Source organism: Propioniciclava tarda (assembly GCF_900182665.1).
GTDB classification, from domain to species: Bacteria; Actinomycetota; Actinomycetes; order Propionibacteriales; family Propionibacteriaceae; genus Propioniciclava; species Propioniciclava tarda.
The window spans coordinates 1-55,681 of sequence record NZ_FXTL01000007.1; the positions used below are offsets into that span (position 1 = coordinate 1).

Sequence of the window (55,681 nt, forward strand, 5' to 3'; positions counted from 1 at the left end):
CTGCGGGTGTTGCCATGGCGCTGGTCATGGGATCCGATTCTCCTGTCCCCGCCCCAGCCAAGTTCCGATCAACTCGGGCGTCTCACACGAGTCTGGCGGATAGGGACGGCCGGGTTCACTGCGGCTATCACGTTCGGCATCTAGGGCCCACGGTGGGTCGGTGGCTGAGCTGGTCGAGGCCGCAACCGAAAAGGGCTTCGACAGGCTCAGCCAACGAACGACCGCGCCGGCCGGTTCTTCCCCTGCGGTCGGCGTGCGTCGGGGGCTGTTGGCGGCGGTCGCCGTGGGGGCCCTGAACTCCCCGGCGATCCAGTTGGCCCGGACGACCGATCAGGCGAACTTCTCCACCAGGTCGCGTCCGTTGGCCATGGTCGGGCGGGGCACCTCGAACTGCCAGACGGAGCCGGCGGTGAACGTCACGTCCAGGGGGGCGCTCACCGCGTTCTGCTTGCCCATCGTGATGGACGCCACCTCGCTGCGCGGCACGCGAGCGACAACGTCCTTCGGTTTGAGAACCATCAGCCCGCCGAGGGTCATGAGCAGCAGTTCGTCCGCCGTCAGCGCGAGGAAGCCCTTCATCCCGGTCGTGATCTTCGCGACCGAGCCGGTGCCCATCGCGCTGCCGACTGCCCCTCCGATCGCGCCGGCGACCGCTTGCCCGGCGACGCCCTTGGCCCAGCCCTTGCCGACGATGTTGGTGCCCGCGATGAGCGGGCGTCCGTCCACGGAATCAGGATTCTTCAGGCGGAGAAGGTTACGGATCACCTGATGGCATCTCGACTGGCGAGTAGGCCTCGATCTGGTCGCCGAGCAGGGGGTCAGATTTCATCGGGCGCCGGGGCCGACGTCGGCTGAAGAGAACCCAACGGTCAGCCCTTGCGACCCGAATAGGATGCTTGTCATGTCGGCAGGGAGTCATGAGGAGGGCTCCCTCTCGCGCGCCCGTCGGCGGGTGCTAGACGCGGTCCGCGAGAACGGCGACGCTCCGATCAGTCTTGGCGAACTTTCGGCGCAGACGGGCAGTCACCCCAATACCTTGCGCGAGCACCTGACAGCCCTCATCGATGGCGGTCTCGTGACCTCCGACGCTGCAGTCGATGGCGGTCGGCGCGGGCGACCAGCCCTCCGCTACCGCAGCGTCGCCCCCAAGGCGGACGCGGTCGGTGCGGCCGCAATCGTCATGGCACTCGCGGAGGAGGTGGCCGAACTTCCTGAGGCGGCCTCCGTGGCCCTCCGCGCCGGACGCCGTTGGGCGGCCGTGCTGGACGCCGAGCCCTCGCCTGATCTCCTGGGTCAGCTCACCGCCTTGGGCTTCGACCCGGTCCGCGTCGATGAGGGCATCGTCTTGCGATCGTGCCCTGTCGCCGAGCTGGCGGACGCCGTGCCCGGGGTCATCTGCCGCATGCACCTAGGCGCCCTGCAGGCGTCCGGGGGCAGCGATGCGATCGTCGATCTGGTCGCTTGGGGTCACCCCGACGGCTGCCTGATCAGGACGCCAAGCGAGAGCCGGGGGGCCTAGGTCCGCCTGCGCTGAATCCGATGTCGTCCCCGTGCGCCGCCACGACGCGAAACCCGGCCAGCGAGTTCATGAGGGTGATCGTCTTCAGGTTCCATGGGGGGTGCAGACCAGGCGCAGCGGGCGCCTCAGGACGGTCGAGGATACGACACCGCCGCCAAGTGGGGGCAGGAGACAAGGACGGGAGCGGCTTCGTCACGATCCGGACCCCGGCCGCGAAGGACACGGGCACCGCCATGGTCGTGGCAGACAGGCTGACGAGCCCTGGGCAGACCATCACCGGAGTTTCTTCGGTCGTGGGCTTCAGCTGCGTCGACACCTGGGGGTTGGCCGGAGTTCTCACGGCGGGAACCTGCGACACGACGGCCACCATTGCGGCCACGTGGACCGGGACGCCGCAGTCGGTGTCCCTGGTCACCACCGTTCCCGACGAATTCTTCCTCGTGACCTTATCGATGCAGTTCCAGGGCGCCGGCCCGTGGACGGACACCGCCAAGGTCACCGTCGCAGGACAGTCGTTCGAGACCTCCGCGACGGTCACCGCCTACGAAGCCGGCGGTGGCGCCACCGGGACGACCTCCCAGTCACCGACGCCGTCGGCGACGACGTCCGACACCCCGTCGCCCTCGCCGGCTCCCCGTCCGAGGCCGACCGCGACGCCCCCGCCCATGTCGAAGCCGACCGCCGCGCCGACGCCGGTCAAGCGCAAGGTCGTTCAGAGTGGGTAGTCCCGGCTCGCCGGGTGTTCGTCTGCTGGTGACAGCACTGGCCGTGGTCGGCGCGCTCTCCGGATGCGCCCCGGCCCCGACCGCCGGACCAACCCGATCGCCCGCGGCCAGCGCCGCGGGCGGCGCGGCGTCCCCCTCCCTGGGGTCCCCACCGGGGACGCCTCCGACTGCGGCGTCGCCACCGGCGCCGCCGACGACCGGGACGCCGATAGCCGCGGCGTCCACGGGAATCGTTATCAAAGACCCGATCGGACCTTGCCGCGAGACCGCGACGACGATCGATCCGCCGGCAGATCCCCAGCAGATCTGCGTCTACCACCGCATGCTGATCGGGCACACCCTGCCGCGCGGGGGATCGACCTACCTGTCGGTGCTGGTGGCGCGGCTCAGGGCCGGCGACGTTCTGAGCCTCGCTGGCCGGCCGTACGCGGTGCCCAGCGTCACGAGCATTCCGAAGCGGTCCCTGCCGGAAGGGCTGTACGCGAGCGAGGGCGTCCAACGCCATCTGGTGACGTGCGATCCGGCGTCCGGCTACACGCGGTGGAGCGACGGTCAATTGCACGCCAACAACAACCTCGTCGTGACGTTGGACCCGGCCTGACCGCGCGTCTCGGATGGTTGCCAGCGCACCTCGGGAGGTGAGAGATTATTCACGGAACATTCCGTGAATTAATGTAGGAGTCCTGATGTCTGCACGCGCCGAGGCCCAGCCCGCCCGCGGATTCTCGTCGATCTCCGCCCGGGACCGTCGCTGGTGGATCGCCCTCATCACCGTCGTGGTGGCGTCGTTCGCCGTGCTGCTGTTCATGGGCCAACAGATCAACCAGCACAAGCCGCCCATCCCCGCCACCGTCACCGACGGGTCGACGGTGCTCATGACCCACGACGACATCATGGCCGGGCAGCAGGTCTGGCAGTCGATGGGCGGCCAGCAGATCGGCTCCGTCTGGGGCCATGGCGCCTACGTCGCGCCCGACTGGACCGCCGACTGGCTGCACCGCGAGGTCACCTCCGTCCTGGACACCTACGCCGGCGGCCCGGGCGTCTACGACACGTTGGACGCCGAGAAGCAGGCCGCGCTGAAGGCCAAGCTCAAGCTGGCGATCCGGACGAACACGTACGACGTGGCGTCCGACAAGGTCGTTCTTTCGGCCGAGCGCGTCGCGGCCTGGAAGGCGAACTCGGCCCACTACGCGCAGATCTTCGTCGAGGGCAACGAGCGCTACGCCATCCCGAAGGGCGCCCTGACCGATCCGCAGCAGTTGCAGCAGCTCTCCGACTTCTTCTGGTGGTCGAGCTGGGCGGCGTCCACCAATGCCCCCGACAGCCAGGTGACCTACCTGCAGAACTGGCCGCACGAGCCGCTCATCGACAACGTCCCGACGTCGACCAACATCCTGTGGAGCATCCTGAGCTTCATCCTGTTGCTGGGCGGCATCGCGGGCCTGGTCTGGTACAACCAGGCGTCCGAGACGGGCGAGGCCGAGACGACGATCGACGACGTGCCCGTCGCCGATCCGCTGCTGGGGTACAAGTCGACCCCGTCGCAGCGCGCGACGCTGAAGTACTTCTTCGTGGTCGGGGCGCTGTTCGTCCTGCAGATCGCCATGGGCATCCTCAGCGCTCACTACGGCGTCGAGGGCGGCGCGCTGTACGGCATCCAGATCGACCAGGTCCTTCCGTACGCGGTGGTCCGGACCTGGCACACCCAGCTCGGCATCTTCTGGATCGCCACCGCCTGGCTCGCCACCGGCCTCTACGTCGCGCCAGCGGTCGGCGGACGCGAGCCCAAGCTGCAGCGCGCCGGCGTCAACGTGCTGTTCGGCGCGCTGATCCTGGTCGTGGGCGGTTCGATGGTCGGCCAGTGGCTGTCGATCACCGGCAAGATGGGCCACGGCACGCCCCTGACCTGGTGGTTCGGCACGACGGGCATGGAGTACCTGGATCTGGCCCGCTTCTGGCAGATCGCCCTCTTCGCCGGACTGTTCATCTGGTTCGCGCTCATGGTCCGGGCCATGTGGCCGGCTATCAGCCGCGCCAAGGAGGGCAAGATCGCACCCACGGACGCCGCACCGCTCGCGTCCGGCTCGCAGCGCTCGCTGGTCACCATGCTGCTTGTCAGTTGCCTGGCCATCGCCTCGTTCTTCGGGGCGGCGTTCGGCATGGGCCGCGACACCCACCTGTCGATCATGGAGTACTGGCGCTGGTGGGTCGTGCACCTGTGGGTCGAGGGCTTCTTCGAGGTCTTCGCGACGGTCGTCATCGCGTTCCTGTTCACCCGGCTGGGGCTGATCCGCAGCGCGATGGCCACCACCGCTGTCATCAGTTCAACGACGATCTTCCTCGCCGGCGGCATCATCGGCACGGGTCACCACCTGTACTTCACGGGTGCGAACGACACGGTCATGGCACTGTCGGCGGCGTTCAGCGCCCTCGAGGTCGTGCCGTTGGCGCTGATGGGCTTCGAAGCGTTCAAGCACCTGCGGCTGCTGCGGGTCCGCGAATGGGTGGCCGGCTACAAGTGGGCGATCTACTTCTTCGTCTCGGTGTCGTTCTGGAACATGCTCGGCGCCGGCGTGTTCGGCTTCCTGATCAACCCTCCGATCTCGCTGTACTTCGTCCAGGGGCTCAACCTGACGCCGCTCCACGGTCACACCGCCCTGTTCGGCGTGTACGGCATGCTTGGGATCGGATTGATGCTCTTCTGCGTTCGCAGCCTCATGCCCGGACGCGAGTGGAACGAGTTGCCGCTCAAGATCGGCTTCTGGGCGCTCAACATCGGCCTGTTGATGATGGCCCTGCTGAGCCTCCTGCCGCTGGGACTCGCCCAGGCGTGGGCGTCCATCGAGCACGGCCTGTGGTACGCCCGCAGCTCCGACTTCCTCTACACGCCGTCGCTGACGATCCTGCGTTGGCTGCGGACGCCGGGCGACGTCGTCTTCGCGATCGGCGCCCTGTCGATCGGCGTGTTCATGGTCGGTCTGTTGACCGGCTGGTCGACAAAGCGGGGCGGCCGCAAGGTCGCCCTGGGGTCACCGTTCCGTGAGGATCGCGAGAAGGAGCCGGCCGGGAAGAAATGACGGACGCCGCATCCGATCAGGGACGCCGCACCGCGAACCGGACGCGCGTCCCGGGCACCGCCTGGGAGAGCGCGTCCGCGTCGTTTCGCAGGACGCACGCGATCACGGGGTAGCCGCCCGTGGTGGGGTGATCCGGGCCGAAGACGAGCGGCTGCCCGTCCGCCGGCACCTGGACGGCGCCGCGCATGAGCCCCTCACTAGGGAGTTCGTCCTGCCGGACGCGGGTCAGCGTCGGCCCGGACAGCCGGGTGCCCACCCGGTCGCTCGCCTGCAACACCTCCCACGTGGCCGTGTCGAGCAGGTCGATCGCCTCCGGGGTGAACCAGTCGTCGCGCGGGCCGAGCGCGACCCGCAGCACGAGCTCGTCGAGCCCGCGGCGTCCGGACGCCAGGTCGGTGTCGCCGAGCGGTCCGGCGACGTCGCTGCCGACAACGAGTTCAGCGCCGGACGCCAGCGGCGCCGGTCCCAGCCCGGTCGTCGGGTCGGAACTGAGGCTGCCGAAGACGCGGCGTCCGTCGAGGCCGCCGCGCACGGCCAGGTAGCAGCGGAGGCCGCGCGTCGGCGTCCCGAGGTCGAGGCGGGAGCCCTGGGGGAGCGCGACCGGCGCGTACTGGGCGGCGGGGCGTCCGTCGACGAGCAGGGGAGCTTCGGCGCCGGTCAGCGCGACCATGATCGGCTGCAGCGCCGTCAGCGACAGGCCGCCGAGCAGGACCTCGAGTCCCGCGGCGCCCTCGGCGTTGCCGAGCAACCGGTTGGCGAGGGTCAGAGCGGCGCGGTCCCACGCGCCGGACGCCGTGACGCCGAGGCGGGCGTGGCCGGGGCGCCCGAGGTCCTGGATCAGGGTCAGGACGCCGGGGCGATCGACGCGCAACGCCCGGCTCATCGTGGGCCCTCGACGAAGCGAACGCGGCGTCCGGGGCTGAGCAGGGCGGGTGGCGTCCGGTCGGCGTCGAAGAGGACGGCGTCCGTCGTGCCGATGATCCGCCAGCCGCCGGGCGACGGGCTCGGATAGACGCCGGTGAAGGAGCCCGCCAGGGCGACCGAGCCGGCCGGGACGCGCGTCCGGGGGGTGGCCAGGCGGGGCACGTCGAGGCCGCCGGCGTCGCCGGTCAGGTAGCCGAAGCCGGGCATGAAGCCGGCGAAGTCGACCGTCCAGAGTTGGGCGGTGTGGCGTCGGACGACCTCGGCGGGGACGATGCCGAGGTGGGCTGCGACGTCGGCGAGGTCGGGTCCGTTGTAGTGGACGGTGATGTCGATCGGTTGGCCTGCGTCCGGGGCGGTGACGGGGAGGGCGTCCACGTCGATGCTCCGCAGTCGGGCGACGGCGTCCGCGCGGTGGGCTTCGGTGGCGAAGGTGAGCAGCAGGGTCTGAAGCGCGGGGACGAGGTCGACTAAGCCGGTCGGTGGGGAGGCCTGGAGCGCCGCGTCCAGGGCCCGGCGGCGATCCTGGGTGCCGAGGTCAACGAGAACCGCGTGGTCGCCGCAGGGTCTGATCGAGTCTGGCGTTAACAGCACGTTCACACGCCCCTACGGGTAGACGGACGTGCTGTTAACGCCCGTGGGTGCGAACGGTGCCAGGCCCACGCCCTCGTCGAGTAGTGCTCGCCGCACCGCACGGGCGATCGCGACGGCGTCCGGGGTGTCACCGTGGACGCACAGCGACCGGGCGGGGACGGCGATCTCCGAGCCGTCGACGGCGGTGAACGTCCCGGTCCGGGCGAACCGGACGACGCGCGCGGCGATGGCGTCCGCATCGTGCAGGACGGCGCCGGGCTCGGACCGCGGGACCAGGGTGCCGTCGGGGGAGTAGGCGCGGTCGGCGAAGGCCTCGCCGACCGACTCCAGGCCCGCGGCGTCCGCGAGCCGCAGCGCGAACGATGCGGGCAGGCCGAGCAGGGCGATGCGTCCGAACGCTGCGACCGCCCGGACGACGGCGGCGGCCTGCTCCTCGTGGTGGGCGATCGCGTTGTACAGCGCGCCGTGCGGCTTGACGTAGGTGACCCGGACGCCGACGCGTCCGGCGAGCTCGGCGAGGGTCGTGAGCTGCTCGGTCACGTCGTCGGCCAGGGTCGAGGGGTCGAGGTCGAGGAAGGTCCGGCCGAAGTTGGCGCGGTCGCGGTAGCTGACGTGCGCCCCGACGGCCACGCCGCGTTCGGACGCCGCCCGGCAGGTCGCGAGCATCGTGGCTGCGTCCCCGGCGTGGAAGCCGCACGCGATGTTGGCCGAGGTGACGACGCCGAGGAGGGCTGCATCGCTCGCGCTCAGCCCGTCGGCGCCTTCGCCGAGGTCGGCGTTGAGGTCGAGGAGCATGCCCGAAGGATCCACCGCTCGGACGCCGCTTGTCACGTTTGCCGACGGTGACGTCTCCGGACCGGCGAGATTCTGTTGCGCTGACTGGATCGGTGGACCGGTCGGGCGACCTCACCGGTGCGGCATGCTGGACGGGTGGCGATGAGCGACGTGGTGGTGAGGCATGCCGATGGCTGGGCGGCGACGGTCTTGCACGCGCTGGCGACCGAGTACCCGTCGGCGGCGGGGCACCTGGCGCTCGGGCCGGACGACACCGACGTCCGGCCTGCTTGGCTGCACCCGGCGTTCTGGGGCTGCCTGGACTGGCACTCGTCAGCGCACATGCAGTGGTCGGCGGTGACGCTGCTGGCGTCCGGGCACCTGTCCCGGCCGACGGCGGACGCGCTCGTCGACGTGCTCAATGAGCGCCTGACAACGCCGAACATCGAGGTTGAGGTCGACTATCTGCGCGCGCATCCCGGCTTCGAGCGGCCCTACGGCTGGGGCTGGGCGGCCCTGCTGGCGTCGTCCGTGTGCCGCGTCGCCGAGGCGCCGGGGCCGCTGTCCGACCCGGCGGCTGGTTGGGCGACCGCCCTGCGTCCGCTGGCGGACGTGATCGTCGAGCACACCCTGGCCTGGCTGCCGAAGCAGGCCTACCCGGTGCGGTCCGGCGTCCACGACAACACGGCCTTCGGGCTCGGTCTGCTCTTCGACGCGGCTTCGGCCTTCGGACGCCACGACGTCGCCTCCGCGATCGGGGCGAGGGCGCGCGACTGGTTCGGACGCGACCGCGACTACCCGGCGTCCTGGGAGCCGAGCGGCAGCGACTTCCTGTCGGCCGCCCTCTGCGAGGCGGACCTGATGCGTCGCGTCCTACCGACCGTCGAGTTCGCGCCCTGGCTCACAGGCTTCCTGCCCGGCCTGGCGTCCGACGGCGACAACCTGCTCACGATTCCCGAGGTCCTCGACCGTACCGACGGCAAGATCGTCCACCTCGTCGGGCTCGCGCTCAGCCGGGCGGCCATGCTGCGGCCCCTCGCGCCGTTCGTGGACGCCGATGCAGCGGCCCGCATCGCGGCCGCCGCAGCCGCCCAGGTCGACTCGGCCCTGCCCGAGATCGACGCCGGCGACTTCATGGCGACCCACTGGCTGGTGTCGTTCGCGCTGCTGGCCGAAGGGGCCTGACGGCGTCCGAGGCTGCGCGCCCCTGTAAGACGTGACCGGGCTGGGACACCAACTCCTTGAGGGAGCGCGGCGGCCCGGCCTAGGGTCGAGGTGCACCGTCCCAACGACAGGAGGCCACCGATGCCCGAGTTCACCATTCCCGGCGACACGCCTGTGACCTTGCACTACACCGACTCCGGCGGCGAGGGCCGTCCCGTGGTCCTGATCCACGGCTGGCCGCTGTCGGGCCGCGCGTGGGACGCCAACGTCGGCGCGCTCACCGAGCTGGGGCATCGCGTGATCACCTACGACCGCCGCGGCTTCGGCCAGTCGTCCAAGCCCGAGGACGGCTACGACTACGACACGCTGGCGTCCGACCTGAACGACCTGCTGACTGAGCTGGACCTGCACCGCGCCATCCTCGTCGGGTTCTCGATGGGGGCGGGCGAGGTGGCCCGCTACCTCGGCACCTACGGCGGCGGACGCCTCGCGGGCGCTGTCCTCGCCGCGGGCATCACACCCGGGCTGGGCATCACGGACGCCAACCCGAACGGCGCCGGGCCGCAGGAGTTCTTCGACGGACTCGCCGACCAGTGCGCCGCGGATCGAGAGGGCTTCCTGGACGGCTTCATGCACACGTTCTTCAGCACCCCGACCGGTCAGAAGGTGCCCGAGGAGGAGGTCCAGAAGGCGCTCGCGATCGCGGCCCAGGGCTCGCACACTGCGCTGCCCGCCTGCATCCGGATCTGGAGCACCGACTTCCAGGAGGACCTGCGCGACTGTCCGGTTCCGTTGCTCGTCATCCACGGCGACGGAGACCAGAACGTGCCGTTCGAGAAGTCGGCGGCGCGCATCCACGAGTACGCCCCGAACGCCTTCCTCGACCGCATCCCGGACGGCCCCCACGGCATCAACGTGAGCGACGCCGACCGCTTCAACGCCTCGCTGGCGTACTTCATCGACAGGATGTGACGCCCGCCGACGAGCGGCTCCAGCCCGACCCGTTCACGCCCGGCGCCTTCCGGGTGATGTTCGGCGGGACGGCCCAGAGCTACGTCGACCCGTCCGACCCGGAGCGGCTCGAGTTCGAGTACGTCCAGCGCCTGTGCGAGGCGCTGGACGCGACCGTGCTGGCGCGTCCGGACGGCGAACGCGTGCGGGTCATCCATCTCGGCGGCGCTGGCATGACGATCCCGCGATGGGTCGAGACGAGGCGTCCGCACACTGCGCAGATCGTCTGCGAGCCGGACGCGGACCTGGTCGCGGAGGTTCGCCGCAAGGTGCCGCTGCCGCGACTGTCGGGCATCAAGATCCGCGAGGTCGGCGGACGCGAGGGGCTCGCCGCGATGCCGGTCGACTACGCGGACGCCGTCGTCCTGGACGCCTACGCCGACGCTCATGTGCCGGCGGAGCTGACGACGGGGGAGTTCTTGGACGAGGCTTCGTCCCGGCTGCGGCAAGGGGGTTTGTTCGCCGCCAATGTCACCGACAAGGCGCCGTTCTACTGGGCGAAACGGTTCGTCGGCGGGGTCGCGGAGCGGTGGGCGTCCGTTGCTGTCAGCGCCGAGGCGGCCGTCTGGAAGGGACGCCGCTTCGGCAACCTCGTCGTCCTGGCGTCCAACGCCCCGCTGCCGACCGATGACCTGGCTCGGACGGCCGCCAGGGCGGCCTTTCCCTACCGCGTGATGGCCGGACGCGAGCTGCGCCGCTGGATCGGTGGCGCTCAAGCCTGGTCGGACGCCGACGCGTCCTCCTCCCCGGAGCCGCCGGGCGGCAAGGGGTGGTTCTCCTAGGGCGGAATTCCGGCCGGAGGATCGTCAACGACCGCGACGCTCGGTGGCGATGACGAGCGCGACGCCGGCGACGATGATCGCGCCACCCAGCAGCTCCCGGACGCCGAAGGGCTCGCTGAGCAGCGCCCACCCGAGCAGTACCGCGATGATCGGGTTCACGTAGGCGTAGGTCGTCACCAGCGACACCGGCGCACGCTGGATCAGCCAGGCGTACGCGGTGAAGGCGATGAGCGAGCCCGCCACGAGCAGATACACCAGCGCGAACCAGGCGTCCGCGCCGACCTGGCCGAGCCGCAGCATGCCGACCTCGCCACGGCCGAGCCCGATCAGGGTGAGCATCACGCCGCCGGCGATCATTTGATACACCGAGCTCACGAACGGATTCGCTGGCATCACCGACCGCCCCGCGTAGAACGATCCGGCGGCCCAGGTCAGCGCTCCGGCCGCCACGAGCAGCGATCCCACGAGCGGCGCCGCCTTGGACGCCCCCGGCGCGAGCAGCACCGCCAGTCCGGCGAAGCCGCACAGGACGCCAGCCACCGTTGGCAGCGCCGGACGCTCCCCGGTGGCCGCTCGCATCACCACGATGATCAATGGGACGAGCGCGACCAGCAGCGCTGCCACCCCGGACGCCACCCCAAAGGTCGGGGTCTCGGCCAACGACACGAACCCGTTGCCGCCCATCAGCAGGACGCCGACCAGGGCGCTGTTGCGCAGCTGGGCGAGCGTCACGCGCAGCGATCCCGGACGCGTCAGCGCCAGAATCACCCCGAGGATCAGCCCGCCCGCCAAGAACCGGACGCCCGCGCTCAGCAGCGGCGGCAGGTCGCGCACGACGACCCGGATCGCGAGGTAGGTCGACCCCCACACCACGTAGACGATGGCGAGCGCCACCCACACGGCCAGCCGCGAGGTGGGGCGGGGCAGGGCCGAGGCGTCCGTGGTCACCGGGACAGGGTAATGGCGGCGGAAGCGGAGGCCTGCACGGTGGCGGGCCCCCGCCTCCGCCTGGGGGTGGGCTTAGCCTTCGACGCCCATGGGACCAACGGCGTCCGGGCGGGTGAGCAGTTGGTAGGCGCTGAGCGCAGCCAGGATCGGAGCCACCTGGGCCAGCAGCCCCAGCACCGTAACGAGAACGGAGGCGTTCGCCGAACCCACGGCGTCCATCACCCGCGGTGTAGCCGCCGTACCCGAACACGTACAAGGCCCCAGCCCGGCCAAGGCACGGACCAAAGGGCTCCGCGTCTGCGGCGGGGCCGCGGCACTGTGGGTCTGCACGCGGGTCTCGGTCATGGTGTCCTCCTTGCCGTGAGCCCGACGCTAGGCGCCGTCCAACCCGCCACATCAGGCGTCGTCGCCCCGGGGGAGGCCGTCCCCGGGCAGGGCACCGCCGCTAGGGTGAGGGCCATGTCCGACCGCACCGAGCTCATCGAGCAGATCAAGAACCTGGCCGTCGTCCACGGACGGGTCACGCTGGCGTCCGGTCAGGAAGCCGACTACTACATCGACCTGCGCCGGGTGACCCTGGACGGCGTCGCGGCCCCCCTCGTCGGACGCGTCATGCGCGACCTCACCGCCGACTGGGCATTCGAGGCCGCTGGCGGACTGACCCTCGGCGCCGACCCGGTCGCTGTCGCGATGTTGCACGCCGCGGCAGCCGACGGCGAACGACTGGACGCCTTCGTGGTCCGCAAGTCCGCCAAGGGCCATGGCATGCAGCGCCAGATCGAGGGGACGCCGGTGCAGGGGCGTCCGGTCTTGCTCGTCGAGGACACCTCGACGACCGGCGGCTCGGTCATGACCGCGGTCGAGGCGGTCCGCGAGGCGGGCGGCAACATCGTCGGAGTGGCCGTCATCGTCGACCGGGACACGGGCGCGCGCGAGCGGATCGAGGCCGAAGGTCTGGCGTACCGCGCGGCCTTCGGCCTGGCCGACCTCGGCCTGGCCTAGGCACGCCCGTTAGGCTGGCACTGCAACCCCCCGGAAGGACGAACCATGCAAGCTATCGGCTGGATCCTGTTGATCCTGGTCATCCTCGTCGTCGCGGCCGTTCTGTGGGCCGTCGGCGCCTACAACGGCTTCATCAAGCAGCGGAACCTGATCCAGGAGTCGTGGCGTCAGGTCGACGTGGAGCTGAACCGTCGCTACGAGCTCATCCCGAACCTGGTCGAGACCGTTCGCGCCTACGCGGCGCACGAGCGCAACACACTCGAAGAGGTCACCCGCCTGCGCAACCAGGCTGCCGCGCTCGCGCAGTCGGCCGGGGGCGGTTCTGCCACCACCCAGCGTGCTGAGGTCGAAAGCGCCTTGTCGGGTGCCGTTCACAACCTGCTCGTCTCCGTCGAGGCCTACCCCGAGCTGCGCAGCAACCAGAACTTCCTCGAGCTGCAGCGCGAGCTGACCGACACCGAAGACCGCATCGCCGCCGGACGCCGCTTCTACAACGCCAACGTCCGCAACTACAACACGCGCGTCGAGTCGATCCCGAGCAACATCATCGCCAACAGCTTCAAGTTCGAGAAGGCGGCGTACTTCGAGGTCAACGATCCGGCCGTCCGCAAGGCGCCCGACGTCAACTTCGGCGAGATCAGCTACCGCGGCGAGCCGGCTCCGATCAACGAGCCGTCCCGCGATCCCAAGCCGGCGATCCCGGCGTCCGATCCGGACGCGCTGCCCAATCCGCAGTCCTACCAGCAGCCCCCGACGGCCCCGGGCGGCTACGCCCCGCCGCAGTCCTAGGCTGAGTCTGCTCTGCCCCGCGCGCTGGCGCGGGGCAGAGTTCGTTAACGCGTTGGACGCCGTCGGCGCGGGTCGGCGCGTTTCCCGGGTCGGATGCCGAGGGCTGCGACAGGCTCAGCCAGCTTGGTCTGTGAGCTCGCCAGGTCCCCGAGCTTGTCGAAGGGTCGTTCCTGAGCTTGGGTCAGCGCCCCTGCGGCGTCCAAGAGGGGTCACGCCCGATGAGGGCGATCAGCTTGTCCTGGACGGGTCCGTCCTCGGCGACCGGCTGCGGCGTCCCGAACTGGCCGGACTCGTGCAGCGCCGGGCCCATCGCCCTCATGCCTTCATAGATGTTCCTCGCGAAGTCCTCGTCCAGGTCGGGCGCCTGGCCGGACGCCGTCGCCAGATCCCACGAGTGCATGAACACGTCCGCCGTGTAGAACTGGTCGATCAGGTGCTGCAGCGGCATGGCCCCGAACATGGTCGTCTCGACGATCTCGGATGCCTTGGGCGCGTCCAGGAGGGCCTGCACGGCGTCCGACTGGGCCGCGAACCGGCCCGCGGGGCTGTCGGCGTCGGCTACCTGCAACTCGACCCCGGCGATGTGTTGCAGGAAGCCCGGCAGCCAACCGAGGTGCTCGACGACGCCGGCCGCATCCCATTCGGCGACGGGGGAGGGGGCGTCCCAGTTCTGGACGCCGTCGATCAGACGTGCGAAACGGCCCGCGATCAGGCGATGACGGTCGGACGGTGTTGCGTCGGTGAGCTGGGACATGGTGCCTCCTGCTAGGAAAGCAGCCACGCTAGCCGGGGCGTCCGACAATTCACACCCGGGCCTTGCGCCGCTCGTTCCAGATCTCGTACACCATCGGCAGCACGGAGAACACCACGATCAGGATCAGCGCGATCTCCAGGTTGTCGCGGATGAAAGCGACGTTGCCCAAGAAGAACCCGAGCAGCGTGACGCCGATGACCCACGCGACGCCGCCGAGGGCGGTCCACTTGATGAAGTGCCGGAAGGTCATGCCGGACGCCCCGGCGACCATCGTCACGAAGGTACGGACCAGCGGGACGAATCGTCCGAGCACGAGGGCCTTGGCCCCGTAGCGCTCGAAGAAGGCGTGTGAGTCGTCCAGGTGCTTTTGGCTGAAGATCTTGCCGACGAAGCCCGGCCGCGGCTTGAACAGCCACGGCGAGATCTTGAGCCCGACCCAGTAGCCCACGACGTTGCCGAGGACGGCCGCCACCAGCAGGATCGCCAGCGCGACGAGCAGGGTGCCGATCTCGTTGAGCCCGAAGAGCCGGATGCCCGCCGCCTGGGCGATGAACATGCCGACCGCGAACAACAGCGAGTCACCCGGCAGGATCGGGAAGATCGCGCACTCGGTGAAGATGATGAGCGCTGACACGGCGAGGAAGGCCGGGCCGAACGTCTGGAAGAGCCAGACCGGGTCCATGAAGCCGCCGGCGAGCGGGATGAGTGCGGGGATCAGGTTCACGCGCTAGACGATACCGTGGGCGTCCGTGGGGACCCTGAGCGACGACGAGGTGGCGGCTGTGAGCAGCCCCGGGGTCGGTCCGCATCCCGAGCCCTGGCCGGACGATCCCCGCCTCGATCCCGACCTGCTCCGCGACGGCGATCGTCGTAACGTGGTTGACGAGTACCGCTACTGGAGGGTTGAGGCCATCGTCGCCGACCTGGACCGGCGCAGGCCTCCGTTGCACGTCGCCATCCAGAACTGGGAGCACGATTTCAACATTGGCTCGATCGTGCGGACCGCGAACGCCTTCAACGTGGCCGGCGTCCACATCCTCGGACGCCGCCGCTGGAACCGTCGCGGCGCCATGGTGACCGACCGGTACCTGCACGTGTCCCACCACGAGTCCGTCGCCGATTTCGTCGCCTGGGCGGACGCCGCCGGCGTCAGTTTGATCGGCGTCGACAACCTGCCGGGCAGCGTGCCGCTGGAGTCGGCCCAGCTCCCTGAGCGCTGCTGCCTCGTCTTCGGATCGGAGGGTCCGGGGCTGACGTCCGATGTGGTGGACGCCTGCGCGGCGCTCGTGGCCATCACCCAGCACGGCTCCACCCGGTCGATGAACGCGGGCGCCGCGGCGGCCATCGCCATGTACCACTGGAACCTGCAGCACCCAGCTCCGCCGAGGGACGGGCAGATCTCTCGTTAGCCTGTCGAACCGTCGAGCCCCGAGCGCTTGGTTGGCAAACCAGGGAGATTCGTTGCCTGAGCTTGTCGAAGCTCGAGCCGTCGGTGGCGAACGTCAGGGCAGCTCCGAGAAGCAGTGGCCTTTCGTTGGCAAGGCAGTCGGAGTACCCCATCGGGACAGGCTCAGCCAACGACTACCTGCTTGATCGGCAAACGACTGGCCCCCTGGCGGAGCCAACGAATTGCCCCCGGGGATCAGTGGTTCACCCGCTCTGACAGAGGCGTCCGACGTGGCTCCCACTTGTCACGCACGACGCCACGGACGCTCCCGACTACGCTGAGGCCGTGACCACCGACGCCCCTGTCTCCGCGCCGCCGCCGGCGAGCGTCGTCGAGTACCCGGTGTTCTTCGTGCCCGAGCTGGCCCGCCAGCACGTGCGGGCGGCGTCCAGGAACCGCACCTGGCGGATCGTGTCGACCGTCATCTCGCTGGGGATCACGTTCGCCATCTACTGGTTCTTCCGCGAGCAGCTGGGCGCCTTGACGTGGCCCGTGGTCGCGATCAGCGCTGCCCTGCCGCTGGCGTACCTCATCTGGGCCATCGTCGGCGAGGTCGCGGTGCGGCACTCCGCGCGAACCGTCCACGACGGCCTGGCCCTCGGCGTCGGGCGCGAGGGCGTGGGCACGGCGTCCGGCTGGTGGGGCTGGGACGCGATCGCCGCGGTCCGGGCGCGCAGCCGCCGCTTCGGCCGCTCGGACGATCTGATCGTCGAGGCGAAGGACGGGCGCCAGGTTGCGTTGCCGCTCGCGTTCCTGTCCGACAAGCCGGCCACCATCGACAGCGCCATCCGGGCCCTGTCGAACGGACGCGTCCGGGTCGACTTCTCCAAACTGGACGCCTGACCCGCTGGCGTCCGTCGGCTGGCAAAGCCCACGTTCGGTCTGTTTGATCGGTTCGCGTTCCCGGCAGATGGCCCTCATCGACGCGCGCTCGCGGGGTTTGATTGAATGGTGCCGTTGCGGCGTCCGCTTCTACCCGAGGCGGGCCAGACTCGACTCCGAGGAGACACCATGCCCATTGCAACCCCCGACGCCTACGCCGAGATGCTGGACCGTGCGAAGTCCAAGGGCTTCGCGTACCCCGCGATCAACGTCACGTCGTCCCAGACCTTGAACGCGACCATCAAGGGCTTCGCGGACGCCGGCTCCGACGGCATCATCCAGTTCTCGACGGGCGGCGCCGAGTTCGCCTCCGGCCAGTACGTCAAGGACATGGTCACCGGCGCCGTCGCGCTGGCCGAGTTCGCGCACGTGGTCGCCGCCAAGTACCCGGTGAACATCGCGATCCACACCGACCACTGCCCCAAGGACAAGCTGGACACCTACGTGCGTCCGCTCATGGCGATCTCCGCCGAGCGCGTCAAGAACGGCCGTGACCCGCTGTTCAACTCACACATGTGGGACGGCTCCGCGGTCAGCCTGACCGAGAACCTCCAGATCGCCGAGGAACTGCTGAAGCAGTCGGCGTACAACAAGCAGATCCTCGAGGTGGAGATCGGCGTCGTCGGCGGCGAAGAGGACGGCGTCGCGGCCGAGATCAACGACAAGCTCTACAGCACCCCCGAGGACGCCATCGCGACCGCCGAGGCCCTCGGCCTGGGCGAGAACGGCCGCTACATGACGGCCTTCACCTTCGGCAATGTGCACGGCGTGTACAAGCCGGGTGCGGTCAAGCTGCGTCCCGAGATCCTCAAGGAGATCCAGGACGCCGTGGCGGCCAAGTTCGGCAAGGCGCGTCCGTTCGACATGGTCTTCCACGGCGGCTCGGGCTCCTCGGAGCAGGAGATCGCGGACGCCGTCTCCTACGGCGTCGTGAAGATGAACGTCGACACCGACACCCAGTACGCGTTCACGCGTCCGGTGGCCGACTGGATGCTCCGCAACTACGACGGCGTCCTCAAAGTCGACGGCGAGGTAGGCAACAAGAAGCAGTACGACCCGCGCGCCTGGGGCAAGATGGCCGAGAACGCCATGACCGCCCGCGTCATCCAGGCCTGCAAGGACCTCGGCTCGGTCGGCACCTCCGCCCAGTAGTCGGACGCCCCGCAGCGTTGAACTCGGACCCGCCGCCCTGTGGGCGGCGGGTCCGCTGGTCTTCCACAGCCCGGACGCCGTCGCTGCGCCCTTGTCGGGGTCCTGGTGAAGACTGGTGGGATGCGAACCCCACCTGCAATCTCGTTGCGAACCCCCATCGGTCGTTACGTCGACACCGAGAAGGAGGTCGTTCTCCTGCCCAACGGCGAACGGCTGACCGAGCAGATCATCGACGAGATCGTCGCCGACGTTCACGCCCAGCTGGGGCGTCCGTCGTTGACCGCACCCGGACGCCGCTCGCCCGTCGTCTCGCTGCGCTTCGCGCAGGAGACCTACGACAAACTCGACAGGCGGGCCGCCGCGCAGGGGCGTCCTCGCTCGGCGCTGATCCGGGATGCCGTGGCGGCGTACTTGGCGAACACGGCCTGAACCTCCGCCGTGCTGGAATGCCGCTGTCGACGGCGGAGCGCGCGCACGGAGCCGACCTTCGTCCGGTTTGCCTACGTCCGGACGTCGGCATAGTGGACAAGCCTCGGCTCCGCCCCAGGCAGGCGCGCGTCGAGGACTCTAGGTCTGTCGGAGCTCAGCCAGGACCTCGTCGCTGACGGTCCCATCGGCCTCCTTCGGGGTGAAGTTGGACGACCGCGTCCACTCGCTGTCGCAGCCCAGGCACTCGAAGACGCGCTCTCCGTCACGCACCTTCTTGGTGGCGACCCATTCGCAGGTTTCGTCGCACGGGTTCGACTTCAGGGGGCGCGCCATGGCGCCGATGATGCCACGTGAGTGGCGTCAGACCCAGAACAGGTACTGCAGACCCAGCATGAACGCCGCGCTCAGAGCGGACATGATGGCGGCCTCGGCCTGCTGCAGACGCCGACCCTGCGGAGCACGGGGACCAGGCGTCGTCCGGGTAAGCCTGTGAACTGCCGAACGGCGGAGGGCGCGGTCGCCAACGGCGGCGGAGGCGTCCGGTACTGCCGGGCGAACATGCGCCCGGGCGCGGGGTGGCTCGAGCTAGCGCTTCTCGAGCTCGGCCTGCACGGAAGCGCCGATCGAGCCGTCCAGGTTGCGCGGTGTCCAGCCGGCCGAGCGCACCCACTCGCTGCCGCAGCCGGCGCACGCGAAGACGAGTTCGGCGTTGCGCACCTCACCGTTCGGACGCCAGTCGCAGGTCTCGTTGCAGGGGTTGACCTTCAGGGAGTGCGGCATGCCGTCGATCCTGCCAGAGTCACCTCAGCCGCGCGTCGTCGAAAGTTCTCTCAGGGACGCCGTCGCGATCCGGACGAACGCCGCGACCGCCCCGGCCAGCGCGGAGTCATCGAAGGTGGCCGTCTCGGAGTGGTTGAAGGTCGCGTCCTCCAGCCGAGCGGTCGGGGGGACGGCCGAGTAGAAGACGAACGCGCCGGGGACGGCGTCCAAGACCTTCGAGAAGTCCTCGGAGCCCATCAGTGGAACGTCCATGGACGCGACCCGATCGGCCCCGAAGAGGTCGCTGAGTTCGGCCAGGATGAACGCGGCGGCGTCCGGGTCGTTGACCGTGGGCGGGAAGCCGGGCTGCCAGTCGACCTCGGCGCGGCAGCCGTGCGCGTCCGCGATCTGCCGGACGACCTGGGGAAACACGATGGACGCCGTCGCGAGTGACTCCTTGGACAGGGTGCGCACGGACGCCTCGAGGTGGCAGCGCTCCGGGATCACGTTGGGCGCCTGGCCGGCGGTGGCGACGCCGACGGTGATCACGACCGGGTCGAAGACCGAGAACTTGCGGGTGGCGACCGTCTGCAGCGACGTGATGATCTCGGCCATCACCGGCACCGGATCATTCGAGCCCCACGGCGTGGAGCCGTGGCCGCCGCGTCCGATGATGTCGACGAGCATGTTGTTGGTGCCGGCCATGATCGTGCCGGGACGCGTCCACCAGTGACCGGTCGGGATCATCGCCGACGTGGCGTGCAGGCCGAACGCGCGGTCGACGCGGCGGCCGGCGGCGTCCAGGACGCCCTCGTCGATCATCAGCTGCGCGCCGGAGACGAGCACCTCCTCGGCGGGCTGGAACATGAAGACGATGTCGCCGGGTAGCTCGTCCTTGATCGTGCACAGCGCCTTGGCGGCGCCGGCGAGGGTGGCGGTGTGCAGGTCGTGGCCGCAGGCGTGCATGCGGCCGTCGATGGTGGAGGCGAACGGCTGCCCCGTGTTCTCGCGGACCGGCAGGGCGTCCATGTCGCCCCGCAAGAGAATGATCGGACGCCTCGCGAGGTCGGCGTCCGCCTTGCCTCCGCGCAGCACCGCGGTGACGGACGTCAACTGGCGGCCCAGGGTGATCTCGAGCGGCAGCCCGGCGAGGGCGTCCAGGACGCGGCGCTGGGTGACCGGCAGGTCGGTGCCGAGTTCGGGGTGAGCGTGCAGGTCGTGGCGCAGTTCGGTGACGAAGTCGAGCACGTCGAGCGAGAGAGCGTGGGCGTCGATCATGGGCCCATCCTGCCCCAGGTCAACGGCGAAAGCACCTCGGGAAGCGTCCGGCGAGGCGTCCGATGAGGGCCTCGATCTCGCCGATGTGCAGCCGCTTGGCCACGAGCCCGAATGCGATAGCGAACACGGCGCCGCCGACGGCCAGCTGCAGCAGCGAGACGCCCCAGCCAGGCCGGAGCCAGCCACCGAGCCCGGCCGCCGCCAGCGCCGCGAGGATGGCGGCCGGGACGGCGGCGAGCGCGAGGCGTCCGACGAGGCTCAGCAGCTCGCGGAAGGGCAGGCCGCCCAGCTGGGCCTGCGTCCGGTGCAGGAACACGATCGCCGCGACGGTGTTGCCGAGCGTCATGCCGGACGCGACCACGTAGACCCCGACCCCGGACGGCAGCAGCGGGATCGCGAGCGCGGCCGCGACCTGGATCCCGGTCACGATCGCGGTGAACATGAGGTTGGTGCGGCCGTCCTCGCGGGCCATCGAGTACCGCTGCTGCAGCCCAGCCACCGCGTACGGAATGAGCCCCAGCGCCATCAGGGAGAACGCGATCGCGGTGTGCCGCACCTCGACCGGTGTCATGGATGGGTTCGTGACCGCCATCCCGGGCAGGGAGAGCACGATCGCGGCCAGCGTGATCGGCACCATGGCCGTCAGAGGCAGCCTGAGAGCGGTGACCACCTGGGCGCGCAGCGCGCCGACGTCGGCGGTCTGCGCCGCGCGGGCCATGCGGGGGAACGCGGCGGTCAGGATCGTGATGGTGATGATCCCGTGCGGCACGAAGAACATCTGGAACGCCTGCTGGTAGACGGTGATGTTCGGGACCAGCACGTGCCCCGCCACTCCGGCCACGGCGTTGATCGCGGCCGTCGTGACGAACCCGCCCAGCTGCGCGATCGTGACCGCGGCGATCGTCCAGGACGCAAGCCGCGCGGTGGCGCGGAAGCCGTGCCCCCTCAGTTCGAACCGCGGACGCCAACGGTAGCCGCTGGCCCGCAGCGACGGCACCAGCGCGAGCGCCTGCACGGCGATGCCGAGGGTGAAGGTGCCGCCGAGCAGGGCGACCATCTGGGGAGTCCAGAGCTCGGCGTCCGGTGATTTCGCGAAGCGCACCAAGAAGACGCTCATCCCGACGATCTGGACCACGTTGGCGAGCACCGGCGTCCACATGGTCGCGGCGAACCGTCCGCGGGCGTACAGCACCTGCGACCAGACCGTGTAGAGGCCGTAGAACAGGATCTGCGGCAGGCACCAGAACGCGAACGTCACCCCGAGCTGCAGCGTCGGACCGGCGAGCTGCAGCGCCATCGCGATCGGCTGGGCCAACGCCAGCGACACCGCGGTGACCCCGACGATCGCCGCGATCGCCCAGGTCACGAGCGCGTCGGCGGTCTGCTCGCCGCCGTCCTCGCGACCGAGCGCCTTGGTCAACTGGGGCAGCAGCAGGGTCGTCAGCAGCCCGCCCTGGAGCAGCGCGAAGATCTGGTTCGGCAGCGTGTTGGCCGTGTTGAAGGCCACGGACGCGCTCGCCTCGGCGCCCACGCAGGCCACCATGAGCGCGTTGCGGACGATCCCCAGGACGCGAGAGACGATCGAGCCGGACGCCATCAGGGCGCTGGCGCGTCCGATGCTGTCGGGCTGGGTCGTCACGGCCGCAAGCATGCCCGAACGCGCGCGGGTGCCCAATCCTGACCAGGCCGGCGGGACGGCTCCGCTGGCGAATGCGCAGCCACCTCCTGCCCGATCGAGGCGGCGCGGCTAGTGCGCCGGCGGCTGAGGGTCGATGGGGTACGGCAGGACGGGAACGGTGCGCATGAAGAGCGACAGTCCGATGCCGACCGCGATCACTCCGGACGCCAGCGCCACGACCCAGGGCCAGCCGCCCGCCGACCACGCCGCCCCCGCGATCGCGCCGCAGACCGACGAGCCGAGGTAGTAGCCGAAGAGGTACAGGCCGCTGGCGAAGCCCGTCCCCGGACCCTTCCTGGACGCCCGCGCCGAGACCCACGCGCTCGTCACGCCGTGGGCCGCGAAGAAGCCCACGGAGATCAGGCCCACGCCCACGACGACCAGCGCCAGGGGGGCGGCGAGCGTCAGCAGGACGCCGGCCAACTGCAGCGCCAGCGCCCACGGGACGACCGCGCGCGAGCCGCGCCGCGCGGCGAGGCGTCCGGCATAGGTGGACGCGACCGAGCCGACGGCGTACGTGAGGTAGAGCAGCGACATCGTCGCCGGGGTGAGGCTGTAGGGCGCGGACGCCAGCCGGAACGACAGCGCGTTGAAGGTCGCGACGAACGAGCCCATCGCGCAGAAGCCGATGCCGTAGAGGGCGACGAGGCCACGGTCGATGAGCATCCGGCGCGCGTTGGCGGTCAGGGCGGACGGGTTGAGCGGCGTCGCATGGAAGTGCCGCGAGCGCGGCAGGACGAGCGTCACGATCACGGCGCTGACCAGGGCGAGGACGCCGATGCCACCGATCGCGGCCCGCCAGTCGAAGACGGTGGCGAGGAAACCGGTGAGGAGTCGTCCGGCCATGCCGCCGATGGCGGTCCCGCCGATGTAGAGCCCGGTGGCCGCGGTGGCCCAATGGTGGTGGATCTCCTCGCGCAGGTAGGCCGTCGCGACCGCCGGCAGTCCGGCGACAGCGAAGCCGAGGACGCCGCGCAACAGGAGCATGTGTGCCCAGTCGGTGACGAACGAGCTAGCGAGAACGGTGATGCCGGTCGCGACCAGCGAGGCCTGCATCAGCCGGACGCGACCCAGGGCGTCCGACAGCGGACCGACGAAGAGCAGGGCGATCCCGAGGCAGATCGTGGTGACCGAGACGCTCAGGGCGGCCGTCGTGGGCGTGATCGCGAAGTCGTGGGCCAGGACCGGCAGCAGCGTCTGCGTCGAGTAGATGGACGCGAACGTGGCCATCCCCGCGAGGAACAGCGCGACCGTCACGCGGCGGTAGGCGGGCTCGGCGGGGGAGTAGCCCTGCTGTGGCGCCGCGTTCACGGGGGCCATCCTCGCAGGTGGCGTCCGGGGGGGTGCTCGGGGGGCCGCGGGGCGGCGTCCGACCTGGTTGACGGCCACATCACCGCTCCAAGCCGATAGGATGCGGCAGTAAGAGCCCGGGCGCGGAAAGCGCCGGGCTTTCGTTCTGGGGAGGCGAACATGCCGGGGATCGTGGTCATCGGAGCTCAGTGGGGCGACGAGGGTAAGGGCAAGTGCACCGACCAGTTGGGCGATCGCACCGACTACACCGTCCGCTACTCGGGCGGCAACAACGCTGGCCACACGGTCGTCGTCAACGGCGAGAAGTTCGCGATGCACCTGCTGCCGTCCGGCGTGCTGAATCCCGGCATCCCGGTGATCGGCAACGGCGTCGTCATCGACCTCGAGGTGCTGTTCAACGAGATCGACAACCTGACGGCGCGCGGGGTCGACCTTTCCCGCCTGATCGTCAGCGCCAACGCCCACATCATCACGCCTTATCACCGCACCATTGACCGGGTCACCGAGCGCTTCTTGGGCAAGAAGAAGATCGGCACCACCGGACGCGGCGTCGGCCCCGCGTACGCCGACAAGATCAACCGCATGGGCATCCGCGTCCAGGACCTGCTCAACGAGACCCTGCTGCGCGAGAAGGTCGAGGCGGCGCTGCTGAGCAAGAACCAGCTGCTGGTGAAGCTCTACAACCAGCGCGCGATCGATCCCACCGAGGTCGCCGACCACCTGCTCAGCTTCGCCGAGCGCGTCCGGCCGATGATCCGCGACACGGCCCGCGAGCTGAACGACGCCCTGGACGAGGGCAAGGTCGTGCTGTTTGAGGGCGCCCAGGCTCACCACCTCGACATCGACCACGGCACCTACCCGTACGTCACCTCGTCGAACCCGACGGCCGGCGGCGCCTGCACCGGCTCGGGCGTCGGACCGACCCGCATCGACCGCGTCGTCGGCATCGCCAAGGCCTACACGACGCGCGTCGGCGAGGGTCCGTTCCCGACCGAGCTGGTGGACGCCGACGGCGAGCGTCTGCGGGCCGCGGGTGGCGAGTTCGGCACCACGACCGGACGCCCCCGCCGCTGCGGCTGGTTCGACGCCCTGATCGTCGAGCAGTCGGTCACCTACAACGGCGTCACCGATCTCTTCTTGACCAAGCTCGACATCCTGACCGGCTGGGAGAAGATCCCGGTCTGCGTGGCGTACGAGATCGACGGGGTTCGGGTCGAGCATCAGCCCGTGTTGGTGGACGAGTTCGCCAAGGCGCGTCCGGTGTATGAGTACCTCGACGGCTGGACCGAGGACATCTCTGGTTGCCGGTCGTTCGACGAGCTACCGGCGACCTGCCAGGCCTACGTCCGTCGGCTCGAGGAGCTGTGCCGCATCCGGATCAGTGGCATCGGCGTCGGCCAGGGGCGCGAGGAGGTCATCATGCTCCACGACCTCATCGATTGACCTCATGACTCAGCCGCCAGCCGCGCCGACCCCGCGTCCGTGCTGGGCGGTCTACGAGCTGGCCCCCTACACCAAGACGACCTGCCCCAGGGCCTGGCGACGCGCGACGGCGTCCGGCGGCTGGTGCTGGTGACCTGCGGCGGACCGGTGATCGAGCGTCCGGACGGACGGCACTACCGCGACACCGTCGTGGCCTACGCGACCCCCGTCGATTGAGCGTTTTGAAGACAGGGTGTCGCGCTTTAGAGTCGGACCCAACACCGGGCATCCGGACGCGGCCACAAGCGGCGTCCGACTGCCGTCAAGCGGTGACCCGAGCACAACCCACGCCCGGACAGGAGCCTGACCATGGACGCCTTCACCTTCACGCTGGGTCGCCTGAGCGACGCGGCCATCGAGGACCTCGCCCCCGACTTCGAGACCCTCGCCCCCAACCAGTACGCCGACGGCGCCTATCGCCTGCGCCGGTTCTCGCATTTCGAGTTCGACCGGGCCGAGCAGCGACTCACCCTGCTGCCACCCAAGGATTTCGTCCAGGGCGACGACATCAACCACTTCCAGCCCGGGGTCGCGCGCCGCTACGACGACCTGCTGCCGACCACCTGGGACACCCGTGGCTTCGGCGAGCTCATCGCCGACTTCGCCCGTCTAGGCGCACTCCCCGAACTGGTCCGGATTGAGGTCCACCAGCTGCGGGTGATCGCGCTTCCGGGCACGGCGGTCGAGACGGCGCCCGAGGGCGTCCATCAGGACGGCTTCGACCGGATCTGCATCGCCACCCTCGGTCGCGCCCACTCCACCGGCGCGGACCTGAGCCTCCACGAGTCGGGCGACGCGCCCGCCCTGGCCACGCTGCGCCAGCAGGCCGGCCAGTACGTCGTGCTGAACGACCGCACGATGTGGCACAGCGCCAATCCGGTCGTCGCGGTTGACGCGGGCCTGTCGGGGTACTGGGATGCCTTTGTGCTGACCGCTCACCGCGCATGACCGCCTTCGATCTGGACGCCGTCCGCGCCGACTTTCCTGCCCTGACGACGCCGGACGCCGCCGGGAACCTGCCGCTGTTCCTGGACGGCCCGGGCGGCGGCCAGGTGCCGCGTCCGGTGTTGGACGCCATGGTCGAGTACCTCGGCCATTACAACTCCAACCTCGGCGGGTTCGCCGACGCCGGACGCCGGACCACCCAGCTCGTCGCGGACGCACGCGCCGCGGCCGCGGACTGGCTCGGGGCTGCGTCCGAGAACATCGTCTTCGGGCCCAACAGCACCACGCTCATGTTCAATCTGAGCCGCGCGGTCGCCGCGACCTTCGCGCCGGGCGACAACGTGGTGGTCAGCGACCTGGACCACTTCTCCAACGTCTCGAGCTGGCGGCGCGCCGCCGAGGATGCTGGCTGTGAGGTGCGCGTTCTACCCCTGGACGCCGACGGCATCGACCTCGACTACGGACGTCTCGCCGACCTCGTCGACGAGTCCACGCGCGTCGTGGCCGTGACTGCGGCGTCCAATCTGCTCGGGACGCGTCCGGACGTGGCCCGCGTCGTCGCCCGCGCCCGCGAGGTGGGCGCTCTGGTGAGCGTGGACGCCGTGCATGCGGCCGTCCACGAGCAGCTCAACTTCGAGGCCCTCGATGCCGACTTCCTGTACGCCTCGGCGTACAAGCTGGGTGGTCCGCACCTGGGGATCTGCGCGGCCAAGGCCGAGCACCTGAGCGGGCTGCGTCCGTACAAGGTCGAGCCCGCGACCGAGGAGAGCCCCGCCCGCTGGGAGCAGGGCACCCAGTCGTTCGAGGCGCTCGCGGGGTTCGTCGCGCTGGTCGACTACTGGGCCGAGTTCGGGTCCGGCGGCGACCGGCGCGCGCGGCTGGCGTCCGCCTATGAGGTCATCGACGCCCACGAGCGGACGCTGACGGAGCTGTTTCTCGCCGAACTGGCGAGGCGTCCGGACCTGCGCCTCTACGGCCGCGCGTCCGTCGACGGCCGGACGCCGACGTTCGCCTTCAACCTGACGGACGCCGACGGGGTCCGGGATGCGTCGGGGCTGGTCCGCTGGCTGGGGGAGCGCAACGTGGCGCTCGGGCTGGGCAACTTCTACGCGCTGGGAGCGGTCCGGCGCCTGGGGGTCGAGACCGTGTTGCGGGCGGGCTTCGTTCACTACACGTCGGCCGACGAGGTGCGCCGGTTCTTCGCCCTGGTGGACGAGTGGTCCGGGTCGGAACGCTAGCTGACAGGCGCCGGCCGCGAATGTGATGGCGCGGCCTGCCCCCGGAGCGCACGGCCAAGAATTGTTCCGTCGGCAGGAACGCGGCGCGTGCCCGAAACCTACGGTGCCGGTACCTGGTGCTGCTCGGAGTGCTCGCGCTGCTCGTGACGTTGTTCCTGCCCAAGGGGCTGTGGGGCCTGATCTCCGGCAACGGACGCTTCCAGCTGTTCCCGACCGGCTACAAGCTCGTCAACGTGCCGAGCGCGCCGACGACCAAGCAGGACGGGGAGGCGTCCGGCGCCTGATCGTTACGGGCAGGACTCCAGCGCCGTCAGACCGGTCAGCGTGATGACGCGCCAGCGTCCGCCGAGATAGATCAGGGACGCCGTCCCGCCGGTCGCCCGCTTGGTGGCGTCCGTGGGCGGGACGATCGCGCCGGACGACGTCTTGACCGTGACGGCCGAGGCGTTGGCGCAGAAGTCGACGTCGGCGATGCCGGCCGTGCGATCGACCTCGCCCGGGCTGAACGACTCGATCGCGGTCGTCCCGACCTGCTTGTAGCCCTTGCTCTTGTAGTACTCGGCGGTCTGGGTCCACATGGCGAGGACGTCGCCGCTCATCGTGTTCTTCATCGCATCCGTCGGTGCCCCCTGGCCGCCGGCCTGCAGCACCTTGTCGGCGGCGGCGTAGTAGGCGTTGAGGGCGGGCAGCAGCTGCGAGATGGCCTGGTCGTTGACCGCGGAGCCGGTGGGGGCGGGGGTGCTCGGCTTGGTCGTCGTGGGCTTGGCGATGGTGGGTGCCGGCGTGCTCGGCTTCGCCGTCGTCGGGGTCGGGATGCTGATCGTCGGGGTCGTGACGGTCGGCGTCCAGGTGCTGCTCGTCGGCGCTGTCGTCGGGACGGTCGTGGCGGGCTGGGCGCAGCCGGCGATCAGGACGGCGGCAGGCAAAACGGCGAACAGCCGGCGGGCCGGGAAAGTCATGGGCTCCATCGTGCCAGTCCGGGCGCTCGAGATCCGGACGCGACGCCCGCAGCGGACCGCATTAGGGTGCAGACGTGAGCCTCAACGGATCGATCGTCACCCTGAGCGCGGGGGAGTACCGCGCCACGCTGGCCGCTTCGGGCGCGTCCCTGGCGTCGCTGACCTACGCCGGACGAGACCTGGTGCTGCCGTTCGACGCGGCGTCCGACCTGGGCCTCGGCTACCTCGGACGCACGCTGGCCCCCTGGCCCAACCGCATCTCGGACGCCTCGTACAGCTTCGACGGCGAGACCTACTCGGTGCCCTGCAACGAGCCCACCACCGGCGCGGCGCTGCACGGGCTCGCGTCCTGGGTGAACTGGACGGTGGCGGGCCGCTCCGACGACTCGGTGACGTTCGCCCTCGACCTGCCGGGCTCTCCGGGCTACCCGTTCCCGCTCGAGTTGCGGGCGGTGTATCGACTGGACGCCGACCTGGGGCTCGTCGCGCACCTCGGCGCCACCAACATCGGCGCGGTGGACGCACCCGTCGGGCTCTCGACGCACCCGTACCTGACGTGCGGCGTCCCGGTTGACGAGTGCTCGTTCGAGCTGCGCGCTGACGAGGTGCTGCTGACCGACGAGCGGATGCGTCCGGCGGGGCTGGCGTCGGTGGGCGAGGCCGGTTTCGACTTCGGACGCCCCACGTCCCTGTCCGGACGCCGCGTCGACCACGCGTTCACCGGCCTGCCCGAAGGTCAATCGGCGGGCGGCAACCTGTGCCTGGCTTGGGAGGCTGTGCTCGCGCACCCCGACCTGGGAGCCGTCGCGCTGGCGTCCGATGCGCCGTGGGTCCAGGCGTTCACCGGCGACGTCCCCGGACTCGACCGCGGCGGGGTCGCCGTCGAGCCGATGACCTGCCCGCCGGACGCCTTCAACTCCCACCCCGACGACGTCCGGCTCGCGCCGGGGGACGTCCGGGTGCTGACGTACTCGATCCGGGCGCTCTGAGGGGTCGCGCCCGGGTTCCGGGGAAGGAAGCGGTCGCCGTTTCCCATGGCGGTGACTGCCTCCACCTCATCAACTGCGCCGTTAACAGCACGTTCACATGCCCACCTGGGGGTGTGAACGTGCTGTTAAGGCCAGTGTGCGAGCGTTGGACCGGGCGATCAGTGTCCACCTGCCTCGATAGTGTTCGAGCGTGACGGAACTCGTGGTCCTGGTCCTCGGCGGTGGCGGACGAGAGCACGCCCTCGCGTTGGCTTTGAGCCGTGATCCCTCGGTCGTCGCGCTGCACTGCGCGCCGGGGAATCCGGGCACAGCGTCCATCGCGACGAACCACGCGCTTGACCCGTGCGACGGCGCCGCGGTCCTCGCGCTCGCGACCTCGCTGGGCGTCAACCTGGTGGTCGTCGGGCCCGAGGCTCCGCTGGTCGCGGGGGTCACGGACGCCGTCCGTGCGGCTGGCATCGCGTGTTTCGGGCCGTCGGCGGAGGCAGCCCGACTGGAGGGGTCCAAGCAGTTCGCCAAGGAGGTCATGGTCGCGGCGGGTGTGCCGACGGCGGCGTCCGTCTACTGCACCACGGTGGCCGAGGTCGCCGAGGCGATCGATCGCTTCGGCCCGCCCTACGTCGTCAAGCAGGACGGCCTTGCTGCCGGCAAAGGCGTCATCGTCACCTCCGATCGGGACGCCGCCCTGGCGCATGCGGCGGACGCCCTGCCCGCGGTCGTCGAGGAGTTCCTGGACGGGCCAGAGGCGTCCCTGTTCGTCGTCACCGACGGACGCGACGTCTTCCCATTCCCGCCCGCCCAGGACTTCAAGCGCGTCGGCGAGGGCGACGCGGGTCCGAACACGGGCGGCATGGGCGCCTACACGCCCCTCGACTGGACGCCGAGGGGCCTGATCGGCGACGTGGTGACCAGCGTCGTTGTTCCGACTCTGGCGGAAATGGACCGCAGGGGGACGCCCTTCGCGGGTCTGCTCTATGTCGGGCTGGCCTTGACCTCGCGCGGACCCCGGGTGGTCGAGTTCAACGTGCGCTTCGGCGATCCGGAGACCCAGGTTGTGCTGCCGCGATTGTCCTTCGGACTAGGGGGTTTGCTGTACGCGGCGGCGTCCGGGACGCTCGGGGACTACCTGACGACGACCGACCGGTTCGGCTTCACCGGCTACGCGGTCGGAGTCGTGGTCGCCGCCGACGGCTACCCCGGGACGCCAGCGTCCGGTGGTCGGATCGCAGGACCGCGGCTGTTCGGCTCGGACGACAACGTCCACATCATCCACGCGGGCACGTCCCTGGACGCCGACGGCAACCTCGTGGCGTCCGGCGGGCGGGTGCTCACGATCGTGGCCACGGGTGACACCCTGGACGACTGCCGCCGCGACGCCTACGCCGCGATCGACGAGCTCCACTTCCCGTCCGGCTTCTGCCGCCGCGACATCGCGCTCCGTGCGGCCCAGGGTGAGATCGAGACTCCTTCGCGCTAGCCCCGATCCAGTCATGGCGACGTGGCTCGACTGGCGGATCCCGGGCTCCCCTTCCCACGCTCTGCTGGATGACCCGTCCACCTCGAAGGCCAGCCGCAGTTCGGGCAGCGCCAGATCGAAGTAGGCGATCCGAGGGCCCACGACCACCTTGTCGTTGGTGCGGTAACTGGCTCTTCACAATCCAGGGTGTAGGTGGGGTTTGAAGCATCCTGTCTCGAGCAGGCTTCTGGCGATGTAGTTGGTGAGGTTCCGGCAGCCGAGGGCGGAGCCGCGGAGGGTCGTTAGGTGTTGTTGTTCGCTTTCCTTCAGTCTGGGCTGCATCTGCCCTGATTCCGGTGGAATCACCGGGTCGGGTCGTGGCGGGTGGGCGGCTCACGGTCAGCTTCCGGCGGTTCCCCTTGGGCTCGCAGTTCATCGGCCATTCGGCGGAGCTTGTCGCGGGCATCGGCGCCGGTCCCTGTGGCGTTCGCCTGCTGAGTCAGCGTCCGCGCACGCGCGATCGCCTGCTCGGCGCTGGGATCTTGCAGCTCAGCCTGGCCGTCCATCGCCTGCAGCAGCCCAGAGATCTGCTGGAAGCGGTCTTGCGCGGCCGCTAACTCCACAGCCTGCGGAAACGGACGGCCGATCAGCCGATCACACTGCACGATCGTGTCTTGGCATTGCGCCAGGCGCAGCTGCGCCTCCTGCAGCTTGCTGGGGATCTTCGCCACCATGTTCTAGAACTGGATGACCATGCCGTTGGTGATCGCCACCCGCTCGCCGTACGGCACCATGCGCCGCGTCGTGACTTCCGGCACCCCCTGGACTTGCAGTTCGATGACCTCTTGGTAGGTGTGAAGTCGCGGTAGTTGCGAGCCATCACCGTATGCCCACCCAGTTCCCCCAGACGCACCGGTTCTTGGCTCAGCCGAGCCAGACGGGCGAACTCGGCAGCCCGTTCCCGGTTGTCGACGACGACCCCGTTGACAGTGGTGAAGCGGAACGCATCGCTGGCCGTCAGCTTCACGCGGGCAGACGCCTCCGCGAGCCTGGCAATGTCCGCCCTGGTGGGCTCCAGCGCGCCCTCGGCGATGCTCTTGCGCTGACTCAGGGAGCGTTGCGAGTCGTGGTGGGCGCGTTCCAGCCTCGACAGCCTGGACAGTTCGTGCTGGGCGTTGGCCAGCTCGAAGATCAGCGGGTTGCCCGATGACGCGGCCATGATCTCGGAGTAGTTCGTGGGCATCGGCCCGCCCGAGATGTCCCCCTCGACCGAGCGGCCCGTGCCCCGCGCCGTCATGACCTGCTCGATGAAGCGTGCTTTGCGCGCCAGCGTCTGCCACATGAACGTATCGAAGGACCCCTCAGAGACGACGTGACTGCGTCCAGCTTGCATCCAGGTTGGTGGCCGTACGCCTCGGTGATCAGCCGTAGATCGAGGGCGGCCTTGCGGCCATCGCCACCGATTTTCAGCATGTTGTCCTCGTCGGGGCGCACAACCCGGTTCTCGACGTCCTTGGCGCGCTGACCCAACAGCTTCATGTAGTCGCTTAGCTCCTCTCCGGCCGAGACGAGGATCAACTGCGAGGAGCGTTCGCCGTCGCTGTTGGCTGCGATCAGCGGGCGCGGAAGGTCCAGGTCGGCGGCGGTCTTGACGTCGGCGAACACTGAGAACATCGACCGCGCCTCAGGGATGTTGTTGAACTTGGCGAACCGCGACTTGATCTTCAGCCCGCCGGCCACGGTGACCTCGGGTGCGGTCACCACTTCACCGAACGTCGCTGCCCAGGAGTCAAACTGCTCCAGTCCGGCGTCCGCCAACCCCTGCGGGTGCAGGTAGCGATGCATCACATGAAGTTCGGCGATCGAGTTGGCAATCGGGGTCGCTGTCGCCCCGCACATCACCCGACCACTCTGGGTCGTGCGCCGTAGATAGGTGGCTTTGGCGTAAAGATCGGGACCGACCGGCTCAGGCCGCATCGAGCATGGGATTTGGTCCCGCTCCAACAGCGGGGATCGCAGATCAGCCCTGAGTGACGCCGACCGTCAGCCGTCCAGCGCGCGGCGGAGGGCGTCCAGTTTCGTCTCGACCCGGACCAGGCGCTCGGTCACGTCCGGAGCAACGCCGGACGCCGACGCGCCAGCAGCCGCCGCAACGGCAGCCGTGGCCGCGCCGCGGCGTCCACGGACGAACTTCAGGTACCCGACCGCGACCGTGACCAGCAACGCCACCGCCACCACCACGAACCGGAGCGGAGAGGTGCGCCCATCCAGCGACACGGCGACGGCGTAGATCATCGTGAAGACGCCCCCGAGCAGCAGGCCGTTGGCGACGACGTCCAGGCGCTCCGACAACACCAGAGACACCGCGAAGATGACCGTGGCGCACACCAACAGGATGATGCTCGCTCCGAGGGACCAGGAGTCCACGGCTGCCCGCCAGGCGTCGTCCCCCGACGAGGTCTGGTCGTAGCGCGACTGCGGGTAGAAGGTCATCAGGCCGACCGCCACAAAGCCGACGACCACCAGCCCGAGGAAGAACGAGTAGAGCGCTTGGATGATCTGCTGGGCCTTCATGGCGACTCCTTCGTCGGCATCTGATGAGCCAGCGTAGGACGCCGCCACCCGCCCCCGACACGGGGCTGGGAGCCCGGGGACGCCCGCCCCCGGAGAGGGCTCATCCGGTCGCTGGGCCGCGGCTCAGGCAGGCACCCAGCCGGTGAGCCAGACGCGCGATGTGTCGTCCAGCAGGAGCGCCTCCTTGAGTTCGCCGTCGCCGATGCCCGGCTGATGCACGGAGAGGGCTCCCGTGTCCGGATTCGACGACAGTCCGGTCACCTTCCAGGTGAGCACCGCCTGGGCGGACGTTCGGGGCGGCAGGGTCAAGGGAATGATGTGGGTCCGGTCGGTGTCCAGGCGCAATTCGGGGGTCGTCCCTTTGCGGCCACCCAGCCACAGTTCCGGGCGGTCGATCCTCACCGGCTCGGTGCTGCAGTTGTGGACCGTAATCACCAGCTTGTGGCGGCGCCGGTGATGTTCGACGGACGTCAGCTCACGGCGTCCGGTCGGCGTCGGGGGTGGCCATGTCCCCCTCCAACCACCGGCGCGCCGCGCGCGAGTCGGACCGTGGCCGATGATCGGGTCCGACCGCGGACCCGGCGCCGGCGTCCGCCCTCGCCGGTGAAACAATGGGGCGTCCACGCTGAGGAGGAGCCCTACCGTGAGCGTCCCGAACGTCCTGGCCAGCCGCTATGCCACCGCCGCGATGCGCGCCATCTGGTCCCCCGAGGGCAAGGTCGTCGCGGAGCGCCGGCTCTGGCTCACCGTCCTCGCCGCGCAGCGCGACCTCGGCGTCGACTTCGGCGGTGATGATCCGGACGCCGTCGCCGCCGATTACGCGCGGGTCATCGACACCGTCGACCTGGCCTCGATCGCGGCGCGCGAGCGGATCACGCGCCACGACGTGAAGGCCCGCATCGAGGAGTTCAACGCGCTGGCCGGCCACGAGCACGTCCACAAGGGCATGACCTCGCGCGACCTCACCGAGAACATCGAGCAGTGGCAGTCGCTGGAGGCGTTGAAGCTGGTCCGCGAGCGCATCGTCACCGTCCTGGTCGCCCTCACCCGCCTCGCCGTCCAGCACCGTGACCTCGCGATGGCCGGCCGCTCCCACAACGTGCCCGCCCAGGTGACGACCCTGGGCAAGCGGTTCGCGACGGCCTCCGATGAACTGCTGATCGCCTTCGACCGCGTCGACTCGCTGATCAAGCGCTACCCGGCCCGCGGCATCAAGGGGCCGATGGGCACCGCCCAGGACATGCTCGACCTGCTCGGCGGCGACGCCGCCAAGCTGGCCGACCTGGAAGGCCGCGTGGCGGCGTCCCTCGGCTTCGAACGGACGCTCATCGCCACCGGACAGGTCTACCCGCGCTCGCTCGACTACGACGTCGTGACGGCGCTGGCGCAGACGGCGGCGGCGCCGTCGAACGTGGCGACCTCGATCCGGCTGATGGCGGGCGCCGAACTGGTCACCGAGGGGTTCAAGGAGGGTCAGGTCGGCAGCTCGGCCATGCCGCACAAGATGAACACGCGGTCCTGCGAGCGGGTCAACGGCATGGCGGTGCTCCTGCGCGGGTACGTGTCGATGGTCGGCGAGCTGGCCGGCGATCAGTGGAATGAAGGCGACGTGTCGTGCTCGGTGGTGCGCCGCGTGGCATTGCCGGACGCCTTTTACGCTCTCGACGGCCTCTTCGAGACGTTCCTCACCGTGCTGGCCGAGTTCGGAGCCTTCCCCGCCGTCATCGAGGCCGAGCTGCAGCGCTACCTGCCCTTCCTGACCACGACGAAGGTGCTGATGGCCGCGGTGCGCGCCGGCGTCGGGCGCGAGATCGCGCACGAAGTCATCAAAGAGCACGCCGTCGCCGTGGCTCTCGCGATGCGCCAAGGGCAGCGCGAGAACGACCTGCTGGATCGCCTCGCCGCGGACACCCGTCTGGGTGTCGGCCGCGATCAGTTGGACGCCTCACTGGCCGATCCGCTCGAACTCGCCGGGGCGTCCGGGGATCAAGTGGACCGCATCGCCGCGCGCGTCGCCGCGTTGGCGGCCGAGTTCCCGGTGGGGGCGTCCTATACGCCGGGCGACGTCCTGTAGGACTTCCCCGGCGCGGCGCGGGTGAGCCCGTTCCCACGGCCGACAGTCCGCGCCCTCCTGGCCGGACACCACCTCTGTCACGCGCCCATCCGCGAGAGCCCTTCAAGTCGCGGAGCTGCCTGCCTGACCCCGGGAGCGACCATCGGCTAGCGAATCTCCTCCTCAAGAGGGTGCCTGACCAGCCCTCGGGATGATGCCGGGTCACCGCCCGCCTCGATAGGTTCGAGACAGCAGCCCACCCCGTTGTCCCGATCCGTGAAGGAATCCCACCCATGACGGCGACCATGCCCGCCCTGCCCACCCCCGGACCCGCCCCCACCCGACCCGTTGCGGCCGCCCTCGACCTGGTGAAGGTCTACGGCTCCGACAAGACGCGGGTCGTCGCGCTCGACCACGTCACCGTCGAGTTCGGACGCGGCACGTTCACCGCGATCATGGGCCCCTCGGGCTCGGGCAAGTCGACGCTCATGCACTGCCTCGCCGGACTCGACCGCATCACCGCCGGACGCGTCTTCCTCGGCGATCACGAGCTGAACGCCCTCTCCGACAAGGAGCTGACCCGCGTCCGGCGTGACCGGGTCGGGTTCGTCTTCCAGGCGTTCAACCTGCTCCCCACGCTGACGGCCCGGCAGAACATCGTGCTGCCGCTCGATCTGGCCGGACGCAAGCCCGATCCGACGCACTTCGACCAGGTCGTAGCCTCGCTGGGCCTCGGCGATCGGCTCGACCATCGTCCCTCAGAGCTGTCCGGGGGGCAGCAGCAGCGCGTCGCGATCGCGCGGGCCCTCATCACCAAGCCGGACGTCATCTTCGCGGACGAGCCCACGGGGGCCCTCGACTCCAAGAACGGCCTCGCCCTGCTCGCCTACCTGCAGGCCTGCGTCCGCGACCTCGGCCAGACGATCATCATGGTCACCCACGACGCGAAGGCGGCCGCGCACGCCGACCGCGCGCTGGTCCTGTTCGACGGACGCATCGTCGACGACATCGGACGCCCCAGCGTCGAGTCCGTCAATGCCGCGCTGGCAAGGCTGGATGCCTGATGTTCGCGGACGCCGTACGTCAACTCCGTTTCCACCCGGGGCGATTCGTCGCCACCCTGCTCGCCATCGCGATCAGCGTCGGCTTCATGGCCGCGGTGAGCATCTTCATGGCCACCCAGACCTCCGCGCTGGGCAAGATGTTGGCCCTGCCGACCTCGCGCGCCGACGTCGTCGTCACGGCCAACTCGACCACCGGGACCGCTGACCAGCTGAAGTCCGCCATCACGGGGGTCCCCGGTGTGGACGCCGTCGAGCGATCGCGCTCGGTGTCACTCGGCCTGTCCAAGGGAACCGAGAGCGCCTTCGTCGAGGCTCACGTCCTGCCGTCCGAGCGCTTCCGCTGGGCACGTCTCGCCAGCGGCGCCTGGCCGTACGGACCCCTCGAGATCGCGGTCTCGCAGCAGGTCGCCGACACCCTGAAGGCCAAGGTCGGCGACAGCCTGGAGGCTGGCCCGATGCAGCTCCGGGTCGTCGGCATCAGCGCGGACGCCCCCACGCTGTTCATGCAGACCGCCTACGTCTCGCCGATGTTCGGCATGGACGCCGACAGCGCCACGTCCAGCCCGGCCGGGTCCTGGCTGGTGGCGCTGAAGCCGGGGACGGACGCCGCGGCGTCCGTCTCGGCCATCGACCGGGCCGTCCAGCCCTATCGCGGAGCCAAGGACACCTACCCGGGCGCGAAGGAGCCGATCACGGTCGGGACGGCGTCCGACACCCAGCATGAAGCGACCCTGAGCATCACGCGCGACTTCGACGTCATGAAGTACCTGCTGCTCGCCTTTTCGGGCATCGCCGCGTTGGTGGGCATGATCATCATCGCCAACACGTTCACGATCCTGCTGGCCCAGCGGCGTCGCCAGATCGGGCTGCTGCGCGCGGTGGGGGCATCCGGACGCCAGGTGCGCGGCCGGTTCCTCGCCGAGGCCGTGCTGCTCGGGTTCGTCGGGTCTGTCGTGGGCCTCGCGCTCGGCACGGTCGCCGGCTGGATCGGCGCGTCCGTGACGAAGGCGTCCTTCTTCGGCCTGGTGTTGCCCTGGTCCGATCTGGCGATCGAGGTCGGGATCGGCGTCCTGGTCACGATGCTCGCCGCGATGCTGCCGGCCCTGCGGGCGACGAGGGTGCTGCCGCTGGAGGCGCTGCAGCCCGTCGCCACCTCCGAGCAGGTGCGCAAGGCGTCCGTGGTGCGCGCCGTGATCACCGGCCTGCTGATCGTCGCCGGTGTGGGGCTGGCGGCCGTCAGCCAGCTGGTCAAGGTCGATAGTGGGAACCCCAGCCTGGTCGGACCACTGCTGCTCGCCGTCGCTGGGGCGATGCTGCTGACGATCGGGGTCCTGGGGGCGGCGCCCCTCTACATCCCCGCGCTGCTGCGTGGCCTGGGCGTCCTGATCGGACGCAACGCGACCGCACGCCTCGCGGCCGACAACGCCGTTCGCAACCCCTCGCGGGCCGCCGCGACGGCCACGGCGTTGATGCTGGCCACGGGACTGATCGTGACGCTTCAGGTCGGCACCGCCACCGCGGAGAAGACGATGCTCACCGAGATCGAGAAGACCTTCCCGATCGACCTGACCGTCACGGCGTCCCTGTACTCCCCGGACCCGGGCGACGACCCCAACGGCGGCCCGACCGCCAGCTCGTCCGGACGGCTCAGCGCCTCCGTGCTCGACAAGGTCAAGTTGCTGCCGAACATCAAGGCGTCCGCGGTGCTGAGTGGCGGCGCCGCCAAGCTCAACGACGAGCCGGTCATGGTCGTCGCGCTGACGCCGGACGTCGCGAGCGTCTCGTCCACCATCGGTTCGGTCGCGGACGGGGTCGTCCTGCTCAACGGCGGCGATCGTAAGGACGGCGACCGCGTGACGCTCGCCGGGGCGTCCGGACCGATCACCCTGACGGTGAAGAAGGTGTCCTGGGTCGCCTACAACCAGGCCGTGGTCTCCCAGGCGAACCTGACCAAGCTGGTCGCGACGCCGGCTCCACAGGCGGTCTGGCTGAAGCTCGCGGACGCCTCGCAGATCGGCTCGACGATGAAGGCCGCCCAGACGCTGCAGAGCGGGGGAGAGTTCGTCGACATCGGCGGCAGCGCGCCCCAGTCGTACATGATCCAGGAGGTGCTGCGGATCCTGCTGCTGATCACGACCGCCCTGTTGGGTGCCGCCGTCTTGATCGCGCTCATCGGTGTCGGCAACACCCTGGGGCTCAGCGTGATCGAGCGGGCCCGCGAGTCGGCGCTGCTCCGCGCGCTCGGCATGCAGAAGGCGTCCCTGCGGACCATGCTCCTCGTCGAGGCCGTGCTGCTGGCGCTGGCCGGTGTCCTGGTCGGCGTGGCGGCGGGCTGCTTCTTCGGCTGGCTGGGCATCGCGTCGATCGTCCGGCAGTCGGCCATGGACACACCGCTGCAGTTCGCCGTGGACCTTCCGCTCACCATCGGCATGCTGGTGGTGGCGTTCGCGGCCGCCGCGCTGGCGTCCGTTCTGCCAGGACGCCGTGCGGCCAACGCGACCCCGACCGAGGCGCTCGCGGCCGACTGAACCTGGCCGGTGGGCCCGCCCGTTTGGGGGGAGGGGGGTTCTCTCCGGCCGCGCCTCGGCTGCTAAGCGATCGGTGTGAACCGCGAGGTGAAGAAGCGCAGGGACGGGGGCTCGTAGACGAACTCGAGGCCCAAGATCTCGTCGCGCTTGGCGTAGAGGGCGATGACGGCGTCGGCGACGACGTCCATGTGCCGATCCGTGTAAACGCGGCGCGGGATCGTCAGGCGGACCATCTCGAGCTTCGGCATGTTGTGCTCGCCCGCCTTGTTGCGACCGGCGGAGATGATGCCGCGCTCCATGGCCCGGACGCCCGACTCGACGAACAGCGCGGCGGCCAGGGCCTGAGCCGGGAACTGGGTCTGCGGGATGTGCGGCAGGAACCGCTTGGCGTCCAGGAACACGGCGTGACCACCGATCGGGGTGACGATCGGGACGCCGGCCTCCAGCAGGCGCTCGCCCAGGTAGCGGACCTGGCCGATGCGGTGCTCGAGGTAATGGTCGTCGAGGGCCTCTTCGAGACCGACGGCCATGGCGTCCATGTCCCGTCCGGCCATGCCGCCGTAGCTGGGCATGCCCTCGAACACCACGACCCACTCGCGGGCCTTGATGAGGATCTCCTCGTCGCGCATGGCCAGGAAGCCGCCGATGTTGACCAGGCAGTCCTTCTTGCCACTCATGGTGAGCCCGTCGAAGTAGCTCATCATCTCTTTGGCGATGTCGGCCGTGGACTTGTCGGCGTAGCCGGATTCGCGCTGCTGGATGAAGTAGGCGTTCTCGGCCAGGCGGGTGGCGTCGGACCAGTGGATGATGCCGTGCTTGGTGCAGAACTCGTGGACCTCGCGGATGTTGGCCATCGAGACGGGCTGGCCGCCGGCCATGTTCACGGTGACGGCCTGGTTGACGTAGGCGATCTGGTCGGCGCCGTGCTCGGCGACCAACTTCTCCAGCTTGGCGAGGTCGATGTTGCCCTTGAACGGGTGGTCCGCGGTGGAGTCGTGGGCCTCGTCGATGATGACGTCGACGAAGATGCCGCCGACGGCCTCTTGGTGGTAGCGCGTCGTCGTGAAGTACATGTTGCCGGGCACGTACTGGCCGGGCGTGATGAGGATGCGGCTGATGATGTGCTCGGCGCCGCGGCCCTGGTGGGTGGGGCAGACGTAGGGGAAGCCATAGTTGTCCTGAACCGACTTGAGCAGACGGTCGAAGCTCTCGGAGCCCGCGTACGCCTCGTCGCCGAGCATCATCATCGACCACTGCTTGTCGCTCATGGCTGAGGTGCCGGAGTCGGTCAGCAGGTCGATGTAGCACATCTTCGACGGCAGCAGGAACGTGTTGTAGCCGGCCTTGGCGATGGCGTCAGCGCGGTCCTCGCGCGAGTGCATCACCAGCGGTTCGACCATCTTGATCCGATAGGGCTCTGCCACGTTCGACGGCATGGGTGTCTCCTCTTCTCAGCGACCGCGGGAAGGCCGAGTCGCACCAAGTGCAATCTAGCACCGGTGTTGAGGCATGCAACAGAGTGTTGAAGAAATCTGCCGTCAGGATTCTGGACGCTCGGCCCCGATCTCGTTGAGGTAGTTGTAGATCGTGAACCGCGTGACGCCGAGCGCCCGCGCGGCGGTCTCGACGGACTCGCGCAGCGCGAAGAACCCGCCAGCCTGCAGGTCGCGGACGATGGCCAGCTTGTGCCGCTTCTGCATCAGCTCGACGGGGACGCCGTGGGTGCGGATCGCCTGGGCGAGCAGCTTGTCGGCCAGCCGGTCGATGTCCGGGGCGACCGGCGCAGTATCGGGGTGGGCGTCCGTCCGCGACTGGCGTCCGAACAGCATCGCCTCGGCGATCGCCCGGACCGACGCCCAGAGACTCACGTCGTAGTTGATGGTCAGCGCGGCGATCATGGTGCCGGAGGCGTCCGGGATGAAGACCGTCGTCGAGCGCAGCTCAGCGGACTCGTCGACCGTGCGGTAGCCGATGCGTTCGGTGAAGTCGCCGGACGCCGCAGCGTCCGTCACCACGGCGTCCGCGGGGCCCCCGATGCGCGCGTCCGTGAGGTGGCCGGCGACCGCCACGATCGAGTTCGGCAGCTTCGACAGGTCGTGCAGGATGATTTCGGACGGGTCGGTCAGCGTGCGGTTCAGCGGACCCATCAGGGCGGCCAGCGCCCCGAGCACGGCCTCGCGCTGCAGATCGCCCATGGGGTCATCCTGGACCACGCGCGCCGGCTTCGCACCCGCCCGGACCTTTCCCGCCGAGCCACGACGCGGGCCATGATGGGTGCTGGTCGGCGTCCCGGCCGTCGAAAGGAGCCCGCATGCACTCCAAGGTGGCGCTTGTCCGCCGTCCGTCTCCGCGCCTGGCGGACGGGCTGGTCACCCACATCGAGCGGCAGGAGGTGGACGCCGAGCTCGCCGGACGCCAGTGGGCGGGCTACGTGTCAGCGCTGCAGGCCGCCGGCTGGACCACCGTCGAGGTCGACCCCGCCGACGATTGTCCCGACTCGGTTTTCGTCGAGGACACGATGGTGGTCTACGGACGCCTCGCGGTGATCTGTCGCTCCGGTGCGCCCGAGCGACGCGCCGAGGCGAGCGCCGCCGAGGAGGCCGTTCGGGGGCTCGGGTACGAGATCGCGCACATCGTCGCTCCGGGCACCCTCGACGGAGGCGACGTGTTGAAGTGGGGCGGCACGGTCTGGGTCGGCCAGGGCGGACGCAGCAACGCCGAGGGGCTAGCTCAGCTACGCCAGCACCTGGCCCCGCTGGGGGCCGACGTCGTCGGCGTCCCCCTCACCACGGTGCTGCACCTCAAGTCGGCCGTGACGGCTCTGCCCGACGGGACCGTCATCGGCTACCCGCCGCTGGTCGACGTCCCGGACGTCTGGTCCGGACGCTTCGCCCCGGTGCCCGAGGAGCCCGGAGCGCACGTCGTGATCCTGGACGCCGACACCGTCTTGATGGCGTCCTCGGCGCCCCGCTCGATCGAGGCCATGCGCAACAACGGCCTCGAGGTCATCGACGTGGACATCTCCGAGTTCGAGAAGCTCGAGGGCTGCGTGACGTGCCTATCGGTCCGGCTGCGCGGGCTGTAGGGCTTCGACAAGCTCAGCCATCGTGGCTGCGTGAAGGTCCCTGAGCCTGTCGAAGGGTCCCTGAGCCCGTCGCAGGACCTGGGCGTTTCGACCGATCCCTGAGTTGGTCCACCGTTCCCTGAGCCTGTCGAAGGGGGGTTGGCTCAGGCTTCGACAGGCTCAGCCAGCGAGGGTCGCGAGCTTGTCGACGCACCGTTCCCTGACCTTGTCGACCGTTCCCTGAGCTTGTCGAAGGGGCTGTGCTTGGCTCGGCCCCCGCGCGGAGGCCGGACCTGCGGCGTCCTAGGATGGGGCCCGTGACGGACCCGTTCGGCCTCGACCTGCCCCTGCTGCACGCCGGTAAGGTGCGTCGGCTCTATGACCTGCCGGACGCCGACGGCGCCGGTCGCATGCTGCTGGTCGCGACCGACAACATCTCGGCGTTCGACTACGTGCTGGACAGCCAGATCCCCGACAAGGGCGCGATCCTCAATCAGCTCAGCCTGTGGTGGTTCGGACGCCTCGGCGTCCCGCACCACGTCCTGTCGACCGACGTCCCGGACGCCGTGCGCGGCCGGGCGGTGATCGTCGAGAAGCTGGCGATGGTCCCGGTCGAGGCCGTCGCTCGCGGCTATCTCACCGGCTCGGGCTGGACCGAGTATCAGCAGACCCAGTCCGTGTGCGGCGTCCCCCTGCCCCCGGGCCTGCGCGACGGCGACAAGCTGCCCGAGCCGATCTTCACCCCGGCGGCGAAGGCGCCCCTGGGCGAGCACGACGAGAACATCACCTACGCCCAATTGGTCGACCTGCACGGCGAGACGACGGCGTCCGAACTGAAGGACGCCACCCTCGCGATCTACACCAAGGCGGCCAAGACGGCCGCCGAGCGCGGGATCATCCTGGCCGACACCAAGTTCGAGTTCGGACGCCGCGGTGACGGCACCCTGGTGCTCGCCGACGAGGTCCTCACCCCGGACTCGTCACGCTTCTGGGACGCGTCCGGTTGGCGTCCTGGCCAGGCGCAGCCGAGCTTCGACAAGCAGTACGTCCGGGACTGGCTCGCCACGGCGTCCGGCTGGGATCGCCACGGATCCGACGCCCCGCCGCCGCTGCCCGCCGAGGTCGTGGACGCCACCCGCGCGCGCTACGTCGAGGCCTACGAACGCCTGACGGGGACGCCGTTCGTCGCGTCCTGACGTGCCGGACGTGGGCACGAAGGATTTCAGCACCGGACGCCCCGATAGGCTGCGGCCATGGCACGAGTGATCGTTGACGTGATGCCCAAGCCCGAGATTCTCGATCCGCAGGGCAAGGCGGTGACGGGGGCCCTCGCGCGGCTGGGCTTCGACGGCCTGACGGTTCGCCAAGGCAAGCGCTTCGAGATCGAGGTCGACGGCGAGTTGACCGACGAGCGCCTCGAGCAGATCCGGCACGCCGCCGAGACGCTGCTCGCGAACACCGTGATCGAGGAGTTCGACGTTCGGGTGGACGCGTGATCCGCGTCGGCGTCGTCACGTTCCCGGGCTCGCTCGACGACGAGGACGCCGCCCGCGCGGTCCGCCTCGCAGGGCTGGAGGCGGTGCCGCTGTGGCACGCGTCCGACTCGCTGGCCGGGGTCGACGCGGTGATCCTGCCCGGCGGGTTCTCCTACGGCGACTACCTGCGCTGCGGTGCGATCGCCCGGTTCTCACCGGTGATGGACTCCGTCATCGATGCCGCCAACGCGGGCATGCCGGTCTTGGGCATCTGCAACGGCTTCCAGGTGCTGTGCGAGTCACACCTACTGCCGGGCGCGATGATCCGCAACGCGGGCCGGACCTTCGTCTGCAAGGACCAGTCCCTGCGCGTCGAAGCCACCGACACCGCCTGGACGAACGCCTTCGCGCCCGGCGCCGAGATTTCGATCGTGCTCAAGAACGGCGAGGGCAACTACCAGGCCGCGCCCGACACCCTGCGGATGCTCGAGGACACCGGACGGATCGTGTTCCGGTACCTCGGCAACCCCAATGGCTCCGCGAACGACATCGCTGGCATCAGCAACGAACGTGGGAACGTCGTGGGGCTCATGCCGCATCCGGAGCACAACGTCGACCCGCTCGTCGCGTCCTCGCTGGACGGGCTGCCGTTCTTCGCCAGCCTGGCGGCGGTGCTGGCCCGGGCCTGAGCGGCCCGGGTTGGGGTCTGAGCTCAGTCGGTTCTGCCAGGGGTGGGCTCAGTCGGTCTGCCTGGGGGTGAGCGCCGCGCGCACGGCGTCCGGCCACGGCCCCGCCTGATCGCTGCCCGCCGGGACGTGGGCGACGACGAGGCGTCCGGACGCAGCTTTGCGGCGCGGAACGTCCTTGAACGCCTCTCCCCACACGTCGAAGGAGTAGGTGATCGAGGCCCGGCCCACGCGCTCGACCACGATCGACGCGGTGACGGTTTGACCGAAGTAGAGCTTGCCGGTGAAGTCGATCTCTTGACGGACCCGTGGAGCACCCACCATGTACTCCTCGGTGATGCCCGCCAGCAGGATGAGCTCATGCTCCGCGGCTTCGAGCAGCCGGACGATGAGCGAGTTGTGCTGGTGGCCGGAGGCGTCCGTGTCGACCCACTCCACGCGTCGGGTGACGGTGGCGGTGCTGGGCTCGTGAGAGGTCATGGTCAGATCTTGGCGCGACCGGGCTGCTGCCGTCGATTCCCCTCACGGCCTGACTGAGCTGCCCCGCCTGACTGCCGGCCGGATCGCTTCGTAGGATGGTCCAGACCGCCGCGGTCAAGCAGCGAGAGGGCTCGGACATGAAACTGGCAACGATTCGCCTCGGCAACGGGACGCGGGCGGTCCGCGTCGAGGGTGATGTGCTGTTCGACCTGGGGGCGTCCGACGTCGGCACGTTCCTGGCGCGCGAGGACTGGGCCGAGGCGGCGGCGTCCGCGGTGTCTGCCGAGATCCTCGGGGCGGCCGAGACGGCCCAGTTCGCCACCCTGGTGACGCGCCCGTCCAAGGTCATCTGCGTCGGCCTGAACTACCGCAACCACATCGTCGAGATGGGGCGGCCGATCCCCGAATACCCCACGCTGTTCCCCAAGTTCGCCGACACGCTCATCGGCGCGCGTGACGACATCATGCGTCCGGACGAGACGTCCGCGTTCGACTGGGAGGTCGAGCTCGGCGTGGTCATCGGACGGACCGTGCGGCGGGCGTCCGAGGAGCAGGCCGCGGCCGCTATCGCCGGCTTCACCGTGGTCAACGACATCTCCTGCCGCGACTGGCAGAACCGCACGAACGAGTGGACCCAGGGCAAGATCTGGGACTCGTCCACGCCCGTGGGGCCCGTGCTGGTGACCCCGGACGAACTGCCGGGCGGCGTCCGGCCTTCGGCCCGCATCCGGACCGAGGTCGACGGCCAACTCATGCAGGACGACACGACGGGCGACCTACTGTTCGACCCGGTGGCGCTGGTGCGCTACATCTCGACGATCGTCCGGCTGAACCCCGGCGACCTGATCGCCACTGGGACGCCCGGCGGGGTCGGGTTCGCGCGCAAGCCCCCGATCAACCTGGCCGTGGGTCAGCGCGTGGTCTGCACCATCGACGGCATCGGCGCGACCGACAACCAGGTGGTTGCCGGCTGAGTTCGCCCGAGGGCATGGGACGATGGCCACGTGGCGCCCAACTTCTCGGCGTTCACGACGCCGAGCAAGGTGATCGCGGAGGCGTCCGCGCAGGGCGTCAAGGCCCTCGGCATCAGCAGCTTCTTCGACCAGCAGGTTCACCGGCGATTCGCCGACGAGGCCCGCGCCGCCGGGCCCTTCGACCCTTCGACCCTTCGGCAAGCTCAGGGCAAGCTAGCTCAGGGACCGATCAGCGGGCGGCGAAGCTGACGCGTCCGAACAGCGGATGCTCCGGCGAAAGCGCGTGCAAGGACGCGGCCCCGTCCAGCTCGTCTCCGGCTGGCTCGGTCAGCGCGAAGTTGGGCCAATGCAGGGTCAGGTAGTCGCAGAACCGAGTTCGGACGCGTGCCGAGTCGAACACGCTCCCCACCGCGACGACGCGGGGGCTGTCGGGGCCGGTCAACCCGGCCCGCCGGATCGCCGCCTGCACCGCCTCGGACAGGTGCGCGGCGGCCTTGTCCAGGATGTTGGCCGACACCCGATCGGACGCCGCAAGCGCGTCCACCTTGGCCGCGTAGGACGCGACGCGGGCCACGAACCCCGGCCCGGACTGCAGTCCAAGGTGCGCGCTGTCGAGGTCGGGGAAGTCCTCGCGGAGCATGGCCGTGAGGGCCGTCAGCTGGCGGCGTCCGTCGTAGCCGCGCAGCGCAGCCTCGATAGCGGTCCGGCCGATCCAGTAGGCGGAGCCGGCGTCTCCGAAGTGCGGACCCCAGCCGTCGACCTGCGCGCTGCCCCGGGGACCACACGCCACGCAGACGGTCACCGTGCTCGCGTGGATCACCGCGCCGTGCTGATCCCCCAGCGCCCCGAGGTAGGCCGCCACGTCGTTGGACGCCACCGCCGCTCGCCTGATCGGGGTCTGGGCGAGCAGAGGCAGCAGGTCGTGGGCCGTCGCCCGCAGCCGCGGGCTCGTGCTGACGCCGACCTCCTCGGCGTCCAGGTCGGGATGTTTCGTCAGCAGCGCCGTGATGGCGTCCGCCCACTGCGGGGCGAGGGGGAGTGTGGCGTCGAGGCCTGGGCCTGTCATCTCCGCCAGGCCCGACGCTGTCGCTGCACGCGTCGTGGTCGCCTGCTGTCCGGCGTCCACCGCGATCACTGTCCTCATGTCCAGCCTCCTATCGGTTCCTGCCTTACTGCCAGCCTAGGCGGCTGTTCCGCTGGTGGGAACCGCGCTACGACGGCCGACGTCACTCGGACGCCGCACGCCGCGTCCGCTTTCGTCGGCCCAGGCGAGCCCTTAGGGTGAAGGGAACTTCTGGCGCGGGGAAAGGTTCTGAGATGGACGTCTGGATCATGATCGTCGCTGTCGTGGTGCTCGCTGCTGGCATCATCGGCTTCGTTATGTCGGGGCCCGGCATGAAGGAGGCCACGACCGGACACGGGCACCACGACGACCACCACGAGCCGGCTCACCTGGCCGACCTGATGCCCGCCCGGTCCGAGCAGCCGGTCGAGAACCCGCCGGCGTCCGACATGATCGACGAGGGCGCGCCGCTGGCCAGTGACCCGTCGTACGTCGCGGCCCCCGTGGCCGCGGTCGCAGAGGGGCTCGGCGAGGTCGAGCACCTCTCGTCCATCGACGAGCGCGCCGGGCTGGGCGATGCCCCGCACGGCGGTGGCGAGGGCTCCTCGACCAATGCTGAGCCCGTCCCGTACGTGCTGCCCGCCGATCTTGACCTGCCGAAGGACGCGGCCGCCGACATCGCCGAGGTGCCCCAGGGCGCCGCGGCAGTCGGGGCCGCCGCGCTGGGCGACCTCGAGCACGAGTCGTCCATCGTGGATCGTGCGAGCCTCGGCGACGGCCCGCACGGCGGCGGCGAAGGCTCGTCCGCAGGCGCCGAGCCGGTGCCGTATGTGACGTCTCAGGCCGCGGTCGAGCCAGAGGTTGAGGTCGAGCAGATCTGGGACGGCCCGTTCGGACCCGGCTCCGCGGAGGCGGCCGAGGACGGGTCCGGTCCCCGTGGCTGGACCATCAAGGCCGCGCGGCAGTCGCAGGTCTACCTGACCCCGGAGGACGCCGTCTACGCCGTCGCGACCGCCAACCTCTGGTTCGTCAACGAGCAGCGCGCCCTCGACGCGGGGTTCAAGCGCTGGCAGCCGCCGTCCGCCTAACGGTTCCGTTGGCCCGATCTGGCCCGTTGGCCGAGCCTGTCGAAGCCCGTTGGTCCGGCCCACCCTGACCCGCTGGCTGAGCTTGCCGAAGCCCGTTGGTCCGGCCCACCCTAACCGCTGGCTGAGCTTGCCGAAGCCCCTCGACCCGCTCATCCGTATGGTCCGGCGATCAGCACTCCTCGCCCTCGCGATAGGTTGTGACCCGTGGTCGATACCGTCGAGAACGCGTCCAACACGCCCCACGACCCGCAGCCGTGGGCTGAGCTGGGTCTGAAGGCCGAGGAGTACGACCGAATCCGCGAGATCCTCGGACGCCGCCCCACCGGCTGCGAGCTGGCGATGTACTCGGTGATGTGGTCGGAGCACTGCTCCTACAAGTCATCCAAGGTGCACCTGCGCCGGTTCGGCGCCGTCGGCCACGACACCCCGCGCGGACCGCTCCTAGCCGGCATCGGCGAGCAGGCCGGCGTCGTGGACGTGGGCAACGGTCTCGCGGTCACGTTCAAGATCGAGTCCCACAACCACCCCAGCTACGTCGAGCCCTACCAGGGCGCCGCGACCGGGGTGGGCGGCATCGTCCGCGACATCCTCGCGATGGGCGCCCGCCCGATCGGCGTCATGGATCCGCTGCGCTTTGGCCCCCTGGACGCCCCCGACACGGCCCGCGTCCTGCCGGGCATCGTCGCCGGCGTCGGTGGCTACGGGAACTGCCTCGGCCTCCCCAACATCGGCGGCGAGGTCGTCTTCGACCCGACCTACTACGGCAACCCGCTGGTCAACGCGCTGTGCGTCGGCGTCCTCGGCCATGACGATCTCCAGACCAACGCGGCCGTCGGCGTCGGCAACCAGGTGATCATGTTCGGCGCCGCCACCGGCGGCGACGGCATCGGCGGGGCGTCCATTCTGGCGTCGGAGACCTTCGACGCGGACGGACCCGTGAAGCGCCCGAGCGTCCAGGTGGGCGACCCGTTCATGGAGAAGCTGCTCATCGAATGCTGCCTCGAGCTGTACGCCGCGGGCATCGTCGTCGGCATCCAGGACTTCGGCGCCGCGGGCATCTCGTGCGCCACCAGCGAGATGGCCAGCGCCGGCGTGGGCGGGATGCACGTCGAACTCGACCTCGTCGAGCTGCGCGACCCGACGCTGGCGCCCGAAGAGATCCTGATGAGCGAGAGCCAGGAGCGCATGATGGCCGTCGTCGCGCCCGGCGACGTCGAGCAGTTCATGGCGATCTGCGCCAAGTGGGACGTCCTGGCGACCGTCATCGGCGAGGTCACCGAGGGCGACCGGCTGATCATCGACTGGCACGGCCAGACGGTCGTCGACGTCGACCCCCGCACCGTCGCGGACGATGGCCCGGTGTACGAGCGCCCGTGGGCGCGTCCGTCGTGGCAGGACACGCTGCAGTCCGACACCACCGCCAAACTGCCGCGGGCGGCGTCCGACCAGGAACTCGCCGACCAGGTACTGAGGCTCGTCGGCAGCCCGAACCAGTGCGACAAGTCCTGGATCACCGACCAGTACGACCGGTTCGTCCGCGGCAACAGCGTGCTCGCCCAGCCCGAGGACGCGGGCATGCTGCGGATCGACGAGGCGTCCGGACTGGGCATCGCCCTGGCGACCGACTGCAACGGACGCTTCGCCCTGCTGAACCCGTACTGGGGTGCGCAACTGGCCTTGTCGGAGGCGTATCGCAACGTCGCGGCGTCCGGGGCGCAGCCGGTGGCGATCACCGACTGCCTCAACTTCGGCTCGCCCGAGGACCCGGACGTGATGTGGCAGTTCCGCGAGGCGATCATCGGCCTGGTGGACGGCTGCACCGAGCTCGGCACGCCCGTCACTGGCGGCAACGTGAGCTTCTACAACTCGACCGACGGCGCCAACATCCTCCCGACCCCGGTGGTCGGCATGCTGGGCATCATCGACGATGTCGCCGACCGGACGCCGTCCGGCTTCGCGTACGCCGGCGACGCCATCGCGCTGCTCGGGACGACCCGCGACGAGCTGGACGGTTCGGCCTGGGCCGGACTGTTCGACCACCTCGGTGGCCAGCCGCCGCGTCCGGACTTCGCCGCCGAAAAGGCGCTCGCCTCCGTCCTGATCTCGGCGGCCAAGCAGCGCCTGCTGTCGTCCGCGCATGACCTCTCCGACGGCGGACTCGCGCAGGCGCTCGTCGAGTCGTGCCTGCGCCGCGGCCTCGGCGCCGCCGTGACGCTGCCCGACGGCGATGCCACGGTCGCGCTGTTCTCGGAGTCCCCGGCGCGCGCTTTGGTCTCGTTCCCGGCCTCGAGCCTGGACGCCGTCGCGCGGCTCTGCTCCGAGGCCGGGGTGCCGCTGACGCGGCTCGGCGAGGTGACCGAGTTGGACGAGATCGAGGTCGTCGGACGATTCGCCCTCGGCCTCACCGACGTGCGCGAGACCTGGGCCGCGCCGCTGCGCGCGGCCATGGCAGGGCACTGACGTGACCGGCTCGGTGTGGGGCGAGCCGAGCGATTACGTCCCGGCGCGTGCGATCGCCGATGCCCCTGACGCGGCTGAGGACTCGCCCTCGTCGGGCCCCGAGCCGGTATCCGGGCACCGGGCTTTCGGCCTGGACGAGTCGCCCACCTCGCCGCCCACGCCCGTGTCGCAGCGGGTGCGCTCGGCGGAGACACCGACCTCTCCAGACACGCCCAGCGTCCTGATGAGCCTCACCGGACACCACATGTACCTGCGGGACGCCCCGGACGCCTTCGCGCCCACCCTGCGTCCCGAGTACTCCTGGACGCCTCAGCCGCCCGCCGCTGCAACGGCCGAGCCCGCGGCGTCCGACGATGGTCTTCGGACCACCTCCCACGAGGAGCGATGGGCGCGCGCCGCCCACTGGCTGCCCCTCGTCTCGCACTGGATCGGCCCGCTGGTCCTGCTGTTGACGCAGGGACGCCGCAGCGATCGCGTCCGGACCGAGGCGATCCACTCGCTGAACTGGGAGATCACGGTCGCTCTGCTCTTCGCCCTGGCGGTGGGGGTGTCGAGGTTCGGCGTCATCGGACCAGCGCTCGCAGTCGGGGTGGCGGTGCTGTCCGTCGGGCTGCATCTCGTGGGCGTGGTGACGACCGCGCGGGGTGGCTCGTTCCAGTACCCGCTGGCGCTGCCGATCGTCCGCTGAGCTCCTCCTCACGCCGTCGGCGAGAACCGGTAGCCCATGCCCGGTTCCGTGAGCAGGTACCGCGGCCGCTCGGGCTCGGGCTCGAGCTTGCGGCGCAGTTGGGTCATGTAGAGCCGGAGCGTGGCTGGCTGGTTCAGGTAGGCGGAGCCCCACATTTGGCCAGGTCGTCGACGATCCGCGTCAGCCGTCGCAGGGACACCGAGCGACAGGACGCCGCCGGCCACGGTCCGGCCGCGCGTGACGGCGAAGCGGCTGGCGAGGGCCTTCCACGGGGCCGTGGGGGCCCCGCCCGGAACGACGTCATGAACAGCAGGGGCCCGTGCGGACGGTCGTTCTCGTCGAGCGGCCGTGGCCGCCTCGTCGGACGGATCAGCGTGGTGGTCACCGATTCATCCGCAGCCGCACCGAACCCGGCCTGCACGTCCTGGCCGGACTCCATGCGGGATCCTGACAACGCCGTCCGCGTCGCCCGACCGGACGCCGCGTCCTCCTCAGGTCGGCACGATCTGGCCGGTGTGGCGACGTCGGCGTCCCAACTGCCTTTGACGGACCACTCGGCCCCGCGATTTCACCAGCGAACGCCCGTCAATCGCCCCGGTCGGCCGCAGCTAGACTCCCGTCCGTGACGCTCACGCGCGCCGCCGATGATCCGGTAGGCGACCCGAAGCCAGGCGAGGAGTGTGGCGTCTTCGGAGTCTGGGCCCCCGGTGAAGAGGTCTCCAAGCTCACCTTCTACGGCCTGTTCGCCCTCCAGCACCGCGGCCAGGAGTCGGCCGGCATGGCGGTCTCCGACGGCGACCGCATCACCGTCTACAAGGACATGGGGCTCGTGTCCCAGGTTTTCGACGAGCACGCCCTCAACTCGCTGACCGGCCACATCGCGATCGGCCACGATCGCTACTCGACCACGGGGGCGTCCGTCTGGAGGAACGCCCAGCCGACGTACCGCGCGACGGCGTCCGGCGGACTGGCGCTCGCCCACAACGGCAACCTGACGAACACCGACGAGCTCGAAGCCTGGCTGCACGAGCGCGACGCCGACGAGCCGATCGTGCCCAAGGACTCGATGGACTCGACCAACGACACCTCCCTGGTCACGGCGCTGATGGCGACGTTCGACGGCTCCACCTGGGACGCCGCCCTCGACGTGCTGCCCCGGCTGCGCGGCGCGTTCTGCTTCACGTTCATGGACCAGCACGCCCTCTACGCCGCGCGCGATCCCCACGGGATCCGTCCGTTGGTGCTCGGACGCCTCGAGCGCGGCTGGGTCGTCGCGTCCGAGACGGCGGCACTGGACATCGTGGGCGCGAGCTTCGTCCGCGAGGTCGAGCCCGGCGAGCTGATCGCGATCGACGACGGCGGCCTCCGGTCGATCCGGTTCGCGCCGGCCGACCCCAAGGGCTGCCTGTTCGAGTACGTCTACCTCGCCCGCCCCGACACGACGATCGCGCGCCGCGGCGTCCATCAGGTCCGGGTCCAGATCGGCCGGACACTCGCCTTCGAACACCCGGTGGACGCCGACATCGTCGTGGGCGTGCCCGAGTCGGGCATCCCGGCGGCGGAGGGGTACGCGGAGGCGTCCGGAATTCCGTTCAGCCGGGCGATCGTCAAGAACTCCTATGTCGGACGCACCTTCATCCAGCCGTCGCAGACCATTCGTCAGCTGGGCATCCGGCTCAAGCTCAACCCGATTCGGGACGCCATCGCCGGACGCCGCCTCGTGGTCGTCGACGACTCGATCGTCCGCGGCAACACGCAGCGGGCGCTGGTGAAGATGCTGCGTGAGGCCGGGGCTGCCGAGGTCCACGTCCGCATCTCGTCGCCGCCCGTCGAGTGGCCCTGCTTCTACGGCATCGACTTCGCCACGCGCGCCGAGCTCATCGCGCCCGGCATGACGTCCGACGAGATCTGCCGCTCGATCGGCGCCGACAGCCTCGGTTACGTCAGCCTGGACGGCCTGATGGCCTCCGTCGGGCTGCCGAAGCGACAGCTGTGCCGCGCCTGCTTCGACGGCCATTACCCCGTTCAGATTCCGGACGCCGCGGCGTCCGTCCTGCGCCTGCCGACCAGGGGAGACAGCGATGAGTGAGTCCGCGTACGCCCGAGCCGGGGTCGACATCGAGGCCGGGGACCGGGCCGTCGAGCTGATGAAGGCGCACGTCGCCCGGACGCGCCGCCCCGAGGTGCTGGGCGGACTCGGCGGCTTCGCGGGGTTCTTCGACGCATCGGCGTTCAAGAACTACGACCACCCCGTGCTCGCCACCTCGACCGACGGCGTCGGCACCAAGGTCGCCATCGCGCAGGCGCTCGACAAGCACGACACCATCGGCTTCGACCTGATCGGCATGCTGGTCGACGATCTGGTCGTCGTCGGGGCCGAGCCGCTGTTCGTGACCGACTACATCGCCTGTGGACGCGTCGTCCCCGAGCGCATCGCTGCCATCGTGGGCGGCATCGCCGGGGCCTGTGAGGTGGCCGGGGCCGCGCTGCTGGGCGGCGAGACCGCCGAGCATCCCGGCCTCTTGGCGCCCGACGAGTTCGACATGGCGGGGGCCACCACGGGCGTCGTCGAGCGGGACAAGATCCTCGGACCCGAGCGCGTCCGGCCGGGCGACGTCGTCGTCGCGCTGGCGTCCTCGGGCCTTCACTCGAACGGCTATAGCCTCGTCCGGCAGGTGCTGTTGACGGACGCCAAACTCAGCCTGGACGCCCACGTCGCCGAGCTGGGACGCACCCTCGGCGAGGAGCTGCTCGAACCGACCCGCGTCTATGCGCGCGACATCCTCGCCATGATCGCCGCCGCCGAGGTCCACGCCATCAGCCACATCACCGGCGGCGGACTGGCCAACAACCTCGTCCGCGTCCTGCCCGACGGCGTCGCCGCGACCCTGCGCCGCGACAGCTGGACGCCGCCCGCGATCTTCGACCTCGTGCAGCGGACCGGGCGCGTCAGCCAGCCCGACATCGAGGCGACGCTCAACATGGGCGTCGGCATGGCCCTCGTCTTGCCGCCCGATTCGGTGGACGCCGTGGCCCGCGTCGCGTCCGACCGTGGCCTCCACTCCTGGGTGTTGGGCGAGGTGGGACAAGCGGACGGGGCGGCGTCCGTGAGGCTCGTCGGCGAGCACGGTCGCACCTGATCGGGCACGAACTGGCGTCCGATTGCGTCCGTTCGGCGCCGAATATCGAGCTTTGTGATCGGCAAGGGGTCCGGTACCCTATGCCTCACGATTAGTTGACAGATACCCGCGGTGTTCCCGCGATGAACCAGGCAAGGGGGTCGACCCACCATGGGGCGCGGCCGTGCTAAGGCGAAGCAGACCAGAGTCGCTCGCGATCTGAAGTACCGTACTTTCTCTACGGATTTCACCTCGCTCGAGCGGGAACTTCGCGGAGATTCCACTGACACTCCCTTCGAGGAGGTCGTCGACGACGTCGATGATGATGAGGACGAAGACGACGACTACGCCGACTACGCCGACCGCTACGCGGCCGACGACGAAGACGACGATCTCGGACGCCGCATCGGCTGAGTCAGACTGGCGTCCCGATCTGCTCGACGGCTTCGAGCAGACGACGATCCCCCTGGGTTCGGGCACTCTGCCCGGCGAGGTCGGCCTGCGCGCCACCCTCGTCCGGCGCACTCTGGACGCCGATCCCGAGCGGGACCGGCGCGAGCGCGCGGTGATCTCGCTCCCGGGCTGGAACGACTACTTCTTCCACACCCACGTCGCGGACTTCTTCCAGGCCCAGGGCATCACGTTCTACGCCCTAGACCCGCGCCGCTCCGGACGCAGCCTGGGTGATCCGGCGCGCCGCGACTACGCCGGATCCCTCGGCGACCACGCCGAGGAACTGGACGCCGCGTACGAGTTCGTCTCGGCGCGGCATGCCAGTGTCGTCCTGATGGGGCACTCCACCGGCGGCCTCATCGCGGCGCTGTGGGCGTCCGATCGACCCGGGCGCCTCGCCGGCCTCGTTCTGAACTCGCCCTGGCTGGCAATGTGGGGCCCGCCCGGCTACCCGACGGCACTGCTGCCGACGCTGACTGCTCTGACGAGCCGCGACCCGCTGTGGGAGTTGCCCCTGCCCGACCCCGGCGATCGCTACGCGTCCTGCGTCCACGCGTCCGGGGCGGGGGAGTGGGACTACGACCGCGACCTCAAGGCGTCCGGACGCGTGCCGGTCCGCGCCGGCTGGCTGCGGGCGGTGCTGCTGGCCCAGCGGCGGACGGCGTCCGGGCTCGCGATCGACGCGCCGGTGTTCATGGCCGCCGGTACCCGGTCGCACCTGAGGGCCCGCGGCTACTCCGAGCGTGACCGCCGCAGTGACATCGTCCTCGACGTGGACGCCATCGCAGCCAAGGCGCCCAAGCTCGGCCGGTCGGTGACGCTCGTCCGCATCGCCGACGGCTTCCACGACCTCACGTTGTCGGTCCCGGACGCGAGGAAGGCCTACTTCGCCGAGCTGGCGCGCTGGTTGGCGGCGTACGTCCCGCCTCAAGGAAGCGCGGACCGGCGGGAGTGATCCGTGGCTGTGCTCGTCGCAGCCTCTGGCAGTCGGGGCGTCGATAGCTCAGCTCAGCCAGGTCAATGCATCCCTACGCAAGGGCCAACATGCGATCGGCCTGCTGCACAGCTCGCTCGCCGTAGCCCGCGCCGAACAGCGAGGCGTGCACCAGCAGCGGATGCACCTGGTGCAGCCCGAGCAGCATGCGCCAGTGGCCCGGCAGCCTCGTGGACGCCTCCGCGTAGGCGTCCAGGATGACGTTCAACTCCGACGAGCCGAACAGGCTGAGCATCGCCAGGTCGGTGATCCGGTGGCCGCCGTGCGCGGCAGGGTCGATGACGACGACGCCGGTCGGCGTGAAGAGCACGTTGCCCGACCACAGGTCGCCGTGGATCCGCGCCGGCGGCGCCTCGTCATCGAAGGCGCCGTCCTCGAGCGCCTCGCACAGGTGGACCAGCGAGCGGCGTCCGGCTTCGGACAGACCGGACTCCGCCAGGTACGGCTCGATCCGCCAGCGGGCGTAGAACCGGCCCCAGGAGGCCTCGGGGCGAAGCGGCAGGGGCGCGTCGCCGATGTAGCCGTCCCCGGTCCAGCCGTCCGGGCCCACGCCGAACGCGGACGCACCGGACTCGTGCAGCGCCACCAGGGCGCGGCCGAACTCCTCGGCGGCGTGTTCCGTGGGGGTTCCGCGGGCCAGCCGCTCCAACTCAAGAAACGTGGCGCCGTGGCTCACCACCCTGGGGACGCGGACCGCGCCCGCGGCGTCCAGCCAGGCCAATCCGGCGACCTCGGCGGCGAAGAATCCCTCGGGGGCCTGCTCACGCGACTTGCGGAAGATCTCCACGGGGGCATTGTCCTCCCGTCGCGGGGAGAAAAACAGAGCGGACGCCGGGGGCGTCCGCTCTTG

Annotated in this window: 57 protein-coding genes and 3 pseudogenes; 36 read left to right on the forward strand and 24 right to left on the reverse strand. The window is 70.0% G+C overall.

The window, feature by feature from the left end:
- Positions 1-330: 330 nt before the first annotated feature.
- Complete coding sequence (locus tag FN821_RS06810) at positions 331-726, reverse strand: hypothetical protein (protein WP_131172090.1); 396 nt, start codon at positions 724-726, stop codon at positions 331-333.
- A 175-nt stretch (positions 727-901) separates the two neighbouring features.
- On the opposite strand from FN821_RS06810, the pseudogene FN821_RS15030 reads away from it, so the two are divergent.
- The 5 genes and pseudogenes from FN821_RS15030 to FN821_RS06830 form a co-directional block, all read left to right on the forward strand.
- Positions 902-1,075, forward strand: a pseudogene (locus tag FN821_RS15030) (helix-turn-helix domain-containing protein); the annotation flags it as partial.
- 105 nt (positions 1,076-1,180) lie between these two features.
- Entirely contained in the window at positions 1,181-1,519 is a 339-nt protein-coding gene (locus FN821_RS14660; RefSeq protein ID WP_241660160.1) for a helix-turn-helix domain-containing protein, read from the forward strand.
- Between the two features lie 158 nt (positions 1,520-1,677).
- Positions 1,678-2,244 (forward strand): hypothetical protein, encoded by a 567-nt coding sequence (locus FN821_RS06820; RefSeq protein WP_131172088.1) that lies wholly within the window; start codon positions 1,678-1,680, stop codon positions 2,242-2,244.
- A 28-nt stretch (positions 2,245-2,272) separates the two neighbouring features.
- The gene (locus FN821_RS06825; RefSeq protein ID WP_131172087.1) at positions 2,273-2,845 is read left to right on the forward strand and encodes a sortase family protein; all 573 of its coding nucleotides are present in this window, start codon (positions 2,273-2,275) and stop codon (positions 2,843-2,845) included.
- Positions 2,846-2,930: 85 nt separating this feature from the next.
- Entirely contained in the window at positions 2,931-5,324 is a 2,394-nt protein-coding gene (locus FN821_RS06830; protein WP_131172086.1) for a nitric-oxide reductase large subunit, read from the forward strand.
- A 16-nt stretch (positions 5,325-5,340) separates the two neighbouring features.
- Here the strand turns inward: FN821_RS06830 and FN821_RS06835 are convergent, their stop codons facing one another.
- From FN821_RS06835 to FN821_RS06845, 3 genes are read right to left on the reverse strand one after another with little or no spacing between them, the layout of a single operon-like run.
- Positions 5,341-6,207, reverse strand: a complete 867-nt coding sequence (locus tag FN821_RS06835; RefSeq protein WP_131172085.1) for a 5-oxoprolinase subunit C family protein — start codon at positions 6,205-6,207, stop codon at positions 5,341-5,343.
- Positions 6,204-6,839: a 5-oxoprolinase subunit B family protein gene (locus FN821_RS06840; RefSeq protein ID WP_206662048.1), complete on the reverse strand. Its 636-nt coding sequence runs from the start codon at positions 6,837-6,839 to the stop codon at positions 6,204-6,206. The genes FN821_RS06835 and FN821_RS06840 overlap by 4 nt, the downstream gene beginning before the upstream one ends.
- A gap of 12 nt (positions 6,840-6,851) precedes the next feature.
- On the reverse strand, positions 6,852-7,634 hold the full coding sequence (locus FN821_RS06845; RefSeq protein ID WP_131172084.1) for a LamB/YcsF family protein: 783 nt from the start codon (positions 7,632-7,634) through the stop codon (positions 6,852-6,854).
- A 141-nt stretch (positions 7,635-7,775) separates the two neighbouring features.
- Here FN821_RS06845 and FN821_RS06850 point away from each other — a divergent pair, with 141 nt between their 5' ends.
- The 3 genes from FN821_RS06850 (at position 7,776) to FN821_RS06860 (ending at position 10,570) form a co-directional block, all read left to right on the forward strand.
- Positions 7,776-8,798, forward strand: coding sequence for a DUF2891 family protein (locus FN821_RS06850; protein WP_131172099.1), 1,023 nt, complete (start codon positions 7,776-7,778; stop codon positions 8,796-8,798).
- Between the two features lie 120 nt (positions 8,799-8,918).
- Positions 8,919-9,749, forward strand: a complete 831-nt coding sequence (locus tag FN821_RS06855; RefSeq protein ID WP_131172083.1) for an alpha/beta fold hydrolase — start codon at positions 8,919-8,921, stop codon at positions 9,747-9,749.
- A gap of 56 nt (positions 9,750-9,805) precedes the next feature.
- Positions 9,806-10,570 (forward strand): spermidine synthase, encoded by a 765-nt coding sequence (locus tag FN821_RS06860; protein WP_131172098.1) that lies wholly within the window; start codon positions 9,806-9,808, stop codon positions 10,568-10,570.
- Between the two features lie 24 nt (positions 10,571-10,594).
- Here FN821_RS06860 and FN821_RS06865 read toward each other — a convergent pair whose 3' ends face one another.
- Together FN821_RS06865 and FN821_RS06870 are read right to left on the reverse strand one after the other, a co-directional pair.
- A complete protein-coding gene (locus tag FN821_RS06865; RefSeq protein WP_206662047.1) occupies positions 10,595-11,518 on the reverse strand; it encodes an EamA family transporter in 924 nt (307 codons plus the stop codon).
- Between the two features lie 72 nt (positions 11,519-11,590).
- Complete coding sequence (locus tag FN821_RS06870; protein ID WP_131172082.1) at positions 11,591-11,863, reverse strand: hypothetical protein; 273 nt, start codon at positions 11,861-11,863, stop codon at positions 11,591-11,593.
- A 114-nt stretch (positions 11,864-11,977) separates the two neighbouring features.
- Between FN821_RS06870 and pyrE the strand changes: the two genes are divergently transcribed.
- Both pyrE and FN821_RS06880 read left to right on the forward strand, forming a co-directional pair.
- Positions 11,978-12,520, forward strand: a complete 543-nt coding sequence (pyrE, locus tag FN821_RS06875) for an orotate phosphoribosyltransferase (RefSeq protein WP_131172081.1) — start codon at positions 11,978-11,980, stop codon at positions 12,518-12,520.
- A 45-nt stretch (positions 12,521-12,565) separates the two neighbouring features.
- Positions 12,566-13,309: a LemA family protein gene (locus FN821_RS06880; protein ID WP_131172080.1), complete on the forward strand. Its 744-nt coding sequence runs from the start codon at positions 12,566-12,568 to the stop codon at positions 13,307-13,309.
- Positions 13,310-13,490: 181 nt separating this feature from the next.
- Here FN821_RS06880 and FN821_RS06885 read toward each other — a convergent pair whose 3' ends face one another.
- Together FN821_RS06885 and FN821_RS06890 are read right to left on the reverse strand one after the other, a co-directional pair.
- A complete protein-coding gene (locus FN821_RS06885) occupies positions 13,491-14,063 on the reverse strand; it encodes a DinB family protein (RefSeq protein WP_131172079.1) in 573 nt (190 codons plus the stop codon).
- A 49-nt stretch (positions 14,064-14,112) separates the two neighbouring features.
- Positions 14,113-14,787 (reverse strand): VTT domain-containing protein, encoded by a 675-nt coding sequence (locus FN821_RS06890; RefSeq protein ID WP_241660158.1) that lies wholly within the window; start codon positions 14,785-14,787, stop codon positions 14,113-14,115.
- A 34-nt stretch (positions 14,788-14,821) separates the two neighbouring features.
- On the opposite strand from FN821_RS06890, the gene FN821_RS06895 reads away from it, so the two are divergent.
- The 4 genes from FN821_RS06895 (at position 14,822) to FN821_RS06910 (ending at position 17,973) form a co-directional block, all read left to right on the forward strand.
- Positions 14,822-15,472, forward strand: a complete 651-nt coding sequence (locus FN821_RS06895; RefSeq protein ID WP_421958047.1) for a TrmH family RNA methyltransferase — start codon at positions 14,822-14,824, stop codon at positions 15,470-15,472.
- Positions 15,473-15,795: 323 nt separating this feature from the next.
- Complete coding sequence (locus tag FN821_RS06900) at positions 15,796-16,353, forward strand: hypothetical protein (protein WP_131172077.1); 558 nt, start codon at positions 15,796-15,798, stop codon at positions 16,351-16,353.
- A 168-nt stretch (positions 16,354-16,521) separates the two neighbouring features.
- Positions 16,522-17,544, forward strand: coding sequence for a class II fructose-bisphosphate aldolase (gene fbaA, locus FN821_RS06905; RefSeq protein WP_131172076.1), 1,023 nt, complete (start codon positions 16,522-16,524; stop codon positions 17,542-17,544).
- Between the two features lie 120 nt (positions 17,545-17,664).
- Positions 17,665-17,973, forward strand: coding sequence for a ribbon-helix-helix protein, CopG family (locus FN821_RS06910; protein WP_131172075.1), 309 nt, complete (start codon positions 17,665-17,667; stop codon positions 17,971-17,973).
- Positions 17,974-18,111: 138 nt separating this feature from the next.
- Here the strand turns inward: FN821_RS06910 and FN821_RS06915 are convergent, their stop codons facing one another.
- From FN821_RS06915 to FN821_RS06935, 5 genes are all read right to left on the reverse strand, one after another.
- Positions 18,112-18,306 (reverse strand): hypothetical protein, encoded by a 195-nt coding sequence (locus tag FN821_RS06915; protein WP_131172074.1) that lies wholly within the window; start codon positions 18,304-18,306, stop codon positions 18,112-18,114.
- Positions 18,307-18,558: 252 nt separating this feature from the next.
- Positions 18,559-18,753, reverse strand: coding sequence for a hypothetical protein (locus tag FN821_RS06920; protein WP_131172073.1), 195 nt, complete (start codon positions 18,751-18,753; stop codon positions 18,559-18,561).
- 24 nt (positions 18,754-18,777) lie between these two features.
- A complete protein-coding gene (locus FN821_RS06925; protein ID WP_131172072.1) occupies positions 18,778-20,010 on the reverse strand; it encodes a M20 metallopeptidase family protein in 1,233 nt (410 codons plus the stop codon).
- 19 nt (positions 20,011-20,029) lie between these two features.
- The gene (gene murJ / locus FN821_RS06930) at positions 20,030-21,649 is read right to left on the reverse strand and encodes a murein biosynthesis integral membrane protein MurJ (protein ID WP_165489295.1); all 1,620 of its coding nucleotides are present in this window, start codon (positions 21,647-21,649) and stop codon (positions 20,030-20,032) included.
- Between the two features lie 108 nt (positions 21,650-21,757).
- Entirely contained in the window at positions 21,758-22,999 is a 1,242-nt protein-coding gene (locus FN821_RS06935; protein ID WP_241660157.1) for an MFS transporter, read from the reverse strand.
- 159 nt (positions 23,000-23,158) lie between these two features.
- On the opposite strand from FN821_RS06935, the gene FN821_RS06940 reads away from it, so the two are divergent.
- The 5 genes from FN821_RS06940 (at position 23,159) to FN821_RS14240 (ending at position 26,948) form a co-directional block, all read left to right on the forward strand.
- Positions 23,159-24,442, forward strand: a complete 1,284-nt coding sequence (locus FN821_RS06940) for an adenylosuccinate synthase (RefSeq protein ID WP_131172069.1) — start codon at positions 23,159-23,161, stop codon at positions 24,440-24,442.
- Positions 24,443-24,481: 39 nt separating this feature from the next.
- Positions 24,482-24,658 (forward strand): sortase family protein, encoded by a 177-nt coding sequence (locus FN821_RS14235; RefSeq protein ID WP_165489294.1) that lies wholly within the window; start codon positions 24,482-24,484, stop codon positions 24,656-24,658.
- 132 nt (positions 24,659-24,790) lie between these two features.
- Positions 24,791-25,429, forward strand: a complete 639-nt coding sequence (locus tag FN821_RS06945) for a 2OG-Fe dioxygenase family protein (RefSeq protein ID WP_131172068.1) — start codon at positions 24,791-24,793, stop codon at positions 25,427-25,429.
- The gene (locus FN821_RS06950) at positions 25,426-26,664 is read left to right on the forward strand and encodes a cysteine desulfurase-like protein (protein ID WP_131172067.1); all 1,239 of its coding nucleotides are present in this window, start codon (positions 25,426-25,428) and stop codon (positions 26,662-26,664) included. Before FN821_RS06945 ends, FN821_RS06950 begins: the two co-directional genes overlap by 4 nt.
- A 116-nt stretch (positions 26,665-26,780) precedes the next feature.
- Positions 26,781-26,948 (forward strand): hypothetical protein, encoded by a 168-nt coding sequence (locus tag FN821_RS14240; RefSeq protein WP_165489293.1) that lies wholly within the window; start codon positions 26,781-26,783, stop codon positions 26,946-26,948.
- A 3-nt stretch (positions 26,949-26,951) separates the two neighbouring features.
- Here the strand turns inward: FN821_RS14240 and FN821_RS06955 are convergent, their stop codons facing one another.
- Positions 26,952-27,623 carry a hypothetical protein gene (locus tag FN821_RS06955; RefSeq protein ID WP_131172066.1) on the reverse strand — a complete coding sequence of 224 codons (672 nt, stop codon included), beginning with the start codon at positions 27,621-27,623 and terminating at the stop codon, positions 26,952-26,954.
- A gap of 74 nt (positions 27,624-27,697) precedes the next feature.
- Between FN821_RS06955 and FN821_RS06960 the strand changes: the two genes are divergently transcribed.
- Both FN821_RS06960 and purD read left to right on the forward strand, forming a co-directional pair.
- Entirely contained in the window at positions 27,698-28,612 is a 915-nt protein-coding gene (locus tag FN821_RS06960; protein WP_131172065.1) for an aldose-1-epimerase, read from the forward strand.
- A 190-nt stretch (positions 28,613-28,802) separates the two neighbouring features.
- On the forward strand, positions 28,803-30,089 hold the full coding sequence (purD, locus tag FN821_RS06965) for a phosphoribosylamine--glycine ligase (protein WP_131172064.1): 1,287 nt from the start codon (positions 28,803-28,805) through the stop codon (positions 30,087-30,089).
- Positions 30,090-30,430: 341 nt separating this feature from the next.
- Here purD and FN821_RS06970 read toward each other — a convergent pair whose 3' ends face one another.
- From FN821_RS06970 to FN821_RS14970, 4 genes are all read right to left on the reverse strand, one after another.
- Complete coding sequence (locus FN821_RS06970) at positions 30,431-30,802, reverse strand: hypothetical protein (RefSeq protein ID WP_131172063.1); 372 nt, start codon at positions 30,800-30,802, stop codon at positions 30,431-30,433.
- 559 nt (positions 30,803-31,361) lie between these two features.
- The gene (locus tag FN821_RS06980; RefSeq protein ID WP_131172062.1) at positions 31,362-31,913 is read right to left on the reverse strand and encodes a hypothetical protein; all 552 of its coding nucleotides are present in this window, start codon (positions 31,911-31,913) and stop codon (positions 31,362-31,364) included.
- 198 nt (positions 31,914-32,111) lie between these two features.
- On the reverse strand, positions 32,112-32,642 hold the full coding sequence (locus FN821_RS06985; protein WP_131172061.1) for a hypothetical protein: 531 nt from the start codon (positions 32,640-32,642) through the stop codon (positions 32,112-32,114).
- Positions 32,643-32,765: 123 nt separating this feature from the next.
- Positions 32,766-33,044, reverse strand: coding sequence for a hypothetical protein (locus FN821_RS14970; protein WP_131172060.1), 279 nt, complete (start codon positions 33,042-33,044; stop codon positions 32,766-32,768).
- A gap of 241 nt (positions 33,045-33,285) precedes the next feature.
- Between FN821_RS14970 and purB the strand changes: the two genes are divergently transcribed.
- From purB to FN821_RS07005, 3 genes are all read left to right on the forward strand, one after another.
- Positions 33,286-34,716, forward strand: coding sequence for an adenylosuccinate lyase (purB, locus tag FN821_RS06995; RefSeq protein ID WP_131172059.1), 1,431 nt, complete (start codon positions 33,286-33,288; stop codon positions 34,714-34,716).
- Between the two features lie 251 nt (positions 34,717-34,967).
- Entirely contained in the window at positions 34,968-35,759 is a 792-nt protein-coding gene (locus FN821_RS07000) for an ABC transporter ATP-binding protein (RefSeq protein ID WP_421958046.1), read from the forward strand.
- A complete protein-coding gene (locus FN821_RS07005) occupies positions 35,759-38,287 on the forward strand; it encodes an FtsX-like permease family protein (RefSeq protein ID WP_131172057.1) in 2,529 nt (842 codons plus the stop codon). The genes FN821_RS07000 and FN821_RS07005 overlap by 1 nt, the downstream gene beginning before the upstream one ends.
- Before the next feature lie 62 nt (positions 38,288-38,349).
- On the opposite strand, the gene FN821_RS07010 is transcribed toward FN821_RS07005, so the two are convergent.
- Positions 38,350-39,723, reverse strand: a complete 1,374-nt coding sequence (locus FN821_RS07010) for a tyrosine phenol-lyase (RefSeq protein WP_131172056.1) — start codon at positions 39,721-39,723, stop codon at positions 38,350-38,352.
- A 102-nt stretch (positions 39,724-39,825) separates the two neighbouring features.
- Positions 39,826-40,482, reverse strand: a complete 657-nt coding sequence (locus FN821_RS07015; protein WP_131172055.1) for a helix-turn-helix transcriptional regulator — start codon at positions 40,480-40,482, stop codon at positions 39,826-39,828.
- Positions 40,483-40,598: 116 nt separating this feature from the next.
- Between FN821_RS07015 and ddaH the strand changes: the two genes are divergently transcribed.
- The 3 genes and pseudogenes from ddaH (at position 40,599) to purQ (ending at position 43,515) form a co-directional block, all read left to right on the forward strand.
- Positions 40,599-41,372 (forward strand): dimethylargininase, encoded by a 774-nt coding sequence (ddaH, locus tag FN821_RS07020; RefSeq protein ID WP_131172054.1) that lies wholly within the window; start codon positions 40,599-40,601, stop codon positions 41,370-41,372.
- A gap of 287 nt (positions 41,373-41,659) precedes the next feature.
- A pseudogene (locus tag FN821_RS07025) lies at positions 41,660-42,847 on the forward strand (phosphoribosylaminoimidazolesuccinocarboxamide synthase).
- Entirely contained in the window at positions 42,844-43,515 is a 672-nt protein-coding gene (gene purQ, locus FN821_RS07035; RefSeq protein ID WP_131172053.1) for a phosphoribosylformylglycinamidine synthase subunit PurQ, read from the forward strand. The pseudogene FN821_RS07025 and the gene purQ overlap by 4 nt, the downstream one beginning before the upstream one ends.
- 48 nt (positions 43,516-43,563) lie before the next feature.
- Here the strand turns inward: purQ and FN821_RS07040 are convergent, their stop codons facing one another.
- Positions 43,564-43,992 carry an acyl-CoA thioesterase gene (locus tag FN821_RS07040; RefSeq protein WP_131172052.1) on the reverse strand — a complete coding sequence of 143 codons (429 nt, stop codon included), beginning with the start codon at positions 43,990-43,992 and terminating at the stop codon, positions 43,564-43,566.
- A 137-nt stretch (positions 43,993-44,129) separates the two neighbouring features.
- On the opposite strand from FN821_RS07040, the gene FN821_RS07045 reads away from it, so the two are divergent.
- Positions 44,130-44,966 (forward strand): fumarylacetoacetate hydrolase family protein, encoded by an 837-nt coding sequence (locus tag FN821_RS07045; RefSeq protein WP_131172051.1) that lies wholly within the window; start codon positions 44,130-44,132, stop codon positions 44,964-44,966.
- Between the two features lie 30 nt (positions 44,967-44,996).
- Positions 44,997-45,215: a hypothetical protein gene (locus FN821_RS07050; RefSeq protein WP_131172050.1), complete on the forward strand. Its 219-nt coding sequence runs from the start codon at positions 44,997-44,999 to the stop codon at positions 45,213-45,215.
- Here the strand turns inward: FN821_RS07050 and FN821_RS07055 are convergent.
- A complete protein-coding gene (locus FN821_RS07055; protein WP_131172049.1) occupies positions 45,196-46,110 on the reverse strand; it encodes a BadF/BadG/BcrA/BcrD ATPase family protein in 915 nt (304 codons plus the stop codon). The two genes, FN821_RS07050 and FN821_RS07055, sit on opposite strands and share 20 nt — an antisense overlap.
- 173 nt (positions 46,111-46,283) lie before the next feature.
- Here FN821_RS07055 and FN821_RS07060 point away from each other — a divergent pair, with 173 nt between their 5' ends.
- The 3 genes from FN821_RS07060 (at position 46,284) to FN821_RS07070 (ending at position 50,265) form a co-directional block, all read left to right on the forward strand.
- Complete coding sequence (locus FN821_RS07060) at positions 46,284-47,117, forward strand: sunset domain-containing protein (protein ID WP_131172048.1); 834 nt, start codon at positions 46,284-46,286, stop codon at positions 47,115-47,117.
- 204 nt (positions 47,118-47,321) lie between these two features.
- Positions 47,322-49,577 (forward strand): phosphoribosylformylglycinamidine synthase subunit PurL, encoded by a 2,256-nt coding sequence (purL, locus tag FN821_RS07065; protein ID WP_131172047.1) that lies wholly within the window; start codon positions 47,322-47,324, stop codon positions 49,575-49,577.
- 1 nt (position 49,578) lies between these two features.
- Positions 49,579-50,265, forward strand: a complete 687-nt coding sequence (locus FN821_RS07070) for a DUF4870 domain-containing protein (RefSeq protein ID WP_131172046.1) — start codon at positions 49,579-49,581, stop codon at positions 50,263-50,265.
- An 8-nt stretch (positions 50,266-50,273) separates the two neighbouring features.
- Here the strand turns inward: FN821_RS07070 and FN821_RS07075 are convergent.
- Positions 50,274-50,423, reverse strand: a pseudogene (locus FN821_RS07075) (winged helix-turn-helix domain-containing protein); the annotation flags it as partial.
- Positions 50,424-50,887: 464 nt separating this feature from the next.
- On the opposite strand from FN821_RS07075, the gene purF reads away from it, so the two are divergent.
- The 4 genes from purF (at position 50,888) to FN821_RS07095 (ending at position 54,792) form a co-directional block, all read left to right on the forward strand.
- The gene (purF, locus tag FN821_RS07080) at positions 50,888-52,354 is read left to right on the forward strand and encodes an amidophosphoribosyltransferase (protein ID WP_131172045.1); all 1,467 of its coding nucleotides are present in this window, start codon (positions 50,888-50,890) and stop codon (positions 52,352-52,354) included.
- The gene (gene purM, locus FN821_RS07085; RefSeq protein WP_131172044.1) at positions 52,347-53,405 is read left to right on the forward strand and encodes a phosphoribosylformylglycinamidine cyclo-ligase; all 1,059 of its coding nucleotides are present in this window, start codon (positions 52,347-52,349) and stop codon (positions 53,403-53,405) included. The genes purF and purM overlap by 8 nt, the downstream gene beginning before the upstream one ends.
- Before the next feature lie 150 nt (positions 53,406-53,555).
- A complete protein-coding gene (locus tag FN821_RS07090; RefSeq protein WP_131172043.1) occupies positions 53,556-53,798 on the forward strand; it encodes a DUF3073 domain-containing protein in 243 nt (80 codons plus the stop codon).
- Positions 53,710-54,792: an alpha/beta hydrolase gene (locus FN821_RS07095; protein ID WP_165489291.1), complete on the forward strand. Its 1,083-nt coding sequence runs from the start codon at positions 53,710-53,712 to the stop codon at positions 54,790-54,792. The genes FN821_RS07090 and FN821_RS07095 overlap by 89 nt, the downstream gene beginning before the upstream one ends.
- 73 nt (positions 54,793-54,865) lie before the next feature.
- On the opposite strand, the gene FN821_RS07100 is transcribed toward FN821_RS07095, so the two are convergent.
- Entirely contained in the window at positions 54,866-55,618 is a 753-nt protein-coding gene (locus tag FN821_RS07100) for a fructosamine kinase family protein (protein ID WP_131172041.1), read from the reverse strand.
- Positions 55,619-55,681 lie beyond the last annotated feature (63 nt).

Coding starts and splice junctions, on each gene's coding strand:
- FN821_RS14660 (WP_241660160.1), top strand. CDS start 1,181: ATGGCACTCGCGGAGGAGGTGGCCGAACTTCCTGAGGCGGCCTCCGTG.
- FN821_RS06830 (WP_131172086.1), top strand. CDS start 2,931: ATGTCTGCACGCGCCGAGGCCCAGCCCGCCCGCGGATTCTCGTCGATC.
- FN821_RS06835 (WP_131172085.1), bottom strand. CDS start 6,207: ATGAGCCGGGCGTTGCGCGTCGATCGCCCCGGCGTCCTGACCCTGATC.
- FN821_RS06845 (WP_131172084.1), bottom strand. CDS start 7,634: ATGCTCCTCGACCTCAACGCCGACCTCGGCGAAGGCGCCGACGGGCTG.
- FN821_RS06850 (WP_131172099.1), top strand. CDS start 7,776: ATGAGCGACGTGGTGGTGAGGCATGCCGATGGCTGGGCGGCGACGGTC.
- FN821_RS06855 (WP_131172083.1), top strand. CDS start 8,919: ATGCCCGAGTTCACCATTCCCGGCGACACGCCTGTGACCTTGCACTAC.
- FN821_RS06860 (WP_131172098.1), top strand. CDS start 9,806: ATGTTCGGCGGGACGGCCCAGAGCTACGTCGACCCGTCCGACCCGGAG.
- FN821_RS06870 (WP_131172082.1), bottom strand. CDS start 11,863: ATGACCGAGACCCGCGTGCAGACCCACAGTGCCGCGGCCCCGCCGCAG.
- pyrE (WP_131172081.1), top strand. CDS start 11,978: ATGTCCGACCGCACCGAGCTCATCGAGCAGATCAAGAACCTGGCCGTC.
- FN821_RS06880 (WP_131172080.1), top strand. CDS start 12,566: ATGCAAGCTATCGGCTGGATCCTGTTGATCCTGGTCATCCTCGTCGTC.
- FN821_RS06885 (WP_131172079.1), bottom strand. CDS start 14,063: ATGTCCCAGCTCACCGACGCAACACCGTCCGACCGTCATCGCCTGATC.
- fbaA (WP_131172076.1), top strand. CDS start 16,522: ATGCCCATTGCAACCCCCGACGCCTACGCCGAGATGCTGGACCGTGCG.
- FN821_RS06910 (WP_131172075.1), top strand. CDS start 17,665: ATGCGAACCCCACCTGCAATCTCGTTGCGAACCCCCATCGGTCGTTAC.
- FN821_RS06915 (WP_131172074.1), bottom strand. CDS start 18,306: ATGGCGCGCCCCCTGAAGTCGAACCCGTGCGACGAAACCTGCGAATGG.
- FN821_RS06920 (WP_131172073.1), bottom strand. CDS start 18,753: ATGCCGCACTCCCTGAAGGTCAACCCCTGCAACGAGACCTGCGACTGG.
- FN821_RS06925 (WP_131172072.1), bottom strand. CDS start 20,010: ATGATCGACGCCCACGCTCTCTCGCTCGACGTGCTCGACTTCGTCACC.
- FN821_RS06940 (WP_131172069.1), top strand. CDS start 23,159: ATGCCGGGGATCGTGGTCATCGGAGCTCAGTGGGGCGACGAGGGTAAG.
- FN821_RS06945 (WP_131172068.1), top strand. CDS start 24,791: ATGGACGCCTTCACCTTCACGCTGGGTCGCCTGAGCGACGCGGCCATC.
- FN821_RS06950 (WP_131172067.1), top strand. CDS start 25,426: ATGACCGCCTTCGATCTGGACGCCGTCCGCGCCGACTTTCCTGCCCTG.
- FN821_RS06955 (WP_131172066.1), bottom strand. CDS start 27,623: ATGACTTTCCCGGCCCGCCGGCTGTTCGCCGTTTTGCCTGCCGCCGTC.
- FN821_RS06970 (WP_131172063.1), bottom strand. CDS start 30,802: ATGGTGGCGAAGATCCCCAGCAAGCTGCAGGAGGCGCAGCTGCGCCTG.
- FN821_RS06980 (WP_131172062.1), bottom strand. CDS start 31,913: ATGCATCGCTACCTGCACCCGCAGGGGTTGGCGGACGCCGGACTGGAG.
- FN821_RS06985 (WP_131172061.1), bottom strand. CDS start 32,642: ATGAAGGCCCAGCAGATCATCCAAGCGCTCTACTCGTTCTTCCTCGGG.
- FN821_RS07005 (WP_131172057.1), top strand. CDS start 35,759: ATGTTCGCGGACGCCGTACGTCAACTCCGTTTCCACCCGGGGCGATTC.
- FN821_RS07010 (WP_131172056.1), bottom strand. CDS start 39,723: ATGCCGTCGAACGTGGCAGAGCCCTATCGGATCAAGATGGTCGAACCG.
- FN821_RS07015 (WP_131172055.1), bottom strand. CDS start 40,482: ATGGGCGATCTGCAGCGCGAGGCCGTGCTCGGGGCGCTGGCCGCCCTG.
- ddaH (WP_131172054.1), top strand. CDS start 40,599: ATGCACTCCAAGGTGGCGCTTGTCCGCCGTCCGTCTCCGCGCCTGGCG.
- FN821_RS07040 (WP_131172052.1), bottom strand. CDS start 43,992: ATGACCTCTCACGAGCCCAGCACCGCCACCGTCACCCGACGCGTGGAG.
- FN821_RS07045 (WP_131172051.1), top strand. CDS start 44,130: ATGAAACTGGCAACGATTCGCCTCGGCAACGGGACGCGGGCGGTCCGC.
- FN821_RS07055 (WP_131172049.1), bottom strand. CDS start 46,110: ATGAGGACAGTGATCGCGGTGGACGCCGGACAGCAGGCGACCACGACG.
- FN821_RS07060 (WP_131172048.1), top strand. CDS start 46,284: ATGGACGTCTGGATCATGATCGTCGCTGTCGTGGTGCTCGCTGCTGGC.
- purM (WP_131172044.1), top strand. CDS start 52,347: ATGAGTGAGTCCGCGTACGCCCGAGCCGGGGTCGACATCGAGGCCGGG.
- FN821_RS07090 (WP_131172043.1), top strand. CDS start 53,556: ATGGGGCGCGGCCGTGCTAAGGCGAAGCAGACCAGAGTCGCTCGCGAT.
- FN821_RS07095 (WP_165489291.1), top strand. CDS start 53,710: ATGAGGACGAAGACGACGACTACGCCGACTACGCCGACCGCTACGCGG.